The sequence below is a fragment of the Pseudomonas sp. UBA6276 genome (assembly GCF_002438365.1).
Lineage (GTDB): Bacteria > Pseudomonadota > Gammaproteobacteria > Pseudomonadales > Pseudomonadaceae > Aquipseudomonas > Aquipseudomonas coleopterorum.
In genome coordinates, this window is the sequence record NZ_DJUS01000068.1 from 57,672 (window position 1) to 107,966 (window position 50,295).

General features: G+C 62.9%; 40 protein-coding genes (1 of these 40 cut by a window edge). 11 read left to right on the plus strand and 29 right to left on the minus strand.

What is annotated here, in order from left to right; translation table 11 throughout:
• From B2V21_RS08115 to B2V21_RS08140, 6 genes are all read right to left on the minus strand, one after another.
• A protein-coding gene (locus tag B2V21_RS08115; protein ID WP_286916548.1) for a hybrid sensor histidine kinase/response regulator crosses the window boundary here: on the minus strand, positions 1–1,584 show its 5' portion. 735 nt of this gene lie to the left of the window's left edge; only the first 1,584 of its 2,319 coding nucleotides appear in the window; its start codon is at positions 1,582–1,584; its stop codon lies beyond the left edge, outside the window.
• The gene (locus B2V21_RS08120; protein WP_286916549.1) at positions 1,581–2,258 is read right to left on the minus strand and encodes a chemotaxis protein CheW; all 678 of its coding nucleotides are present in this window, start codon (positions 2,256–2,258) and stop codon (positions 1,581–1,583) included. The genes B2V21_RS08115 and B2V21_RS08120 overlap by 4 nt, the downstream gene beginning before the upstream one ends.
• Positions 2,255–3,529: a CheR family methyltransferase gene (locus tag B2V21_RS08125; RefSeq protein WP_286916550.1), complete on the minus strand. Its 1,275-nt coding sequence runs from the start codon at positions 3,527–3,529 to the stop codon at positions 2,255–2,257. The genes B2V21_RS08120 and B2V21_RS08125 overlap by 4 nt, the downstream gene beginning before the upstream one ends.
• The gene (locus B2V21_RS08130) at positions 3,526–4,035 is read right to left on the minus strand and encodes a chemotaxis protein CheW (RefSeq protein ID WP_286916551.1); all 510 of its coding nucleotides are present in this window, start codon (positions 4,033–4,035) and stop codon (positions 3,526–3,528) included. The genes B2V21_RS08125 and B2V21_RS08130 overlap by 4 nt, the downstream gene beginning before the upstream one ends.
• Positions 4,036–4,043: 8 nt before the next feature.
• Positions 4,044–5,666, minus strand: a complete 1,623-nt coding sequence (locus B2V21_RS08135; RefSeq protein ID WP_056844297.1) for a methyl-accepting chemotaxis protein — start codon at positions 5,664–5,666, stop codon at positions 4,044–4,046.
• Between the two features lie 204 nt (positions 5,667–5,870).
• Complete coding sequence (locus B2V21_RS08140; RefSeq protein ID WP_286916552.1) at positions 5,871–6,629, minus strand: tellurite resistance TerB family protein; 759 nt, start codon at positions 6,627–6,629, stop codon at positions 5,871–5,873.
• A gap of 290 nt (positions 6,630–6,919) precedes the next feature.
• Here B2V21_RS08140 and B2V21_RS08145 point away from each other — a divergent pair, with 290 nt between their 5' ends.
• The gene (locus B2V21_RS08145) at positions 6,920–8,533 is read left to right on the plus strand and encodes a glucan biosynthesis protein D (protein WP_286916553.1); all 1,614 of its coding nucleotides are present in this window, start codon (positions 6,920–6,922) and stop codon (positions 8,531–8,533) included.
• Between the two features lie 76 nt (positions 8,534–8,609).
• On the opposite strand, the gene B2V21_RS08150 is transcribed toward B2V21_RS08145, so the two are convergent.
• From B2V21_RS08150 to B2V21_RS08160, 3 genes are all read right to left on the minus strand, one after another.
• Positions 8,610–9,716 carry an NADH:flavin oxidoreductase/NADH oxidase gene (locus B2V21_RS08150; RefSeq protein WP_286916554.1) on the minus strand — a complete coding sequence of 369 codons (1,107 nt, stop codon included), beginning with the start codon at positions 9,714–9,716 and terminating at the stop codon, positions 8,610–8,612.
• Positions 9,717–9,838: 122 nt separating this feature from the next.
• The gene (gene recJ, locus B2V21_RS08155) at positions 9,839–11,548 is read right to left on the minus strand and encodes a single-stranded-DNA-specific exonuclease RecJ (protein ID WP_056844217.1); all 1,710 of its coding nucleotides are present in this window, start codon (positions 11,546–11,548) and stop codon (positions 9,839–9,841) included.
• A 56-nt stretch (positions 11,549–11,604) separates the two neighbouring features.
• Positions 11,605–12,144 carry a YaeQ family protein gene (locus tag B2V21_RS08160; protein WP_049861282.1) on the minus strand — a complete coding sequence of 180 codons (540 nt, stop codon included), beginning with the start codon at positions 12,142–12,144 and terminating at the stop codon, positions 11,605–11,607.
• A gap of 178 nt (positions 12,145–12,322) precedes the next feature.
• Here B2V21_RS08160 and B2V21_RS08165 point away from each other — a divergent pair, with 178 nt between their 5' ends.
• Positions 12,323–13,249 carry a TIGR02285 family protein gene (locus B2V21_RS08165; protein WP_286916555.1) on the plus strand — a complete coding sequence of 309 codons (927 nt, stop codon included), beginning with the start codon at positions 12,323–12,325 and terminating at the stop codon, positions 13,247–13,249.
• 79 nt (positions 13,250–13,328) lie between these two features.
• Here B2V21_RS08165 and B2V21_RS08170 read toward each other — a convergent pair whose 3' ends face one another.
• Entirely contained in the window at positions 13,329–13,619 is a 291-nt protein-coding gene (locus tag B2V21_RS08170; protein WP_282347728.1) for a DUF3509 domain-containing protein, read from the minus strand.
• A 251-nt stretch (positions 13,620–13,870) separates the two neighbouring features.
• On the opposite strand from B2V21_RS08170, the gene B2V21_RS08175 reads away from it, so the two are divergent.
• A complete protein-coding gene (locus B2V21_RS08175; protein ID WP_152965753.1) occupies positions 13,871–14,533 on the plus strand; it encodes a response regulator transcription factor in 663 nt (220 codons plus the stop codon).
• Between the two features lie 40 nt (positions 14,534–14,573).
• On the opposite strand, the gene B2V21_RS08180 is transcribed toward B2V21_RS08175, so the two are convergent.
• From B2V21_RS08180 to ffh, 11 genes are all read right to left on the minus strand, one after another.
• Positions 14,574–15,047, minus strand: coding sequence for a DNA-binding protein (locus tag B2V21_RS08180; RefSeq protein ID WP_286916556.1), 474 nt, complete (start codon positions 15,045–15,047; stop codon positions 14,574–14,576).
• An 85-nt stretch (positions 15,048–15,132) separates the two neighbouring features.
• Entirely contained in the window at positions 15,133–18,756 is a 3,624-nt protein-coding gene (locus tag B2V21_RS08185) for a transporter substrate-binding domain-containing protein (protein ID WP_286916557.1), read from the minus strand.
• Positions 18,757–18,890: 134 nt separating this feature from the next.
• Positions 18,891–20,300 (minus strand): threonine synthase, encoded by a 1,410-nt coding sequence (gene thrC, locus B2V21_RS08190; RefSeq protein WP_049861280.1) that lies wholly within the window; start codon positions 20,298–20,300, stop codon positions 18,891–18,893.
• A 25-nt stretch (positions 20,301–20,325) separates the two neighbouring features.
• Positions 20,326–21,630 (minus strand): homoserine dehydrogenase, encoded by a 1,305-nt coding sequence (locus B2V21_RS08195; RefSeq protein WP_282347731.1) that lies wholly within the window; start codon positions 21,628–21,630, stop codon positions 20,326–20,328.
• Between the two features lie 93 nt (positions 21,631–21,723).
• Positions 21,724–22,458, minus strand: coding sequence for a DsbC family protein (locus B2V21_RS08200; protein ID WP_049861278.1), 735 nt, complete (start codon positions 22,456–22,458; stop codon positions 21,724–21,726).
• 142 nt (positions 22,459–22,600) lie between these two features.
• Positions 22,601–23,497 (minus strand): site-specific tyrosine recombinase XerD, encoded by an 897-nt coding sequence (xerD, locus tag B2V21_RS08205; RefSeq protein ID WP_056844212.1) that lies wholly within the window; start codon positions 23,495–23,497, stop codon positions 22,601–22,603.
• A 193-nt stretch (positions 23,498–23,690) separates the two neighbouring features.
• Complete coding sequence (rplS, locus tag B2V21_RS08210; protein WP_049861276.1) at positions 23,691–24,041, minus strand: 50S ribosomal protein L19; 351 nt, start codon at positions 24,039–24,041, stop codon at positions 23,691–23,693.
• Between the two features lie 42 nt (positions 24,042–24,083).
• Positions 24,084–24,836 carry a tRNA (guanosine(37)-N1)-methyltransferase TrmD gene (gene trmD, locus B2V21_RS08215; RefSeq protein ID WP_049861275.1) on the minus strand — a complete coding sequence of 251 codons (753 nt, stop codon included), beginning with the start codon at positions 24,834–24,836 and terminating at the stop codon, positions 24,084–24,086.
• A 3-nt stretch (positions 24,837–24,839) separates the two neighbouring features.
• On the minus strand, positions 24,840–25,379 hold the full coding sequence (gene rimM, locus B2V21_RS08220; RefSeq protein ID WP_056844211.1) for a ribosome maturation factor RimM: 540 nt from the start codon (positions 25,377–25,379) through the stop codon (positions 24,840–24,842).
• A gap of 5 nt (positions 25,380–25,384) precedes the next feature.
• Positions 25,385–25,636, minus strand: a complete 252-nt coding sequence (rpsP, locus tag B2V21_RS08225) for a 30S ribosomal protein S16 (protein ID WP_008366201.1) — start codon at positions 25,634–25,636, stop codon at positions 25,385–25,387.
• A 257-nt stretch (positions 25,637–25,893) separates the two neighbouring features.
• Positions 25,894–27,276 (minus strand): signal recognition particle protein, encoded by a 1,383-nt coding sequence (gene ffh, locus B2V21_RS08230; RefSeq protein ID WP_049861273.1) that lies wholly within the window; start codon positions 27,274–27,276, stop codon positions 25,894–25,896.
• A gap of 167 nt (positions 27,277–27,443) precedes the next feature.
• On the opposite strand from ffh, the gene B2V21_RS08235 reads away from it, so the two are divergent.
• Positions 27,444–28,256, plus strand: coding sequence for a cytochrome C assembly family protein (locus tag B2V21_RS08235; protein WP_049861272.1), 813 nt, complete (start codon positions 27,444–27,446; stop codon positions 28,254–28,256).
• 10 nt (positions 28,257–28,266) lie between these two features.
• The gene (locus B2V21_RS08240; RefSeq protein ID WP_049861271.1) at positions 28,267–29,502 is read left to right on the plus strand and encodes a transporter associated domain-containing protein; all 1,236 of its coding nucleotides are present in this window, start codon (positions 28,267–28,269) and stop codon (positions 29,500–29,502) included.
• 63 nt (positions 29,503–29,565) lie between these two features.
• Here B2V21_RS08240 and purT read toward each other — a convergent pair whose 3' ends face one another.
• The 4 genes from purT to B2V21_RS08260 form a co-directional block, all read right to left on the minus strand.
• On the minus strand, positions 29,566–30,747 hold the full coding sequence (gene purT, locus B2V21_RS08245) for a formate-dependent phosphoribosylglycinamide formyltransferase (protein WP_286916558.1): 1,182 nt from the start codon (positions 30,745–30,747) through the stop codon (positions 29,566–29,568).
• A gap of 125 nt (positions 30,748–30,872) precedes the next feature.
• The gene (locus B2V21_RS08250; protein ID WP_286916559.1) at positions 30,873–31,073 is read right to left on the minus strand and encodes a DUF1289 domain-containing protein; all 201 of its coding nucleotides are present in this window, start codon (positions 31,071–31,073) and stop codon (positions 30,873–30,875) included.
• Entirely contained in the window at positions 31,070–31,594 is a 525-nt protein-coding gene (locus B2V21_RS08255) for a gamma carbonic anhydrase family protein (protein WP_049861268.1), read from the minus strand. The genes B2V21_RS08250 and B2V21_RS08255 overlap by 4 nt, the downstream gene beginning before the upstream one ends.
• A gap of 51 nt (positions 31,595–31,645) precedes the next feature.
• Positions 31,646–32,245, minus strand: coding sequence for a CoA pyrophosphatase (locus tag B2V21_RS08260; protein WP_049861267.1), 600 nt, complete (start codon positions 32,243–32,245; stop codon positions 31,646–31,648).
• Positions 32,246–32,380: 135 nt separating this feature from the next.
• On the opposite strand from B2V21_RS08260, the gene B2V21_RS08265 reads away from it, so the two are divergent.
• The 5 genes from B2V21_RS08265 to B2V21_RS08285 all read left to right on the plus strand — a co-directional run bounded on the left by B2V21_RS08265 (position 32,381) and on the right by B2V21_RS08285 (position 42,759).
• Positions 32,381–32,935 (plus strand): NUDIX hydrolase, encoded by a 555-nt coding sequence (locus tag B2V21_RS08265; protein ID WP_049861266.1) that lies wholly within the window; start codon positions 32,381–32,383, stop codon positions 32,933–32,935.
• 51 nt (positions 32,936–32,986) lie between these two features.
• Positions 32,987–33,544: a L,D-transpeptidase family protein gene (locus B2V21_RS08270; protein WP_286916560.1), complete on the plus strand. Its 558-nt coding sequence runs from the start codon at positions 32,987–32,989 to the stop codon at positions 33,542–33,544.
• Positions 33,545–33,787: 243 nt separating this feature from the next.
• The gene (locus B2V21_RS08275; protein WP_049861264.1) at positions 33,788–35,428 is read left to right on the plus strand and encodes a ShlB/FhaC/HecB family hemolysin secretion/activation protein; all 1,641 of its coding nucleotides are present in this window, start codon (positions 33,788–33,790) and stop codon (positions 35,426–35,428) included.
• Between the two features lie 85 nt (positions 35,429–35,513).
• Positions 35,514–40,103: a hemagglutinin repeat-containing protein gene (locus B2V21_RS08280; protein ID WP_286916561.1), complete on the plus strand. Its 4,590-nt coding sequence runs from the start codon at positions 35,514–35,516 to the stop codon at positions 40,101–40,103.
• A 190-nt stretch (positions 40,104–40,293) separates the two neighbouring features.
• A complete protein-coding gene (locus B2V21_RS08285) occupies positions 40,294–42,759 on the plus strand; it encodes a filamentous hemagglutinin N-terminal domain-containing protein (protein WP_286916562.1) in 2,466 nt (821 codons plus the stop codon).
• Between the two features lie 14 nt (positions 42,760–42,773).
• Here the strand turns inward: B2V21_RS08285 and B2V21_RS08290 are convergent, their stop codons facing one another.
• Both B2V21_RS08290 and purL read right to left on the minus strand, forming a co-directional pair.
• The gene (locus B2V21_RS08290) at positions 42,774–43,085 is read right to left on the minus strand and encodes a YqfO family protein (protein ID WP_049861261.1); all 312 of its coding nucleotides are present in this window, start codon (positions 43,083–43,085) and stop codon (positions 42,774–42,776) included.
• A gap of 3 nt (positions 43,086–43,088) precedes the next feature.
• Positions 43,089–46,988 carry a phosphoribosylformylglycinamidine synthase gene (gene purL / locus B2V21_RS08295; protein ID WP_286916563.1) on the minus strand — a complete coding sequence of 1,300 codons (3,900 nt, stop codon included), beginning with the start codon at positions 46,986–46,988 and terminating at the stop codon, positions 43,089–43,091.
• A 217-nt stretch (positions 46,989–47,205) separates the two neighbouring features.
• Here purL and mltF point away from each other — a divergent pair, with 217 nt between their 5' ends.
• Positions 47,206–48,666, plus strand: a complete 1,461-nt coding sequence (mltF, locus tag B2V21_RS08300) for a membrane-bound lytic murein transglycosylase MltF (protein ID WP_056844198.1) — start codon at positions 47,206–47,208, stop codon at positions 48,664–48,666.
• A 67-nt stretch (positions 48,667–48,733) separates the two neighbouring features.
• Here the strand turns inward: mltF and tadA are convergent, their stop codons facing one another.
• Together tadA and B2V21_RS08310 are read right to left on the minus strand one after the other, a co-directional pair.
• Positions 48,734–49,216 (minus strand): tRNA adenosine(34) deaminase TadA, encoded by a 483-nt coding sequence (gene tadA / locus B2V21_RS08305; RefSeq protein ID WP_282347742.1) that lies wholly within the window; start codon positions 49,214–49,216, stop codon positions 48,734–48,736.
• 3 nt (positions 49,217–49,219) lie between these two features.
• The coding region (locus B2V21_RS08310) for a multicopper oxidase family protein (protein ID WP_286916564.1) at positions 49,220–50,295 on the minus strand (1,076 nt) is incomplete at its 5' end.

Sequence of the window (50,295 nt, forward strand, 5' to 3'; positions counted from 1 at the left end):
TTCGAGCTGGATGATGTCCTCGGCCGGCAGGTCCATGGTGTGTTCGATGTGTGCCAGCGGAAACGCGTACGCCTCGCCGCCCACTTCCACCGCCAGACTGCGTACCACCGACAGGGTCAGCGGCACCTCGATGTGAAAACGGCTGCCCTGCCCCGGCACCTGAATAAGCTCGACCGAGCCGCGCAGCTGGCGAATCAGGTGCAACACCGCATCCAGCCCGACGCCTCGGCCCGAGACCTCGGTGACCGTGTCGCGCATGCTGAAACCAGGCAGGAACAGAAAGCTGAGCAGCTCCTCTTCACTGAGCTGCTCCACCGTATCGGCGGCCGACAAGCCGCGCTGGACAATGCTGCGGCGCAGCGCAGCCAGATCGACCCCACCGCCGTCGTCGCTCAGGTCCAGCACCAGCAAGCCTGCCTGATGGGAGGCGCGCAGCACCACCCGGCCTTCGGCAGGCTTGCCAGCCAGCAGGCGATGCTCGGGGGTTTCGATACCGTGATCGACGGCGTTGCGCAGCAGGTGGGTCAGCGGCGCTTCGAGTTTTTCCAGAACGTCACGGTCGACTTGGGTCTTCTCGCCTTCGATGTCCAGCCGCACCTGCTTGCCCAGCGAGCGGCCCAGGTCGCGGACCATGCGTTCCTGACCACCCAGCATGTCGGCGAACGGGCGCATGCGACAGGCCAGCGCCGTGTCGTACAACAACTGCGCGCGCTGGCTGGCCTGCCAGCCGAAATCATCCAGTTCCGCAGTCTGCTGCAGCAGCATCTGCTGGGTCTGATCCAGCAGCGACTGGGCCTGCGCCAAGGCGTCGCGCACCTCGGCGCTCTGCCCTTCGAGCTGCAATTGTTCGGCAAGGCCGCCGAGCGCACGGATGCTCTGCGCCTGCATGCGCTTGAGACGCTGCATGGTCAGCAGATAGGGCTTGAGGCGTTGGGTTTCCACCAGCGACTTGCTCGACAGGTCCAGCAGGCTGTTCAAACGTTCCGCCGTGACCCGCAATACCCGCTCGCCGGTGTCACTGACCCGGCGTGCCCGGTTCGCCGGGAGTTCGGCCACGAAATCGTCCAAGGCGGGCGTTGCGTCCGCCAGTTCGGCGACGGGGGGCGCCTCGGGCGGGGTCTCCATGGGTAGCTCGGCCGGCGCAGGTGCAGCCGGTGGCACCGTGGGCGAGAGCTGCGCTGCGGCGGCGGCCAACGGATCCATCACCGCCGCCATCTGCGCCACGTAGGCATCGATATCGTGCGTGCCGGGCGCGCCGGCACCGGGCGTGCCGATACGCATCAGCAAATCGGTGCCCAGCAGCAGCGCATCGATGTGCTCGGCCATCAGGTACACGCGCCGCTCCTGGGCCGCTACCAGGCAATCTTCCATGACGTGGGCCACGCGCACTCCGGCGTCCAGGCCGACGATGCGCGCGGCGCCCTTGAGCGAGTGGGCCGCGCGCATGCACGCTTCCAGTTGATCGGCCTGGGTCGGGTTGCGCTCCAGGGCCAACAGCCCGGCATTAAGCACCTGGGTCTGGGCCTCGGCTTCCAGGCTGAACAGTTCCAGCAACGAGGCGTCGCGCATCTGCTCCGGGGTCATGTCAGGCTCCGGTTCATGGCCTGCAGCAGCGCCGTGTCGTCGAGCAGGCGCACGCTGCGCCCGCGAAATGGCAGAACGCCCTGAGTGTACCGTGCGCCCGCCTGGGTCGTGGCCGTGGAAGCTTGTTCGAGCTCGACCAGATCGATGCGATGGATACCGTCCACTTCCTCCACCGGCACCACCACCGAGCCGCCGTCTATGGCGATGATCAGCATACGCGGCATGACCCGCGCGGAGACGGCTGGGGTGGCGTGTTGGGTGTCGATGCCCAACAGCTCCTCCAACGCCAGACACGGCACCAGCGCGCCGCGTACGTTGGCAACGCCGCGCAACGCCCGCGAACGCTGGTGCGGCAGCGAATGCACGGCCTGCACCGGCGCCACTTCCACCAGGCAGCGGGTGGCCAACGCCAGCCACTCATCGGCCAAGCGAAACAGAACCAGGGATTTGCTTTCGACCCTTCCTGCCGCTTCGCTGTAATGCAGAGGCGCATGCTGGCGATCCAAAGCGTAGCGGTCCAGCAGACGGACCGCCGCCGAGGCGTACACCGCGCAGTTGCGGCAGTGGATGTGCTCAGCCAGCAGTGGGCAGGATTTGTCGCCATGAATGCCGATGCGGTTCCAGCAGTCATCGATCTGCTGGGCGTCGATGTCGATCAGGTCCGGGGCGCTCATCGTTTATGCTCCTGCGCCCGCGGCCGGTCACTGCGCGCGGCGCGCTCCTGCAGGCGCCGCGCACCGGCGATGTCGCCTTGGGCGGTAAGGAGCATGGCCAGGTGAGCCAACGCCTCGGCGTGCTGGGGATCGAGGTACAACGCCTTACGGTAGTAGCCTTGGGCCTGCAACACCTGGCCGCCGACGTCACTGAGCAGGCCCAGCCAATAGAACACCTGAGGGTCGGGCCCATGGCTACGCAGGTAGGCATCGCACGCCGCCTGGGCCTCGGTACTTTTACCTTCGTTGGCGAGTCTGGCGATCTGCGCAAGCAAGGCTGTGCCGTCGTTGGCTACCGTTTCAGCCGTATTGGCCACCGGCAGCGCCAGCACCCGCGTGCGGGTACGCAGCGGCTGTCGGCCCGGTTCGGGCAGCAGCTTGATCGGCATCTGCAACCGCGCCGGCGCAGGGGCCAAGGGCGTGGGCGCAGGCGCGACCTGACGATCGCGGACGAAGGCGAACGATTGTGCGATGCCGATCGGGCGCATGCCCAATCGCGCCAGCAGACTGCCCTCGGCCGGACCGATGAACAGTGCGCCGTCTTCGTGAGTCAGTTTCTTCAGCACTTCGAACACCTGCTGCTGGGTCGGCAGGTCGAAATAGATCAGCAGGTTGCGACAGAACACGAAGTCATAGGCGCGCTCGCCGCCCAGCAACAGCGGATCGAGAATGTTGCCCACCTGAAGGCGCACTTGCGCGCGAACTTGGGGGGCGAGCAGGTAACCTTCGTCCGTCGGCGCAAAATGTCGATCGCGAAATGTCAGCGGCGCTCCGCGAAACGAATTGCGCCCATAGATCGCCCGTGTCGCCCGGCTCACCGAGAGTGGGCTGATGTCCACGCCGTCCACGCTGAACTGCTCCGGCGCCAGCCCGGCATCGAGCAAGGCCATGGCGATCGAATAAGGCTCCTCGCCCGTCGAACAGGGCAGGCTGAGAATGCGCAGCGGCACGCCGGGCCGTTCGGCGAGGCGCGCCTTGGCGACCTTGCACAGCGCGGCGAAGGATTCGGGGTAGCGCATGAACCAGGTTTCCGGAACGATGACCGCCTCGATCAACGCCTGCTGCTCTGCTGCCGAGCCCTGCAACAGCGTCCAGTAGGCATCCAGGTTCGGGGCATGCGCTGCCTGGCTGCGCTGCGCGACCGCGCGTTCGATCAACGCCGGACCTACCGACGCCACATCCAGACCGATGCGGTCACGCAGAAAACGCACGAAGCGCTGGTCGTCGCTCATCGCGCGCCCTCCTCCACGACCGAGGCCGCCAACTGCGGGGCAAAGAGCAGTTCGCGCACGGCCGGTTCGAGCAGATCCTGCACGCGCAACCATTGCAACAGACCCTGACTGTCTTCGCGCACTGGCCCCAGGTAGGGCGTGGCACGGTTATGCACACCACTGGGTTTGAAGTCGCGTGGGTCGCAGCGCAGCGTTTCGCTGGCGAATTCGACGATCAGCCCCAGACGAGCCTGAGGACCGGCCTGGTCATTCGGGTAGTGCACCAGCACCAGACGCGTACTGGTGCGGCGCACTGCTGGGACGCCAAAGCTCAACGCGCTGACGTCCAGCACCGGCACCACACGACCGCGATGGGCGAATACACCGGCCACCCACGCCGGCGCCTGCGGGACCGGCTTGAGTGGCAGCAACGGCAAAACCTCCGCCACTTCCAGCGCATCCAGCGCGAAGCGCTCCTGTGCGATGCGAAACAGCAGGAACAGCTTGTTGCGCGCGGCGATCGGCATCGCGCCCATCAGACTTTGAAGCGCGAGACGCCGCCGCGCAGTCCGGTGGCGACCTGGCTCAGCTCGTCGATGGCAAAGCTGGCCTGACGCAGCGATTCCACCGTCTGACTGCTGGCATCGCCCAACTGCGCCAAGGCATGGTTGATCTGTTCGGCACCGGTGGCCTGCGCCTGCATGCCCTCGTTGACCATCAGCACGCGCGGCGCCAAGGCCTGCACCTGGCCGATGATCTGCGACAGCTGATCGCCGACCTGCTGCACCTCGAACATGCCGCGGCGCACCTCCTCGGAAAACTTGTCCATGCCCATGACCCCGGCCGAAACCGCCGACTGGATCTCGCGCACCATCTGCTCGATGTCATAGGTGGCCACGGCGGTCTGGTCGGCGAGACGGCGTACTTCGGTGGCGACCACCGCAAAGCCGCGACCGTACTCGCCGGCCTTCTCGGCCTCGATGGCAGCGTTGAGCGACAGCAGGTTGGTCTGGTCCGCCACCTTGACGATGGTCACCACCACTTGGTTGATGTTGCCGGCCTTCTCGTTGAGGATCGCCAGCTTGGCGTTGACCAGCTCCGCAGCGCCCATGACCTGATGCATGGTTTCTTCCATGCGCGCCAGACCCTGCTGACCGGAGCCGGCCAGGGAGGACGCCTGGTCGGCTGCCGAAGTGACCTCACCCATGGTCCGCACCAGATCGCGCGAGGTGGCAGCGATCTCTCGCGAAGTAGCGCCGATCTCAGTAGTTGTGGCGGCGGTTTCGGTCGCCGTGGCCTGTTGCTGCTTGGACGTTGCGGCGATTTCGGTCACCGAGGTGGTGACCTGCACCGACGATCGCTGCGCCTGGGCCACCAGCGCGGTGAGCTCGGTCATCATGTCGTTGAAGCCCAGCTCGACCTCGTTGAATTCGTCCTTGCGCGCCAGGCTCAGGCGAGTGCTCAGGTCGCCGTTGCGCATGACCTCCAGGATCCGCACGATCTTCTGCATGGGCGCCATGATGGTGCGCAGCAGCCACAGCCCGCACACACCGGCGACGATGATTGCCACCAGAAGGGAAATCACCAGGCTGACCTTGGCCGCGGCCACCGAGGAGTCGATGGCCGAAGTGGCCTTCTCGGCCCCCTCGCGATTGCGATCGATCAAGGTGTTGAGTTGCTTGCGCCCGGCGACCCAGGCTGGCGTCAGGTCGTCGATGGCCATCTGCTGGGCTTCGCTGAACTTGCGCAGGCGATAGGCTTCCAGCACGTCGGCCAAGGTTTTTTCATAGGTCACGCGCATCCGCTCGAATTCTTCGAAAGCGGCTTGGTCTTCGCTGTCCTGGACGGTGCTGCGGTAATTGGCCATCTGCTGGGTCAGGCGCTCGGCGAAGCTCTTGTACTGCTCCTCGTCGGCCGTGATCAGCTCGCGCTGATAGCTCAGGCCCACCAGTTGCTGGGTATAGACGTAGCTGTCCACCCAGGCACTGCGGATCATGGAGCTGAACACCACGCCCGGCACACTGTCGGTGCGCACCTTGGTTTCGTTGGTCTCGATGGTCTGCAGACGTGAATAGGACACCACGACCATCAACAGCATGATTGCGATGACAACGGCGAAACTCGCCAGGATGCGGTGGCGCAAGGACCAGTTCTTCACAGTCAACCCTCGAAAATTCCTACAGCACAAACGAAAAATCGCCTGAGTATAGCCCTACCTCAGGCGATTTCGTGCTGTTGCTCAACTTTCGTTCATCAGCGAGGGTAATGCCAGTTGCTACGTGATCAACGCATAACTATTGCCGACCGACGTCGTGATCGGCAGATGAACGGTGACGCCCTCCGTTCAACCCGTCTATTCACCTCACGCGACCTCGGCTTCGGCCTGACGAACCTGCTTTTCCAGTTCCAGCTTCAGCGCAGGGTCAAGGGACAGCTGCTTGGCCAGTTCGTCCAGGTAGGCTCGCTCCATGAAGTGCTCCTGATCCACCATCATCACGCTGGCGATGTACATCTCGGCGGCAATCTCCGGGGTCTTGGCAGCGTGCGCTACGTCCACCGGATCCAGCGGCTTGTTCAATTCGGCGTGTAGCCACTGCTGCAACTCGTTGTCCGAATCCAGACGGGTGAACTCGCCTTCGATCAGTTCACGTTCGCGCTCGTCCACATGGCCGTCGGACTTGGCTGCCGCGACCAGCGCCTTGAGGATGGCCTGGCTGTGCTCCTCGACCTGCTGGGGTGGCACCCGGTCGACCGTCTGCGGCTCGCCACGTGGCGCGCTCTGCTGCTGGGCCTGCCAGTTGCCATAGGCCTTGTAGGCAATGACGCCCAACGCTGCCAGGCCACCATAGGCCAACGCCTTGCCGCCGTACTTGCGTGCGCTCTTGTTGCCGAGCAGCAGGCCCATGGCGCCACCGGTCAGCGCGCCCTTGCCGCCGGACAACAGGCCACCCAACGCGCCGCCCGCGCCGCCTTTACCAGAAAGCAGACCGCCGAGCGCACCGGCGACACCACTGGCACCACCACCGGCGCCACCCAAGGGTGAAGAGCCACCGCCGCTTTTGTTCTTCAGCAGCTCCTGGCCGGATTTGAACAACTGGTCGAGCAAGCCACGCGTGTTCATTTTTTGGTCTCGTCAATGGGAGAAACGTTTGACGAGAGTAAGGGCATTCCGTTGCTTGGCTCGAATGGTGATTTGCTTCGGGATGTTGCACAAATGATCGACCACAACGGTCAATCGAGGGGCCGACGGGGACATATTCGGAAAACTTTTTTACAGGAGTTTGCGAACACATCGGTCATTCCGGTATCTGTGTACAGTTCGCTGCGTTTGGACAAGGCAGGCCCAAACCTTCCCATTTGAGCCTCGCAGGTCGCTTGGAGCGACCGAGGTTGATTCAGAACAGGTTATCTATGCACCGCAGACACCTTCTGAAAGCGTCGATGGCCCTTGCGGCCTATACCGGACTGTCGGGCACCGGGCTGTTCGCCGCCCAGGCCCTGGCGGCCACCGCCGATGGCGAAGCCGAGCCGTTCAGCTTCGACATGCTCAAGGCCCAGGCCAAGAGCCTGGCCGCACAGGCCTATGTCAGCAACAAGCAGACCCTGCCCCCGACCCTGGCCAACATGACGCCACAGCAATTCAATGCGATTGGCTACGACGCCAACCATTCGTTGTGGAACGACCTCAAGGGCCAACTGGACGTGCAGTTCTTCCACGTCGGCATGGGCTTCCGCACCCCGGTGCGCATGTACAGCGTCGATGCCGAGCGCAAGCAGGCGCGCGAAGTGCATTTCCATCCGCCGTTGTTCAACTACCAGAACACCACGGTCGACACTTCGCAGCTCAAGGGCGACCTGGGCTTCGCCGGCTTCAAGCTGTTCAAGGCGCCTAACCTCGAACGCCACGACGTGGTCTCCTTCCTCGGCGCCAGCTACTTCCGCGCCGTCGATGCCACCGGCCAGTACGGTCTGTCCGCGCGCGGCCTGGCGATCGACACCTATGCCAAGAAGCAGGAAGAGTTTCCCGACTTCACCAAGTTCTGGTTCGAAACGCCAAGCAAGGACAGCACCCGCTTCGTGGTCTACGCCCTGCTCGACTCACCGAGTGCCACCGGCGCCTATCGCTTCGACATCGATTGCCAGGCAGAGCGCGTGGTCATGGACATCGATGCGCACATCAACGCGCGTCAAGACATCGAGCAACTGGGTGTGGCACCGATGACCAGCATGTTCAGTTGCGGCAACCACGAGCGGCGCATGTGCGACACCATTCATCCACAGATCCACGATTCGGATCGCCTGGCCATGTGGCGCGGCAATGGCGAATGGATCTGTCGACCGCTGAACAACCCGGACCGTGTGCGTTTCAACGCCTTCGCCGATGTCGATCCGAAAGGCTTCGGCCTGATCCAGACCGACCACAACTTCAGCAACTATCAAGATACGGTCGATTGGTACCACAAGCGGCCGAGCCTGTGGGTCGAGCCGACCACCGCCTGGGGCGAAGGCGCCATCGATCTGGTGGAGCTGCCGACCACCGGCGAAACCATGGACAACATCGTTGCCTTCTGGACACCCAAGAACCCGGTGAAGGCCGGCAACTCCCTGAATTTCGGCTACAAGCTGTACTGGAGCGCCCTGGCACCGGTCGGCACGCCCCTTGCGCGTGTCGCGGCAACGCGCTCCGGGATGGGTGGTTTCACCGAAGGCTGGGCGCCGGGCGAGCATTACCCCAACGTCTGGGCACGACGGTTCGCCGTGGACTTCACCGGCGGCGGGCTGGAGTCGCTGAAAACACCGATCGAACCCATCATTACGGCCTCGGGCGGCAAGGTGCAGGACATTCAGGTATTGGAGTTGCCGGACATCAAGGGCTTCCGCGTACTGTTCGACTGGTACCCCACCAGCGACAGCGTCGATCCGGTGGACATGCGTTTGTTCATCAAGACCCAGGGGCGCACGTTGAGCGAAACCTGGCTCTACCAGTACTTCCCTCCGGCTCCGGAAAAGCGCAAGTACGTCTGATGGACTGAAGCGGCATGGCCTCTTCACCCCATGATTCCAAGGGCGAAGAGGCCATCATTGAAACGCCCGACGACGATCAGTCGCGCAGATCCGACTCCAGGATCGGCTGATCGCGGTGGGTGGCGCGCTGGTACTGAGCGGGCCAGGTAGCCAGGCGACCGCCCAGGTCTTCGTCGGCGTGCAGGGGCCAGTACGGATCGCGCAGCAGTTCACGCGCAAGCAGGATGATGTCAGCCTGACCGGTACGCAGAATGTGCTCGGCCTGAGCCGGATCGGTGATCATGCCCACGGTGCCCGTAGCAAGGTCCGCCTCCTTGCGAACCCGCTCGGCAAAGCGCGTCTGATAGCCTGGCCCGGTTGGAATCTCGGCATTGGCCGAAGTGCCACCCGACGACACGTCGACTAGGTCAACGCCCAGCGCCTTCAAGCGTTTGGCCAACTCAACGGTTTCGTCCGGGTTCCAGCCGTCTTCGACCCAGTCGGTCGCGGATACGCGGACGAATACGGGCAATTCCTCCGGCCAGACCTCGCGAATGGCTTGCGTGACCTCAAGGGTCAGACGAATTCGGTTTTCAAAACTACCTCCATACTGATCCTGACGCTGATTGCTGAGCGGCGACAGGAACTGATGCAGCAGATAACCGTGGGCCGCATGAACCTCGACCACCTTGAAGTTGGCGGTCAGTGCGCGCCTGGTGGCGGCAACGAACGCCTGGACGATGTCCTTGATGGCGGCTTCGTCCAACGCAGTGGGTGCGGTGTGCTGTGGGTCGAAGGCGATCCGCGAGGGCCCGACGGGCACCCAGCCACCTTCATTGACTGGCACGCTGCCATGCTTGCCCAACCAGGGTCGCCAAGTACTGGCCTTGCGCCCGGCGTGGGCCAGCTGGATCGCCGGCACAGCACCCTGTGATGTGATGAAGCGAGTGATGCGCTGCAGCGGTTCGATCTGCTCGTCATTCCACAGACCGAGGTCTTCAGGTGTGATGCGACCATCGGCGGTCACCGCGGTGGCTTCGGTGAAGACCAGACCGGCACCGCCGCTGGCACGACTGCCCAGGTGCACCAGATGCCAGTCGTTAGCCAGGCCATCGGCGCTGGAGTACTGGCACATCGGCGATACCGCAATGCGGTTGCGCAGGGTCAGCTGGCGGAGGGTATAGGGTTCGAGCAGCATGCTCATCGGGCACCTCGGTTGGCAGTTCCACGTGGGACGAGAGGCCGTCGGCCGATAGACGTGGCGGACGTACCCATCTCGCTCTTGAAGACCAGTCGACAACCCGGCCGCGACCGTGGTTCCGCCTGTCAGCGCGGCTCGATGTGGGTAATGAGCAACTGCACCGTCTCGCGCCCGCGAAACTCGTTGAGGTCCAGCTTGTACGCCAGTTGCACCCAGCGCACCGATGGGTCGGGCCATACTTCGCGGTCGACGCCGAAGGCGATACCGTCCAGGCTGACGCTGCCGCACTCGGTCTTGAGCATGACCTTGAGATGACGCTCGCCAACCACTCGCTGCTCCACCAGTTGAAACACGCCATGGAACATCGGCTCGGGAAAATGCTGCCCCCAGGGCCCGGCATTGCGCAGGGCGCGCGCCAGCTCCAGGTGGAACTCCTCGACGCCCAAAGTGCCGTCGGACAGCAGGCGTCCGGTCAGGTCTTCCTCGCACAGCTGGCTGCGCACCTGGGCATCGAACGCCTCACAGAACGCCGGGAAGTTCTCCTGCGGCAAGGTCAATCCCGCCGCCATGGCATGCCCACCGAACTTGCTGATCAACTGCGGATGACTGGCCGCCACGGCATCCAGTGCATCGCGAATGTGAAAGCCCTGCACCGAACGCGCCGAGCCCTTGAGCAAACCGTCGCCCGCATCGGCGAAGGCAATGGTTGGCCGGTGGTAGCGCTCCTTGAGCCGCGAGGCAAGGATACCGATCACACCCTGGTGCCACTGCGCGTCGAACAGGCACAGGCCGAACGGCATGGATTCCACCGCCAGGTCCTTGAGCTGGGCCAGGGCTTCGCGCTGCATGCCCTGCTCGATCGACTTGCGGTCCTGGTTCAACCCATCGAGCTGCGAGGCAATCGCCTGGGCGCTGGGCAGATCGGTGCTCAACAGGCACTCGATGCCCAGGCTCATGTCGTCCAGGCGCCCGGCGGCATTGAGGCGCGGCCCAAGGATAAAGCCCAGATCGGTCGAGGTGATCCGCGCAGCCTCGCGACGTGCCACCTCCAGAATCGCTGTGATACCGGGCCGGGCTCGACCCGCACGAATTCGCTCCAGCCCCTGATGCACCAGAATGCGGTTGTTGGCATCCAGCGGCACGACGTCGGCCACGCTGCCCAGCGCCACCAGATCGAGGAGTTCGCCGATGTTGGGCTGCGCCACCTGGGCATAGCGGCCCAATTCACGCAGCCGTGCGCGCAGGGCCATCAACACGTAGAAAATCACGCCGACCCCGGCCAGGTTCTTGCTCGGGAACTCGCAGCCCGGCTGATTGGGGTTGACGATGGCATCCGCAGCCGGCAACTCGTGCCCCGGCAAGTGGTGGTCGGTCACCAGCACCTGCAGCCCGGCAGCCTTGGCCGCCGCCACGCCCTCGACGCTGGAAATACCGTTGTCGACCGTCACCAGCAACTGCGGCTCGCGCTGCAAGGCAACTTCGACGATCTCGGGGGTCAGGCCGTAGCCGTACTCGAAGCGATTGGGCACCAGGTAATCGACATGTGCAGCGCCCAACAGGCGCAGCCCGAGCACCCCCACCGCACTGGCTGTGGCACCGTCGGCATCGAAGTCGCCTACGATGAGAATGCGCTGACGCTGGTCGATGGCCGTCACCAACAGCTCGACAGCGGCTTCGATACCCTTGAGCCGCTGGAAGGGAATCAGGCGCGCCAGGCTCTTGTCCAGCTCCTGCGCACTCGATACACCACGCGCCGCGTAGAGGCGATTCAGCAGGGGCGGCATATCGCCGAGGAAGGGCAGGATCTGGGGCAACTGACGGGGTTCGATGCGCATGGTGCCTGGGGCGGTTCTCACTGCAAGACAAAAGAGGAAAGGTGAAACCGGGCGGCCTAGCGCTCGCCCAACAGCCACTCGAGTTGGACTTCGTGCTGACCGCGGTCATCGGTGACGAACACCGTGCCCTCGCTGATCATGACGTCCCACTTGATGACCCGAGGCATGTCCTTGGCCAGGGTCTCGAGCACTTCCTGAGGCACTGCGGCGATGTTGACGTTCTTCAGGTTCTTGACCGCATCGACCACCTTGGTCTGCCACACGCGCAGGCTGCCATAGGCCAGCAGACTGGTACGCTCGGTACGCCGCGAACACCAGGTGAGACGTTCCGCATCAGGCAGACCGACCTCGATCCAATGCAGGATCCGCCCGTCCAGACTTTTTTCCCACAGCGCGGCTTCATCGACATCCGACAGACCGCGGCCGAAAGACAGGTGCTCGTTGTACCACAGGGCATACGCCAGCAAGCGCACCGCCATCCGCTCTTCGGTTTCGGAGGGGTGACGGGCAATGGTCTGCTTGACGCTCTCATAAACGCTGCGGTCAAGATCGGTCAGGTTCAGTTCGAATTTGTACGTGGTCGACGGCTGGGCCATTAGGCAGGCTTCTTGGGAACGGGAAAAGGCCGCTAGTCTACCCGATGCGGCCTTGATCAACGACCACCACAGACCACTGCGACGCTGCGGTGCGTTTTGATCATACGCCTGGGTGTGCAAAGATGGTGCGGTGTTTCAAAAACGGACAACCTGCCCTACTCCCTGCGCAAGGACTGCCATGGACTCATGTTTCAAAATCCTGCCGGCCGGCAGCCTTTTACTGTCACTGGCGCTGTGCGCCTGCCTGCTTATCACACCCCATGCACATGGCCGGGAAACCATCACATGGCTGTTGCGCGACCTGGCACCGCTGACCATAGCCCGAGGGCCTGACCGTAACCGCGGCGCCGTCGACCAGGCCCTGCCACTGATGCGCGCAGCGCTGCCGGACTACGATCACAGCGTGCTCAGGGTCAACCGCGCGCGCGCTTCGCAGATGCTCGCCGAGCCGGGGCTTTACTGCGACCCTGCGCTGCTCTGGACGCGCCAGCGCGCGCAGACCATCTTTTATTCAGTGCCCAGCATGCACGTGCTGGGCAGTACATTGGTCATGCAGCGAATCGACCTGCCGCTGATCGCCGATTTCATGGACGACGGCAAGGTCGACCTCGGCGCCCTGCTGCGCAGCGGTACCCTGGCCCTGGGCATCATTGCCGGTCGCAGCTACGGCAGCGTCGTCGACCGCATTCTGGCCGAAGCCGACAGCCGCCAGATCCTCGCCCATCATGGCAACGACGCCATGGGGAGCCTGCTGCGCATGGAAAGGCTGGGGCGGATCCATGCCCTGCTGGGCTACTGGCTGGAGGCTCGCTATCAGGCGCGCCAGGAAGATTTGGATCCGCAGCAAATGGTGCAGGTCCCGATCAAGGGCGCGGCAAGAACACAGATCGTACATGTGGGTTGCTCTGACAGCCCCACCGGCCGCCGCGTAGTGGACGCCCTGAACCCTTTGCTGCTGGAGTTGCGCAGTGGTCAATTAGCGCAGCTGTATGCGCAATGGCTGGCACCCCATGAGAGGTCGGATTATCTGCGCGAAACCCGTGCATTGTTCAATGCGCGGAGGTTCAATGCACAGAGCACCGAGGCCTTGAGCAGCCAGCGGTAGGAAGGAAAATGGCAGGGCCGCGGCGCGCGCGCTGCCTGCCAAAGTCCCTACCTCTTGGACAGCGAGGGCCTGATCAAGCTCAGGCCAGCGCGTGGCTGAAGCCAGCACTTTGCGAAACATTGCGCAGCGCTGCAATCATCGACGGTTCGAGGCGCCCCTCGGCAACCAGCAGGTCACGGTGCAAACCATCGACCACATCGGTAAAGGAGCGCAAGTCCTCGAATTGGCTGCGGTTGACCGAACGCTGGGTCACTACGCTTCCAGCCGCGCTCATGACCACGACCTGGCAATTGCCAAGACTATCCTGCCCTTCGAGAGTCACGCGATACGGTGTCAGGGCTTCATTGAGCAACAGGCTGATATTCTTCATCGCATCACCACTCGTCTGTTCGAATTCTTAAGGTGCATGACACTGACCCCTCCCCAGCGAGAAAAGTTCTGGGCTCGCCATGTCAGACTATTTCCGACAGTGCCTTCGGAATATGACAGTACGAATGTAAGACTTTTCTGATTGTGCGGCTTGGTGGCTACAGGGCCAGAAATGGACTACAAAACAGATCAGGAATAGACCACAGCTGTGCCAGAATTCACCGCCTGATTTACCCGTCACCGGAGCCTGCCTTGACCGACCCACTGAGCGCACCCCTGCGGATCGTGCTGGCCGATGACCATCCGATCTTTCGTATCGGCCTGCGCGCCGTGCTGGAGCGAGACCCCGGCTTGCGCGTGGTGGCCGAAGCCGCCTCGCCACAGGAGCTGACGCACTGCCTGAATGAAACCGAATGCGACCTGCTGATCACCGACTACATGATGCCCTCTCGGGATCAGAGTGATGGCCTGAGGCTGATCGGGTATGTCGGCCGGCATTGGCCAAAGCTGCCTGTAATGGTGGTCACCATGCTGACCAATCCAGGGCTGCTGCGGGCAATCCTGAACTTGGGCGTGGTCGGGCTGTTGGGCAAAGCCAGCCTCGTCGACGAATTGCCGGCAGCGATTGCCAGCCTCAAGCGCAACAAGCCGTTCGTGGCGCAGTCGATAAGAAGTATCCTGGCCCTGCCAGGTGATAATCCCGCAAGCCAGCTCACGGGCCATGTCGACCTGTCTCCGCGCGAGCTTGAAATAACACGTCTGCTGGCCCAAGGCCTCTCGGTCAACGAAATCGCTCTCCAACTCAACCGCAGCAAGCAGACGATCAGCGCGCAGAAGGTCAGCGCCATGCGCAAGCTGGGCATCGATAACGATGCGGCGTTGTATATCTACATGCAGGCCCACGGATTGAAATGACCGGGATCGGGACGGGCCTGCATCGCACCACCGGGCGGCGCTAGGGGCGCAAAGGCAAAGGCAGAGGCCAGGCGCCGTCGCAGGAACTGATCTCGTGCACGTCAGGCAAGGGTAGCAAGGCCTGTACATCCATTCGACGCTGGTAATCCTGCAGCAGCCCATGCACCGCGACAGCCGACACGGGCGTGTACAACACGCCCAACAATGGCAACCGATGCTGGCGAGCCAGTGCCGCCAGCGGTTCGACTGACTGCGAGCCATTACTGTAGAGGATCAGTGCCCGTGCCAGCCCGGTCGCGGCCAGATGGCGGATCAGCTCGCCCATGTCCAACCCGGCCATCGTCACCTCGCAAATGGCCACGTCCGCCCCATGGCGCTTTTCCAGCGAGAGACAGGCCGCGTTGAAGCTCTGAGCGGTGAGGACGTCGAATACCCCACAGGCATTGAGCACCTGATGCATGGCGATCAACTGATACGGAATATCTTCCAGCACCAGAACTCTGAGCGAACGCATGAGTGAAAACCTCGAAGGAGCGCATCGAGCTGCGCATTGCCTGGCACTCTAAAGGGCAAGTGGAACGCTTGGGATAGGACAAGTCCTAAATTTCCGAGGAATTTTCTCGACAGCGCGCTATGGCCGTGGCCAACCTTGCGATTTCGCAATGGAGCTCCTTGCCCTCGACGAGCAATCGCTGCTCATCGCCCGACTGACAACACGCATCCACTTCGGCGAGCGCGCGCGTCAATGGCTCCGCGTCGATAAGACGAGCAATGCCTTGAAGCCGATGCAGCACCTCTTGCAGGCGTAACCAGTCGAGCGCCTCGACGACCTCGGTCAGCGCTCCGGCCTCTGCCTCCAGATTCCGGGAGAACTCGTCGAGCATTCGTCGCATGACCTTTTCATTGGCCTGGGTCAGACGTTGCAGCGCCTGCATGGAGAATGCCGGACCCTGCTGCAGGTCGGCGATGATCTGAGCCAGCCTGTCCAGGGCTATTGGCTTGACCAGCAGTTCATCCATGCCCGCTTCGGCACAGCGCAACCGCTCATCCTGCATGGCATTGGCGGTACAGCCGATAACCCGAACCGGACGTGCACCGGATAGCGCCTCCTGCTGGCGGATGGCTTGGCACAGGGCGTGGCCATTCATGCCTGGCATGTTGCAGTCGGTGAGCACCAGATCGTAATGCCCGGCTTGCCAGGCAGCCAGCGCCGTCACACCGTCGCTGGCGTCCTGCACCCGATGCCCCAGAAACTGCAACTGCTGGGTCAACACCATCCGATTGGCGGACAGGTCATCCACCACCAGAATGTCCAGCGCGGCGGTGTCGGGCCGCGGTTGGACAGGAGCCATTGCCGCCTCAGGCTCTGCATCGTGGCGTACATCGATCTGCACTTCGACTCGCGTTCCCACGCCTTCGGTACTGTGCAGGTTGATCGTGCCGCCCATCAGTTGGATCAACTGCTTGCAGATGGTCAAACCCAGGCCGGTACCGATGGATTCCTGTTGCAGGTCCACGCCACCCTGAACGAACGGTTTGAACAATCTGGCCTGTTGCCCAGGCGTCATGCCCGCGCCCGTGTCGCTGACGACAATGGTCATCCGCCACTGGCCCGGGTTGAGCAGCTGCGCGTCGACAGCCAGGCGCACGCTGCCTTGGCGGGTAAATTTCAAGGCGTTGCCGAGCAGGTTGTGCACCACCTGCCGCAACCGCAACGGATCGAACCAGAACGTGCTGGCCATGGCCGGTGCGATGTCGAGATCGAGCGCAATGCCCTTGCGCTGTGCCTGGGCCGAAAACAGGCTGAGCATGCCTTCGAAGAACGGCCGGACTTCGGTCACCTGCTCGGCCAGTTGCAGGCTGCCTGATTCGATCTTCGCCAGGTCCAGACTGTCGCCGATCAGGGCGACAAGCTCCTGGGCAGAACGCCAGGCCACCTCGAGCGCCTCGGACACCGGTTGCTCGTCCCGCCGGCGTCGCTCACGCTCCAACTCGAGCAAGCCGATGATGGCCGCCATGGGCGTACGAATCTCATGGCTCATGGTCGCCAGAAAGGCGCTCTTGGCCTGGTTTGCCTGCTCGGCGGTGTGCCGAGCCTCTACCAGTTGATCTTCGAGGCGCTTGCGCTCGGAAATGTCGATCCAGCCGCCCAGCAAGCCCTGAAGCTGGCCCTCGGCATTGTAGAACGGCACGATCCATTGCCAGGCATGCACCTTGCGGCCGTGCATCTGGATCTGCCGATCAGCGGATACCGGTTGCTGATCGTCCAGCAGCTTGAGGTAGTCGCGATGCATCTGCTCGGCCTCGTCCGAGTTCACCACGACAACCTCCTGCAACGTGCGACCCTTGATGTCTTGCAAGCGCGTCGCGAAGCTCTGCTCGTAGCTCTTGTTGCAGGACAACAGCCGTGCCTGCAGATCGCGCACATAGATGGGGCTGGGAATGCCATCGAGCAATGCGCGCTGGAAGGCGAGCTGATCGTTGAGCGCATGCTCGGCCTCGAGTCGCTGACGTATCTGCGCCTTGAGTCGGCCGCTCCACACCAGTGACACGGCGCCCAGCACCAGGGCCACTGCCAGCAGCCAATAGACCCACGTGGCAATGCGCTGCCACATGGGCTCTGGCGGCACCACCGCACCCAGCCATTTCAAGCGCGCCGCGCGCAGTTCGGCTACCGGATACGCTTCCAGCGCTTTGTTGATGATCGCCGTCAGCTCGGGCTCCGAGGCGCGAATGGCGAAACGATCGGGTGACCATTCGCCATCGACATTGCGTCCGACCTTGAGCACGCCAGGCGGATACCGTCCCACTGCGCGATAGGCCCCGACTTCACTGTCGATGGTTGCATCCGCCTCGCCACTGGCAACCATCTCGCGCGCCTTGTCGTAGGTGCTGACCAGAACCAGTTTGATCTGCGGGTACTGGCTGCGGATCGCGCTTTCCAGGGCATGTTCGGCCGGAATCGCCAGTACCTTGCCGGCGAGCTCGTCCAGATGGCCGATGGGCAGATCCTCGGCGCGAACGATGAAGACCCAACCCTGGCCCCCGAAGGAATGGCTGAAGCTGAGGAACGCCTTGCGTTCCGGGGTTTCCGAGAGCGTGGTGTTCATGTCGGCCTGGCCATGCTTGAGCATGTCCAGGCTCTGGGCCATGGAACTGGAAGGCAGATAGACGAACTGCAGTCCCGTCATGTGCGACAGGGTCGCCAGCACCTCACTGTTGAGCCCTACCCAGTTCCCCTGCCGATCTCGGTACAGGTAGGGCGGATACTGGGTCGCAACCACGCGAACCTGTCGGTGCCGGGCGATCCAGGCTTGCTCGGCGGGTTCCAACGGGACCCGGTGGTGACCGATTTCCGAACCCAGCCCAGTGGTCCAGCGGGTCAGGATCTCACGGCGCAAACCGTCGTCGATGCTGGCCAGCGCCCGCTCGACCATCTGTCCCAGTAAAGGATCGGCCTTGCGACTGGCGATGGTGTACCCCACCGGGGGCAGGCCACTGGGGCCGATGATGTCCAGATCGAGGTAGGGACGCAGCGCATTGTAGGCACGCACGATGACTTCGTTGCTGATCATCGCATCGACATCGCCCTGATGCAGCGCTTGCAGGCCGCTGCTCAGGCTGGGTGCCATGACGATGCGGCTGTCCGGATACACGCGCTGCACCGTAGCGTCGTCGGCGTAGCCATCCACCAGCGCGACCTTCTGTCCAGCCAGGCCGCTCCCCCCCCTGCTACCGACGCGCCGCACGATAACACCATGGTCGGGCATGTACTCCTTGGTGAACGCCAGGCCGCCGATAGCCTGTTCATACCCATTGGCGCTGGTCAGCAGGTCGATTTCGCCATCCTTGAGTGCCTGCACCGCTTCGCTGCGCTGGGCGAAGCCCAGTACTCGCAATTCAACCCCCAGGCGGCTACCGATCAGGCTCAGGTAATCGGCGCTCACGCCTTGATAGCGGTTGCGCTCACTGGTGATATCGATGGGTTCATAGTCAGCCAATGAAACGCCGACGCGGAGCGTCCCGTGGCGCTGCAACCATTGCTGCTCGGCACTGGAAAGCGGCAGGGGCGCGAGCTGGGCGAACGGTGCGACGAGCGCGAAAGGCAGACTCTGGGCGGCAGTGGCCAAGCCGGGCAAAAGGATGCAGGCGCCCACCAAAAGCCCCGCTGCCCACGCCATCGCCCCTGCGCGCGTGAAAAACGAGGTCGGTTTGGGTCTCATGCCGTGCATCCTTGCCTGCGGGCCGAAAGGGCCTGGGAAAAAGTTGCATAAGCTTGGCACTGTAAAAAGCAGAAAGCCCGCATCGAGCGGGCTTTATGTGTTTCAGATCGCGTCAGGCGCGGTGCTGCGTACCGTCAGAGCGGCTTGCCGCGGTTGCCGTGCTGACTCACGAAGGCTTGTACGGCCGACAGGTCATTGGGCAGTACAGTGCACTTCTCTTCGCGCTCGAACAGATCGACCAGGTGCGGTGGCAGCTCCAGCGCCCTGCCCACACCCGCCTTCTGTACCGCCTCAGGGAATTTGACCGGATGCGCGGTACCCAGCACGACCATGGGCGTATCCAGGCTGCGTCGGCACTCGCGGGCCGCGCGCACGCCAATGGCCGTGTGCGGATCGAGAACTTCGCCGCACTCGGCGAACACCTGGGCGATGGTCTCGCAGGTCTGCTCGTCACTGACCGCCAGCGAGTCGAACAACTTGCGCGCCTCGGTCCAGCGCTCCTGCTCGACACTGAAACCGCCGCCCTTGCGGAAGTTGTCCATGAGGCCGGCAATGGCCGCGCCGTTGCGACCGTGCAGATCGAACAGCAGACGCTCGAAGTTCGACGACACCATGATGTCCATCGACGGCGACAACGTGGCGTGCAGGGTTTCCTTGACGTACTGGTTGCCGCTCATGAAGCGGTGCAGGATGTCGTTGCGGTTGGTGGCCACCACCAACTGGTTGATCGGCAGGCCCATGTTGCGTGCCAGGTAACCGGCGAAGATGTCGCCGAAATTGCCGGTCGGCACCGAGAATGCCACCGAACGCGCGGGCCCGCCCAGCTGCAGTGCGGCATGGAAGTAGTAGACGATCTGGGCCATGATTCGCGCCCAGTTGATCGAGTTCACCGCAACCAGCGGCGTGCCCTTGAGGAAGCTCTGATCGGCGAAGCTGTTCTTGACCATTTCCTGGCAATCGTCGAAGTTGCCTTCGATGGCGATGTTGTGCACGTTGTCGCCGCCGATCGTGGTCATCTGCCGACGTTGCACCGCCGACACGCGCTCATGCGGGTGCAGGATGAAGATGTCGACGTTCTCGCAGTGCTTGCAGCCTTCGATCGCCGCCGAGCCGGTGTCACCACTGGTGGCGCCAATGATCACCACACGCTGGCCGCGCTTGGCCAGTACGTAGTCGAGCAGACGACCCAGCAACTGCAGGGCAAAGTCCTTGAACGCCAGGGTTGGGCCGTGAAACAGCTCCATCACCCACTCGTTGCCGCCCAGCTGGCGCAGCGGCGCGATCGAGGCGTGGGCGAACACCCCGTAGGTGTCTTCGAGAATCTTCTTGAAATCGGCATCCGGGATGCTGCCGGTGACGAACGGGCGCATCACTCGGAAGGCCAGCTCGTGGTAAGGCAGGCCTGCCCACGAGGCAATTTCTTCCTGGGTGAAACGCGGCAGATTCTCCGGCACATACAGGCCGCCATCGCTGGCCAGGCCGGCGAGCAGGACCTCTTCGAAGTTCAGGGCCGGGGCCTGACCGCGAGTACTGATATAACGCATTGCGAATTCCTCTGGCAGCTGCCGCTTAGTTCAAGTGCTCGACACGGATGCGCACAACCGGCCCGACGACGCCCTGCAAGGCTTCCAGCGCCTTGATGGCATCATTGATGTGCTGTTCGACGACGCGGTGGGTCAGCAGGATCATCGGCACCAGGCCGTCGTGTTCCTCGACCTCCTTCTGCATGATCGACTCGATGTTGATGCCGCGCTCGGACAGGATGCTCGCCACCTGTGCCAGCACTCCCGGATGATCCTTGGCCTGGATACGCAGGTAGTAGGCGCTTTCGCACGCCTCGATCGGCAGGATCGGGTGGGCGGAGAGCGAGTCTGGCTGGAAAGCGAGATGGGGAACACGATTCTCCGGGTCCGAGGTCATAGCCCGGACCACGTCGACCAGGTCGGCGACCACGCTCGAAGCGGTGGGCTCCATGCCAGCGCCGGCACCGTAGAACAGGGTGGAACCGGCTGCATCGCCGTTGACCATCACCGCATTCATCACGCCATTGACATTGGCGATCAGGCGATCAGCCGGGATCAGCGTCGGATGGACGCGCAACTCGATGCCGCGCTCGGTACTGCGTGCCACGCCCAGGTGCTTGATGCGGTAGCCCAAGGCTTCGGCATAGTTGACGTCGGCCGTGGTCAGGCGAGTGATGCCTTCTGTGTAGGCCTTGTCGAACTGCAACGGGATGCCGAAGGCGATGGACGCCAGGATCGTCAGCTTGTGCGCGGCATCGATGCCTTCCACGTCGAAGGTCGGATCGGCTTCGGCGTAGCCCAGTGCCTGTGCTTCGGCCAGGACGTCTTCGAAGGTACGGCCCTTCTCGCGCATTTCGGTCAGGATGAAGTTGCCCGTACCGTTGATGATGCCCGCTACCCAGTTGATACGGTTGGCCGACAAACCTTCGCGAATCGCCTTGATCACCGGGATGCCGCCGGCAACCGCAGCTTCGAACGCGACGATCACGCCCTTCTCGCGCGCTTTGGCGAAAATCTCGTTGCCGTGCACGGCAATCAGCGCCTTGTTGGCGGTGACCACGTGCTTGCCGTTCTCGATGGCCTTGAGCACCAGTTCACGGGCGATGGTGTAGCCACCGATCAGCTCGATGACGATATCGATCTCCGGGTTGCCGGCCACTGCGAAGACATCGTTGGTAATGGGGGTACCGGCAATCTGGCAGTTGGGGTTCGGCGAGCGCATCGCAATCTGCGCCACTTCAATACCGCGCCCGGCACGGCGGGCAATCTCCTCGGCGTTGCGCTGAAGTACGTTGAAGGTGCCGCCACCGACGGTACCTAACCCACAGATGCCTACTTTGACCGGTTTCACTCTGAACTCCCCATGAAACGACCGCCCAGATGACAGTCGTGATACTGGCCGCAGGCCCTGGGCCTGCGGCTATTGATGACGTGCGAGTGCCGTTCAGCCTTTCGCGTCGAGCGCAAGTTTGGCGACGTTCGCGGCCGGCTGGTAGCCAGGAATGACCTGCCCGTTCTCCAGCACGATGGCCGGCGTGCCGCTGACACCGATCGACTGGCCCAGCTCGAACTGCTTGGCAACCGGATTGACGCAGGAAGGCGCCTTGATGGTATCGCCCGAGACCATCTTGTCCATGGCCGCCTTGCGGTCCTTGGAACACCAGACGGCCTGCAGTTGTTCGTCACCGGCCGATTTCAGACCCTGGCGCGGGAACGCCACGTAGCGTACCTCGACACCCATGCGGTTCAGCTCGGGCACTTCGGCGTGCAGCTTGTGGCAGTACGGGCAGGTGGTGTCGGTGAACACGGTGATGTGCGATTTGGTTTCGCCCACCGCCGGGTACACCACGGTATCGGCGACCGGAATGGCATTGATGGTCTTGGCGATGGCCAGCCGTTCGGTCTTCTCGGTCAGGTTGACCGGCTTGCCGTCCTGAATCTGGAACAGGTAGCCCTGCATGACGAACTGACCGTCGGCGCTGGCGTACAGCACACGACCGCCCTTGAGCTTGACCTCGTACAGGCCATTGAGCGGGCTTGCGCCCACGCTTTCGATAGGGACTTCCAGTTGTAAGGTCTGCAGGGTCTTGCGAATGGCTTGCTCCGCAGCCGGGTCGGCCACGGCAAAGGTGCTGGCCAACGCAAGGGCTGCGGCGGCGAAAAGACGGGTCACGCGCATGGGAACTCCTGGAGCGACGGACTTGAGGGGCGATGGACGATCAACTCGTCACGGCCCGCTGCATAAACCGGGCAAGCCTACCACATTCATTGGGCAAGACCGACTGCGGACAACGCTCGACACAGTACCGAATCGTCCGATTTCATCCGCGCGGATGGTGTTTGGCATGCAGGTCCTGCAGACGCGCGCGCGCCACGTGGGTGTAGATTTGCGTGGTCGACAGATCGCTGTGGCCGAGCAGCATCTGCACCACGCGCAGATCCGCGCCATGGTTGAGCAGATGGGTGGCGAACGCATGACGCAGCGTGTGCGGCGACAACGACTTGGCGATGCCGGCGACCTGAGCTTGATGCTTGATGCGATGCCAGAACGTCTGCCGGGTCATCTGCTCGCCACGCTGGCTGGGAAAGACGACATCACTGGGCCTGCCGCCGAGCAGTTCATGGCGTCCATCGCGCAGGTAGCGCTCGACCCAAACCACGGCTTCCTCGCCCATGGGCACCAAGCGTTCCTTGTTGCCCTTGCCCACCACGCGCAACACGCCCTGGCGCAGATTGACCTGATCCAGGGTCAGGCTGATCAATTCGGTCACCCGCAGGCCGCAGGCATACAGCACCTCGAGCATGGCGCGGTCACGTTGGCCGATCGGCTCGCTCAGGTCCGGCGCCTGCAACAGCGCCTCGACGTCGGCTTCGGACAATGATTTGGGCAACGGCTTGCCCAGCTGCGGCATATCGATCTGCAAGGTCGGATCGCTGCCGATCAGCTTCTCGCGCAGCAAGTACCGGTAGAAACCGCGTGCGCCCGACAGCAGCCGCGCTGTAGAACGCGCCTTGTAACCCTGTTCGACCCGCCAGGCCAGGTGATCGAGCAGCACCTCGCGGCCGGCGGCCTCCAGCGCGATGCCGCGCTCCTGCAGCCAGCCGTTGAACAGGGCAAGGTCACTGCGATAGGCGTCGCGACTGTTTTGCGAGAGGCCTTTTTCCAGCCATAAGGCATCGAGGAATTGGTCGATCAGGGGGTGGTCTAGGGCTGGCATCGAGATCGTAGGGTTGTGGGGGTCCGGGGATGATAACAGGGCGCAGAGTCAGGGCGACGCCTTCGCGGGCAGAGCGCGCTCCCACATGAACATCGCCATTGAGCACTCACCTGCCAACACTCGCCCACAAACCTTCACCCACAAAAAAGGCAGCCCGAAGGCTGCCTTTTTCTGCATCAGAAACAAACTGTTCTCAGGACAGTTTTTCCTTGATACGTGCTGCTTTACCAGACAGGTCGCGCAGGTAGTACAGCTTGGCTTTACGCACGTCACCACGACGTTTCACGGCCATGCTGTCGATCTGCGGGCTGTAGGTCTGGAAAGTACGCTCTACGCCAACACCGTTGGAGATTTTACGTACGGTGAAAGCACTGTTCACGCCGCGGTTGCGCTTGGCGATGACAACGCCTTCGAACGCCTGCAGACGGGAACGATCACCTTCCTTCACTTTCACCTGAACGACGATGGTGTCGCCCGGGGCAAAGGGAGGGATTTCTTTGCTCATCTGCTCGGCTTCGAGTTGCAGAATGATTTTGTTGGTCATGCTGTGCTCCTAAGGCAAATCGTCTGAATTGCCATCGATACGTTAACTATCGTTCCGCTCGCGGAGATACTCCGCCAGCAGCTTGTTCTCTTCTCCAGAAAGCGAGCGTCTTTCCAGAAGATCGGCACGTCGTTCGTAGGTCCGCCCAAGGGACTGCTGCAAACGCCAGCGCCGGATGTGTGCATGATTGCCGCTAAGCAATACGTCGGGAACACGCTGATCCGCATACACCTCCGGTCGGGTGTAGTGCGGGCAATCCAGCAGACCGTCCGTGAAGGAGTCTTCCTCCGCGGAGTCCGCATGCCCCAAAGCTCCGGGCAGCAGTCGTGTAACCGCATCGATCAGGACCATGGCGGGCAATTCACCGCCCGACAGCACATAGTCGCCAACAGACCACTCTTCATCGACATGAGCTTCAATGAAACGCTCGTCGATGCCTTCATACCGCCCGGCGATCAGAATCAGGGATTCGGAAGTCGCCAGTTGTTTCACGGCGCCCTGTACCAGCGGTCGGCCCTGGGGCGAGAGGTAGATCACCTTCGCCGCTTCCCCTGCTGCTGCCTTGGCCTGAACCAACGCGTCTTCCAGGGGCTTGATCTTCATCACCATTCCCGGACCACCGCCGAAGGGCCGGTCATCCACTGTGTGGTGACGGTCCGTGGTGTAGTCCCGCGGGTTCCAGCAGGTCAGTTGCAACAACCCCTGTTTCACCGCGCGGCTGGTAATGCCGTACTCACTGATGGCCGAGAACATCTCGGGGAACAGGGTGATCACTTCAACGCGAAGGGTTGCCATCGCCTAGAAGTCCGCGTCCCAATCCACCCTCATCTCGCCAGCGGCCAGGTCGACCTTCAACACGCATTGCGCCGTATAGGGCAACAGGCGTTCACGATCATCCAGGCTGCCCACGCAGGGCTTCACCACCATTACATCGTTGGCGCCGGTCTCCAACAGGTGATCGATGGTGCCGAGCAATTGCTCCTGCAGATCGATGACCTTCAGGCCCTGAAGCTGATACCAGTAGTAATCATCTTCGGCCAGGTCGGGCAAAAGGCTGCGCGAGATGCAAATCTCGTAACCGGACAGAAGACGGGCTTCGTCGCGATCATCCAGGCCTTTCAACTTGGCAACCAGATCCTTTTGTGTGGATCGGCCGCTGACCAGCTCTACCTGTTTGACGACAACCCCTTCGCGCTTGAGCGTCCAGGTCTTGTAGTCGAGCAGGTTTTCTATCGGATCGGTAAAGGAAAAGACCTTCACCTCGCCGCGAACGCCGTGTACCGAGAAAATCTTGCCGACGACGATCAAGTCATCAGCGGAATCTGGCGTCGCGTTCATATTGCTCAGGCCGCGGCCTTGGCAGCTTCCTTCAGCAACTGAGCAACACGCTCAGAAGGCTGTGCACCCACGCTCAACCAGTGGTTGACGCGCTCTTGGTTCACGGACAGACGGATTTCCTGACCACGGGCAACAGGGTTGAAGAAACCCACGTGCTCTTTGTGGGAACCGTCACGCGGGTTGCGCGAATCGGTTACGGTCAGTTGGTAAAACGGGCGCTTTTTGGAGCCGCCACGGGCAAGACGGATGGTTAGCATTGAACATCGTTCCTGTAGTCGGTGCTGCAAATCATAATGCACAGCGGGCACACGGGTGCCCGAAAGGCCGCATATTCTCAAGGAATACACGGACATTTGCAAATGCCTTTTTCCGATAGGTCGGGGCTTGCAGCGTGGATTTGCCTATAAGCCGTTGCAAGCAACGGAGTTTGGCCACATGGCCAGGGTATTCATCGGCACGGGAGGTGCAGGTGCGGGAGCAGGCTCCCAGAGGACTCTCGTGCCGACGGAATGCGTTACATCTTGGGCATGCCGCCACCGCCGCCGGGCAGCATGCCGCCCATGCCGCGCATCATTTTGGCCATGCCACCCTTGGTGGAAAACTTCTTCATCATCTTCTGCATCTGCTTGTGCTGCTTGATCAAGCGACCGATGTCCTGCACCTGCGTGCCCGAACCCATGGCGATACGGCGCTTGCGAGAGCCGCTGATCACGTCCGGATCGCGGCGCTCGGCCGGGGTCATGGAGTTGATGATGGCTTCCATCTGCTTGAACTGCTTCTCGGCGACATTCTGGGCATTGCCCATCTGCGAGAGATTCACACCGCCGATGCTGGGCAACTTGTCCATCAGGCCACCGAGGCCGCCCATGGTCTTCATCTGCACGAGCTGGTCACGGAAGTCTTCGAGGTCGAAGCCCTTGCCCTTCTTCAGTTTCTTGGCGAGCTTGTCGGCCTTATCCTTGTCCAGCGACTGTTCGGCCTGCTCGATCAGGCTGAGCACGTCGCCCATGCCCAGGATGCGCGAAGCGATCCGGTCGGGGTGGAACGGCTCGAGCGCTTCGCTCTTCTCGCCCATACCGATGAATTTGATCGGCTTGCCGGTGATGGCACGCACCGACAGCGCGGCACCGCCACGGGCGTCGCCGTCGACCTTGGTGAGGATCACACCGGTCAGCGGCAGCGCATCGCCGAAGGCTTTGGCCGTGTTGGCCGCGTCCTGACCGGTCATGGCGTCGACCACGAACAGGGTTTCGGCCGGCTTGACCGCCGCGTGCAGCTGCTGGATCTCGCCCATCATCTCGGCGTCGATGTGCAGACGGCCGGCGGTGTCGAGAATGACCACGTCGATGAACTTGAGCTTGGCCTCGCGAATCGCGGCGTGGGCGATGTCCACCGGCTTCTGGCTGATGTCGGACGGGAAGAAGGTCACGCCGATATCGCTGGCCAGGGTTTCCAGCTGTTTGATGGCCGCCGGACGGTAGACGTCGGCCGACACCACCATCACGGTCTTCTTCTTGCGCTCCTTGAGGTAGCGCGCCAGCTTGCCGGCGGTGGTCGTCTTGCCCGCACCCTGCAGACCGGCCATCAGGATGACTGCCGGCGGGGTCACCGCCAGGCTCAGCTCCTCGTTGGCGGCGCCCATCATTTCGACGAGCTCGGCCTGGACGATCTTCACGAACGCCTGGCCCGGGGTCAGGCTACGCGAAACCTCGGTGCCGACCGCACGCTCCTTGACCTTGTTGACGAACTCCTTCACCACCGGCAGGGCGACGTCGGCTTCGAGCAACGCCATGCGCACTTCGCGCAGGGTGTCTTTGATATTGTCCTCGGTCAGCTTGGCTTTGCCGGTAACGTGGCGAAGCGTCTGCGAGAGGCGGTCTGTAAGGTTTTCAAACATGTCGCGATCCTTTCTGGCTCTGGTTGAGCCGAGGTTGTGGCGGCAAGAGCAGGCCGGCGATTATAACCAAGAGTGGGTGCCACGGACACTGCGCGGTATGCAGTCTTTCGTCGGCGGGCATTTGATGCCAAACTCAGGCACTTTCCGGCTTGTGCTCCACAGGACCTATGCTCCCTTTGTCACCCAGTCTATTACCCACCCTCGGCGCCGCCTGCCTGTACGCCGCTGCGACTGCCTATCAGGCGACCCGCATTGGCCAGGGCAGCAAGGCTGACAAGCGCCTGCTCTACCTGTTCGGCTTCCTGGCCGTCATCGCCCATGGCTGCGCGTTGTTCTCGCAACTGCTGACACCGCTGGGGCTTAGCCTGGACTTCTTCAGCGCCGCCAGCCTGATCGCCGTGGCGGTGATCGCCCTGACCCTGCTGGCGACCAGTCAGATTCCCGTGGAAAACCTGCTGGTACTGCTGTTCCCCCTGGGCCTGGCCACCATCCTGATCGCGCAGTTCGTGCCCGGCGGGACCGCGCCACTGATCCACGAAGAGCCCGGCATCCTTACACATATCCTGCTGTCCATCCTGGCCTATGGCATGTTCACCATCGCCGTGTTCCAGTCGTTGCTGCTGTTGCTGCAGGATCACCAGCTCAAGCACAAGCACCCGGCAGGCCTGATCAAGAACTTTCCGCCGCTGCAGACCATGGAAAGCCTGCTGTTCGGCTTCATCTGGGCTGGCTGGGTATTGCTGTCGCTGTCACTCATTTCGGGTTGGGTGTTCGTCGAGAACCTGTTCGCGCAACATCTGGTCCACAAGACCCTGCTGGCCTGTCTGGCCTGGATCGTCTTCAGCGTGCTGCTGTGGGGGCGCAACCGCCTGGGCTGGCGCGGACACAAGGCCATTCGCTGGACGCTGGCCGGGTTCTGCCTGCTGATGCTGGCCTATTTCGGCAGCAAGCTGGTTCGCGAATACATTCTGCACATCTGACAGGTCACCCATGGACACTCTGCCCCTAGGGCCGATGCTCGGCGCGCTGGCGCTGGCCATTCTCCTCGCCGCGCTGCTGTGTGCAGTGGACGCGGCGCTGCACACGTTGGCCGCACAGCGCCCCACTGGCCGCAATGGCGATCGCCCGGCGCTGGAGGCGCCTCTACCCAGCCTGGTACTGCTCGCTACCCTGGTCCGTGCTTTGGCCGTGACTTTGGGTGTCACACTGGGCATCTATCTGCGCGGCGCCCATGGCGCCTGGCTTGGGGGTCTGGGTACAGCGATCGCTTTGCTGGTACTGGCCGACTACTTACCACGCCATCTTGCCCGGCGCTATCCACGACCGTTCATCGGCATGGCCAATGCGCTGATGGCTCCGCTGCTCAAGCTGGTCTGGCCGCTGGCATGGTTGCTGGACGGCGCTGCGCGCTTGCTGGTCGTTCCCTTCGCTCGCAAGGAATCCAACCAGGGCGCCCAGCAGGAACCTGCCCAGCCCCGTAGCGTGCTCGATGAATTGGCCGCCGAGGCGCGCAGCAACAAGCCGCACCTGGCCAACAGCATTCATGCCTTGGACAAGATCACGGTCAACGACATTCTCGTGCCGCGCAACGAGATCGACGGCATCAACCTGGAAGACTCGCTGGACGAAATCATCGACCAGTTGATGATCAGCCGGCACACCCGCCTGCCGGTTTTCCACAATGACATCAACCATGTCGAGCGGGTGCTCAACACACGCCAGATCAGTCACTTGCTGCCTCAACGCGAGTTGACCCTGGAAGCCTTGCTGGCCGCCTGCTACGAAGCCTATTTCGTGCCGGAAAGCACGCCACTGCAGATGCAGCTGCTCAACTTCCACAAACAGCAGCGGCGGCTGGGCATCGTCGTCGACGAGTACGGCGAGGTACAGGGCATCGTTACCCTGGAAGACATTCTGGAAGAAATCGTCGGCGAGTTCGAAGATGACGACGCCCTGGCCAACCCCCATATCCACCCGCAGCTGGACGGACGTTTCGTGGTCGAGGGTCAGGCCTCCATCCGTGACATCAACAAGAGCCTGGGCTGGCACCTGCCCAGTGACGGTCCCAAGACCCTGAACGGTCTGGTGACCGAGGCATTGGAAAGCATCCCGGCCAGCGCCGTCTGCCTGAAGATAGGCCGCTATCGGATGGAGATTCTCGAAACCGAGGAAAACCGTGCGTCGCGGGTACTGATCTGGCACGCAAGTAGCCTGCCTGCGGCATGACACCAACTTAGCAAGCCGTCTTGACTGGCGCCGCCGTTCGACAGGCGCCAGTCGACCTACGCCTTACAACTCGACCTTGATCGCCTGCGAGGACCGTGTGGCCTTTGCACGGGCCGCTTCGATCGATTCGTCGCGGGCCAGGGCCACGCCCATGCGCCGCTGTCCATTGACTTCAGGCTTGCCGAACAGACGCAGTGCCGTATCCGGCTCGGCCAACGCAGCTCCAAGGTTGTCGAAGGCGGTCTGGCGGGAATTGCCTTCGACCAGAATCACCGCCGAGGCCGACGGCCCGAACTGACGAACCAGCGGGATCGGCAGGCCGAGAATGGCACGGGCATGCAGGGCGAACTGGGAAAGATCCTGGGAAATCAGCGTGACCAGACCGGTATCGTGCGGACGCGGCGAGACCTCGCTGAACCACACCTGATCGCCCTTGATGAACAGCTCGACGCCGAACAGACCACGCCCACCCAGGGCTTCAGTCACCGCACGAGCCACACGCTCCGATTCGGCCAGAGCCACCGGGCTCATCGCCTGGGGCTGCCAGGACTCCTGATAGTCGCCCTTCTCCTGGCGATGGCCGACCGGCGCGCAGAACGTCGTGCCGCCCACGTGGCGCACAGTCAGCAGGGTGATCTCGTAGTCGAAGTCGATGAAGCCCTCGATGATCACCCGGCCCTTGCCGGCGCGCCCGCCTTCCTGGGCATACTCCCAGGCCGCCTGCACGTCGGCGGACGTGCGCAACAGACTCTGGCCCTTGCCCGAGGAGCTCATGACCGGCTTGACCACGCAGGGGAAGCCAAGGTCCTGCACGGCCCGCTCGTAGTCCTCGAAGGTGTCGGCAAAATGATACGGCGAGGTCGGCAGGTCCAGCTCTTCGGCAGCCAGGCGCCGGATACCCTCGCGGTTCATGGTCAGTTGGGCCGCACGCGCGGTCGGCACCACGGTGAAACCCTCGGACTCCAGCTCCACCAGAGTGGCCGTGGCGATGGCCTCGATCTCGGGCACGATGTAATGCGGCTTTTCCGCTTCGATGACCGAGCGCAAGGCGGCGCCGTCAAGCATGTTGATGACGTGGCTGCGGTGGGCAACCTGCATGGCGGGCGCATCGGCGTAGCGATCGACGGCAATGACTTCGACGCCCAGGCGCTGCAGCTCGATCACCACTTCCTTGCCCAGTTCGCCGCAGCCACACAGCAATACGCGGGTCGCGGTCGGCGACAGGGGGGTTCCGATACGGGTCATTTCAGGTCCTCAGGGAAGCGTCTGGAGCGAGGGGCAGCACGCACGCCTGCCCGACAGGGGCGGGCATTTTAACTCAACACAGCGTTGCGCGCGCCAGTCTCGCCACCCGGGGAGCGCGTACCCGACTAAACGCTCGGCAACATCAGGCCTTGGGCCACGGCGCGCTGATGAGCCAGACGCAGGACGTCGCGACGCTGCTCGTCGCTCATGCGCCCCCACTGGGTGATTTCGACTGCGGTGCGCTGGCAGCCTGTGCACACATCGTCTTCGTCCAGTGCACACACACTGATGCAGGGTGACTTGACCGCCTTGGGTAGAGGATTCATGAATCCTGCTCGGTCAGTTCGCGCGCGTAACGCTGGGCATTGTGGACGTAGTGCGCGGCGCTGGCTTCGAGCATGCGCTTCTGGGCTTCGGTCAGTTCGCGCACGACCTTGCCCGGTGACCCCATGACCAGCGATCCATCGGGAATTTCCTTGCCTTCGGCGATCAGCGAGTTGGCGCCGATGATGCAGTGCTTGCCGATCCTGGCACCGTTGAGGATAACCGCGTTGATCCCGATCAGGCTGAAGTCGTCCACGGTGCACCCATGCAGCATGGCATTGTGGCCAATGGTGACGCCGCGACCGATGGTCAGCGGCACGCCTGCGTCGGTGTGCATCACGGTGCCGTCCTGAACGTTGCTGTGCTCGCCGATATCGATCAGTTCGTTGTCGCCGCGCAGCACGGCGCCGAACCACACGCTGGCGCCGGCCTGCAGACGCACCTTGCCGATCAGGGTGGCGTTGGGTGCGGTCCAGCTGTCGGGATGGGTTTCGACGCGAGAGTCGCCCAGACGGTATTTCATGTGATGTCCTCGAGGCAGCAGCGAGCGGCACGGCACTTGGCCGAGCGACGCTCAGATGGCGGTGTAATGCTCGGGAGGCCGGTGCAGGCTGATCCGGGCGTCGTACATCAGGTTGACCAGCTCGACGATCATGATCGCCGACAACCCCCAGATCTTGTATTCGCCGAAGCGGTAGCTGGGCACATACCAGCTGCGCCCCTGGTAATCGATGCGGTGGGTATGTTCGCGCGGATCCTGGCGGAAGAACTCCAGCGGCACCGAGAACACGGCAGCGATTTCGGCATCGTTTGGCTGGTATTCGACGTAGTCGGGAATGATCCCGACAAAAGGCGTGACCTTGAGCCCGTGCTTGGAGATCAGCGGGCTGAGCGGACCGACTATTTCCACCAACCCCGGCGGCAGGCCGATTTCTTCTTCGGCCTCGCGCAGGGCCGTGAACACCAAGTCCGGGTCCTGCGGGTCGCGCCGCCCGCCCGGAAAGGCCACCTCGCCGCCGTGGGTGGAGAGCCCCGAGGCACGTAGCGTCAGGACCAGTTCGGGCTCATCGCTGCGAGTGATGGGCAGCAGCACCGCCGCTTCGGGAAAACGGCTGTCGGTTTCCAGCGTGCGTGGGGTGTGGCTGCTCACTCGGCGCAGTAGCTCGTCCAGCATGGCGTTTCTCGATCCGTGGCCTGCTGGCATGATGCACCAAAAGCCGCTGGCAGCCCAAGCCCGATTTGCCCCGCCGCAGGCTTGCGGCCCTTGGACAGTACGGCCAAGATAGCGGCAGCCATCAAGGATCTCAGCATGAATTTCTGCAGCCATTGCGGCAACCCGGTGACCCTGCGCATCCCCACCGGCGACACACGTCCCCGATTCGTCTGCGGACATTGCCACCTCGTTCATTACCAGAATCCCAAGGTGGTGGCAGGCTGCATCGCCGTATGGCAGGGACAGGTCCTGTTATGCCGGCGGGCCATCGAACCGCGCCGCGGTTTCTGGACCCTGCCCGCAGGCTTCATGGAAAATGGCGAAACCCTGCAGCAGGCCGCCAGCCGCGAAACCATGGAAGAAGCCTGCGCCCAGGTGACCGACCTTGCGCTGTACACCGTTTTCGATCTACCGCACATCAGCCAGGTGCAGGTGTTCTACCGTGCCGAAATGTCCGAGCCTGTGTTTGCCGTGGGTGAGGAAAGCCTGGAAGTGGGATTGTTCGCGCAAAATCAGATCCCTTGGGCGGAGCTCGCTTTCCCCACCGTCGGGCGTACCTTAGAATACTTTTTCGCTGACCGGCTGGAGCACAACTATCCGGTCCGCAACGAGTGTGTGGGGCCGCTGCTCGCGCAGCCGCCTCAGACCTGACCCGACGCACCGGCACCCGCGGTGCGTATTCATTGCAGGAATACTCCATCGATGCGCTGCCTGACCGCCCTGTTCTGCCTGTGCTTCGCCGTGAGCGCCCAGGCGGCCTTCACCGTTACCGTGGAACGCAAGCCGGTTGACCAGATCGGCGTTGTAGCTAAACCCGGCAAGCGCCTGGGCGTGGACCCGATCGACAAGGTGCTGGTGCTCAAGACCAGCCGCCAGTTGCAATTGATCAGCGGCGGCGAGCCGCTCAAGAGCTATCGTATCTCGCTGGGCAAGCAGCCCAACGGTGCCAAGGAGCGTGAGGGCGACAAGCGCACCCCCGAAGGTTTCTACTGGCTCGACTGGCGCAAGGTCAGTGACCGCTTCAACCTGGCCATGCACGTTTCCTACCCCAACATCACCGACGCGGCCCGGGCCCGCCGCGAGGGCGTCGCACCGGGCAGCATGATCATGATCCACGGCACCCCGATCGACGCGGAGTATCCGGAATGGTACTTCGCCACCCTGGACTGGACCGATGGCTGCATCGCCATGAAAAACGACGACATGCGAGAGGTGTGGAGCCTGGTCAAGGACGGCACGATGATCGAGATCCGGCCTTGAGCCGAAGGCTTTCTGCAGCGGCGCAATCGTGACGGTCCTTCAGGCATCATAGGAACCATCCTACGAGTGGTTCCTTTTTCTAATCCTCGCTTTCCCACTGTCTGTCAGATTCTTCCTACCTACAACCCTTCTCCCCTGCCCGTTCCCTGGGAAGTCCTGCCTCATAAAGTGGCCCCCTATTGATTGGTCGACAACTGGGGCTGGGCTGCAATGACGATTTTCCGCAAAGACTGCCTGTTATCCATGCTGCTATTGGGACCTGCCCTGGCGCTGGCCGAAACAGGCGTGCCCAAGCTGGATGACCAGATTTTGCGCCAGTTCGATAGCCAGCGTCTGGAGCGCGAAGCGACCGAACGAGCACAACGACTGGAAACCCTTCATAAAGACACAGCGGTGCAAGCGCCGGCCGCCCCCCAACGGGTCGAGAGCGATGCCGATTGCTGGCCGGTTTCCGCCGTGCAGGTGCAGGACAACCATCTGCTGGATACCGATACGCTGCAAGCCGTTCTCAAGCCTTGGGTTTCGCCGTGCATCGGCGTCAGCGACATCAACCAGATGCTGCTCGCGCTGACGGGTGCCTATGTGAAGGCCGGTTACATCGCCGCCCGACCTTACGTCCTTCGGTTGCCCGAAGCCGATGGCGAACTGGTCCTCGCCATGCTCGAAGGCTTTATCGAGTCGATCGAAATCGCCGATGGCAGTACCGATCTGGCGCTGGGCAGCGCCTTCCCCGGAATGATTGGCCGACCGCTCAAACTCACCGATGTGGAAAGTGGCCTGGACCAGCTCAACCGTTTGCGTTCGGTCGACCTGACCCTGGACATCGCGCCCGGCGAGCAGGTGGGCGGCACGCGGATCATTCTGCGTCCGCGAGGCACACGCAGATCCTGGACCTTGGGCGCCGGTCTGAACAACCGCGGCAGCGACAGTTCCGGGCGGCACCAGGCGCAATTGAGCATGAGCCTGGACAACCCGTTGCACCTCAACGATTCGCTGGCTGCCAGCTATGCCCACAGCCTGGACGGTGGCGCAGGCTTCAGTCGCCAAGGTGGGCTGTTCTACGAAATACCCTACGGGCGCTGGACGCTGAATACCTTAGCGAGTCGTTTCGAATCGCGGGCACCATTGGCTAATCGCCACAACGTGGCGCAGAGCCTGGAGAGCTACGGGCTCAAGCTGGACCGTAGCCTGTGGCGCAACCAGACCACGCTGCTCAACGCACACCTGCGCCTGGACCAGACTCGCACCGACCTGCTGTTCGACGGCACGACCGTGCGCAACGGCCGCACGACGCTGAGCGTTGCCAGCTTCGGGCTGAACCTGACTCACCTGGGCGATTCGGTGTGGAGTGGGTACCTGGGCTACTCCCGCGGGCAGGGTTGGCTGGGGAGCGATAGCACACCGCTGCGCCATGACGCGCCCCAACCGCGTTTCGAAAAGTACCGGGGCACGGTCACTCGCCGTTCGCTGTTCAACCTGCTCGAACGGCGCTGGGCCTGGAACACCGAACTGGATCTTCAGTACAGCCCCGACCCGCTGCCCAGCCTGGAGCAGTTGCGCCTGGCCGGCAGCGGCAACGTGCGTGGCTACCGCCTGGACAGCCAGCCGGTGTCCAACGGCGCCACCCTGCGCAACACCCTGAGCACCTCTCACCTGCTGGCCCCCGGCCTGTACCTGACACCCCGTGCCGGGTTGGACCTGGGCTGGGGCCAGCACACCTACAACCAGGTCCAGACCCAACAGGCCGTCGGCCTGAGTACGGGTGCGGCCCTGAGTTGGACCGATGGACAGCTGACTCTGGACTATCAACGCGGATTGCATCGGCGCACCAGTACATCACCGGAGCCAGGTTTCTGGACCTTCGGGCTGTCGCAAGCCTTTTGAAACACGCGTTCTGACATGGAAGTTCTGACACGGAAGTTCTGACCAACACGTTCTGAAAAACTTCTAAAAACAGGTACACATCCCCATGAAAAAACCATCACGTTGTGTTCAGCGCGACACCTTGCGCCTGGCGATTGCCAGTATCGTACTGGCCCCTTACATGGCCAGCGCCGACGTCATCCAGCCCGCCTTCGAGTCGGGGCCTACACCAGTCATCGTCAACGGCTCGGGCCGTGCGCCTGTCGTCGATATCGTCGCACCCAACGCCGCCGGCCTATCGCACAATCGCTACGAGCAATACAACGTCGGCCTACCTGGCGTGGTGCTGAACAACAGCTTGCAGGCCGGTCAGGCCCACGTGGGTGGAGAGTTCCAGGATGTCCAGGCCAATGCGCAGTTCAGGGGTCAGGCCGCCAGTACCATTCTCAATGAAGTGATTGGTCGGCGCCGCTCCGATATCAATGGCGAGCAGGTGATCTTCGGCCAGGCAGCCGACTACGTACTGGCCAACCCCAACGGTATTTCCCTGAACGGCGCGCGGGTGAACCTTGGGGTGAATAATCAGGCGACCTTCCTGGTGGGTCGGCCTCAGGTCGAGAACGGCCGTATCTCCGGATTCGACACGGGCGGTACGGTCGACCCTCGCGCGGCACTGCGGGTGAACGGTACAGGTGTCACGGTGAACGGCGGTTCGCTGGCCTTGATCGCGCCGAGGATCGACCAGCAAGGTCAGATCAACGCAGAGCAGAATCTCGACATTCTGTTAGGCAGCCACCGGGTCGATGCCAACAGCCTGGCAATCAGCAACATTCAGCAGAACAGCTTCAAGACCGATGCGCAGTTGGTGGGGGCCATGCATGCCAATCGGATCAATATCCTCAGCACGCGCGAAGGTGCCGGTATCAACATGGGCATCAGCCGGATCGAGGCGCGGCAGGGCATCGATATAGCGTCCCAAGGCAATCTGAACATGGCCAGCACCGCCCTTCGCGACGGCCTGGCGACCCAGGGCGAATTGAACGCTGGTGACGGCGATATTCGCCTCAGCGCGGTCGGTGATCTGAGCCTCAAGTCGGTGCGCGCGCGCGGCGCGTCGATTACCGCTGATGCCGGTGCCAACCTGAACCTGGACACTTTGACCCGCACCACTGAATCCAGCCTGAGAAACGGCGTGGAAAACGACTGGTACTTTCTGCCTGCGGGCGCAACCATCACCACAGTCGATAAAAGACGGGTCGAACACCTGACCAACAACCTCGACGCAACGCACAATGTAACCCTGAGCGCAGGCAACAACGCCAAGCTCGCCGCCACCCACATCAGTAGCGGCGGTGAGATTGCCGTGCGCGCGGGCGACACGCTGGAAGTGACCGCCAATGTCGATCAAACCCTGGACCGCGTGACCGTCAGCAACCAACGCCAAGGTGCGCAGCGCCTGGACAGCACCGCCACGCAGACGGCGCAAACCGCCGCGTCCAGCCGCCTGGACGGACAATCGATCAGCCTGGCCGGGCGTGCCGTCAAGGTCACCGGCAGTGATCTGACCAGCCGCAGTGATATCGACCTGTCGGGCACCGACTCGGTGGACATCGGTACCGTCGCCCTGCACGGCTCGGTGCAGCAAAACAGTCGCGAAGGGCACGTGATCGTCCGGCGCTCGCGCACTGAGATGCACGACCGCGAGAAGACCATCGACCACCGTGGCAGCCAGCTGACGGCGGACGCCGGCAAGGTCGAGGCCAAGGCCGATCGCGTGGACCTTGTCGCCGCGCAGGTCCGGGCCAAGGATATCGTCCTGCAAAGCGGTTCCCAAGGTCTCACCATAGAAGGCGTACAAGCGCACAAGCGCCTGGAAAATGCGCGTCTGGATACGGCTCTGTTCAGATCGTCCGATCGCAGCTACGACCGCAGCCAAAGCACCTATCAAGGTAGCTCGCTCCAGGCCAGTGACACCGTGAACCTGGAGAGCCAGTACGACACTCAGATCATAGGCTCGAGCATTTCGGCCAAGGGCGATCTCAAGGTCAAGACTGAGGGTCATTTGACTGTCCGTGCCGGTGAGCAGAGCAGCGAATCCACACTCAAGGGCAAGGACTGGAACCTGACGGTGTTCGTCGAGGCTGCCGGACCCGGCTCGGGCCAGCCAGTCGACGATGCGCAAGGCGCATCTGGACAAGTGAACGTAGGCGCAGGGTTGCGCCAGCAGTGGACATTGGACACCGCACAACTGACCACCCACCAGGCCAGCACGCTAAAGGGCAAAAACGTCACGCTGGAGGCTGGAGAAACCTTGGCCATGCTCGGCTCGTCGGTCGAGGCCGAGCAGGACGCGGTGCTCACGGCTCAGGACATCCGCATCCTGGCGACACAGGCACTGCGCAGCTTCCGCAATCAGGAAACCGGAAGAACCGTGGGCTACGAGATCACCTCAGGCCTTGACCGCGTGGGTGTGGCGTCCACATTCAGCCTGCGGACCGACACCGATGGGCGCAGTGAAAGCGTGCACACCCGCAGCACCGTCAAGGCGGGTAAGGACGCTCGCCTGACAGCGAAAACGCTGACCACCCAGGCGGCGCATGTGGAAGCCGGGGGGCTATTGCGAGTGCGCGCCGATGAGGTTCGCAACCAGGCTGTCACCGACGCCACCAAGACCGCCCTGGACTACAACAAGATCAAGCTCAGCGCAGGCATTTCGTTGGACTACGGTGCCATAACCCGCCAGGTACAGAAGCTGTGGACGGGTGTCGATCAGACCAGCCTGTATTCCACCGGCCTGGAGGACAGCCTGCTGCCGTGGAGCGTGGGCATCAATCTCAAGGGTGACTACCAGGATCGCAACAGCCAGTCGCTGACCCACATTGCCCGCGTCACGGAATTCAAGGGCGGTGACATCGATATCGCGGTCACCGGCAAGCTGCACGACATCGGGACCCAGTATGAGAGCACGGTCGGAGCGATCGCCTTGAGCGCTGGCAGCCATACCCTGGACGCTGCTCGAAACAGCGTGCGCACCACCATCGACGCACTGGGGGTGGACGCCATCGCTCGGCTGGAAACGTCGATCGGTGCCGACTGGACGTTCGGCGCCGCTGCCCGGGGCCATAGCAGTGCTCAGCACAAGACCGTGGAAACCGCCGTGGTCGGCAGCCTGCTTGGCAAGAAAGGTATCGCCATCCAGTTGGGCACCGATGGTGTGTATGAAGGCACCCTGATGAGCAGCGAAGAAGGGCCGATCAGTATCGACAGCGGGGGTAACCTGCAACTGCGCCAGGCCAGCAACAGTATCGTCAAGCATGACGACGGGACCCGTGGACGCGGTGCGGTGCAAGTCAGTGGCACTGTGGTGCCGGCGCCTGTGATCACCGGTGGAGCCATCGGCGGTAGTGGGCAGTACACCGAACTCGACAGCACGCAGACCATCGGCGTGGGCGGTCGATTCGATACGCCGGGTGCAGTCACGTTGACCGCCGGGGGCAATGTGATCATGCAGGGTACCGATATCGGCTCGCAGCAAGCCCCTGTCGGGAGCCTGTCCATCAATGCCGGCGAGAGCGTCGTGGTACTTGCCAGCATCGATACCACCACAGCGCAGGGTAACGTCTATGGCGGTAGCGGCTCGCTGAGGGTCAGCGCGCAGCCGGCAACGGGTGGCAGACCGCTGGCAGGTGGTGCAGGCTTCGAGTTCGGCCAGACCGACGAAGATTCGACGCTGCGACGCGGCGCGCAATGGCATGTGCTCGGCGACATGGCGGTGACAGCCGGCAGCGACCATGCCGCAGCCATATTGCTGGAGGGGCTGCAGGCCAACGCCGGCCGTATCGCACTGGACGCCAGCAGGGGCGGTATCCACATCAACGCGGCACGCTCTACCAGCGAGCGGGATAACAAGCTGATTTCCGCCTCGTTCAACCTGGGAGGGCAGGCAGGCGGTGCAAACAGAACCTATTCGCTCGATGAGTTCGCTGCACAGTTCAAGCTCGACTACGACAAACTGCAGAGCAGCACCTATGCCAACGCTCGGTTGACCGCAGGCACGGTCGACTTCAACAGCCCAGGTGAACTGCGGCTGGCCGGTGCGCAGGTGCACGCCGATCAGGTCAACGGCTCGGTGGGCAGTCTGCACGCCCGCAGCATGAAGGACCATGTCGATGCCATCACCGTCAAGGCCGAGGCCGAAATCGGCATGGGCGGAGATCCGTGGGGGGCAATCGGCGGCCTGGCGAGCCTGGCAGGCGAATGGGGTACCAAGGCCAAAGAGCGCTTGGACCAGCTGAACGCTGCCTACTCGCTGCCCGTCTCGGCCAAGCTCGGCTTCGACATGCGGCGCGAACTTCGTGACACCGTGGCACATAGCACGGTCCTCAATGGCCGGGACAGCATCGGTCTGGAGGTCACTCACCAGACGCGGTTGGAAGGTGCACAGTTGCAGACTGCCAGCGACCGGGTGGCGCTGAACAACGACCGTCTGCAGACCAGTGACCTGGACTCGCGCGACCGGTTGGTGACTGTGTCGCTGCTGGCCCTGACCCCTTCGTTGGGCGCGATCAAGCACGTATACGACCATCTGCAGAAGGACAAGCCGGAAGAACTCACGATCGACACCGGGCTGTTCCGTGAGGGCGGCCATGACCGCACCCAGTACCTGACAGGAGGTGTGGAAAAACTTTCGCTCTGACCTCCCATTGCGACCCCATGGAACCGGGGTTGCACACCTCTCTGCGGCCTGACAATCGTTTAGGCCGCATCCTACGGGGCGCTGCGCGCAGTCCGCCTGTCGCATCGCGCCCACCCTTCCTAAGGTAATCCACTGTGCATCGGCCATCGGTCGATGCACAGACCAATCCTGGACCTAAGGAAAGACCTCGATGACCCACGCCTCAAAACACTTACGCCACCTGACCCTACGCTCACTGCCGCTGGCCATCGCCGCTGCGCTGCTGGTGCCTTGCTCATACGCCGGCGCCGATGGCCTGACAGCATTCGATGGGGCCGCTGCGAAGCCAATCATCCACAGCGACCGTACCGTGCCGGTGATCGACATCGTCGCGCCCAACCAGGCGGGCCTCTCGCATAACGTCTACAGCGAATACAACGTGGGCACCGAGGGTGTGGTGCTCAACAACAGCGTGGTGGCCGGGCACAGTGAACTGGCCGGCGCGATGCACGCCAACCCGCAACTGGGTGGCACGGCCGCCAGCACCATCCTCAACGAGGTGGTCGGGCACAACCGCTCCAACATCAACGGCCCACAAGTGGTCTTCGGCGCGGCGGCAGACTATGTGCTGGCCAACCCGAACGGCATCACCCTCAACGGCGCCAGCCTGGCCAATGTGCCGCGTGCAACCTTTGTGGTCGGTTCGCCCACGCTGCAGGATGGACACCTGCACCAGCTCGACACGCAGGCCGCCAAGGGCGTTCTGCGCGTGGACAAGAACGGGGTGAACAACCTGGACGGCAGCCTTGCGCTGATAGCGCCTAGCATCGCCAGCAACGGATCGATCCGTGCAGCCGGCGACGTTGACCTGTTGCTCGGCAGCAATGTCATCGATTACGCCAGCAATGAAGTCGTCAGCAGTACGCGCACGCCCAAGCGCATCGATGCCAACCTGCTTGGCGCCATGGACAGCGAGGGTCGCATCCGCGTCGTCAGCACCCACGAAGGTGCCGGTATCAAGATGCCGGGTGTCCAGATGAAGGCGGACAAAGGCATCAGCATCGCAGCCGCAGGCGACATCACCCTGCAGGGCCGCGCCAGCGGCGATGAACCGGCGCCACAGGCACGCCTCGACGCGGGCAGCGCAGAGCTGAGGGTGAACAGCACGCAACAGCTCAACCTGGCCGACGCGCAGCTGCGCAGCCAAGGCGAGCTGTCCCTGACCGCGCATGCCCTGCGCAGCCAGGGCGTGGATGCCGTCGCCGAAGGCGCCTTGCGCATCCGAGCCAGCACGGCGAGAAACAACGCGGACCAGGCGCAGGTCAGCCGCTATCAAGGCAGCGAGGTGGATGTCTCGGTCGACGGCAACATCAACGACGTCGGAACGTCCTATCTCACCACCACCGGCATGACCCGCATCACCGCCCAGAACCACGACCTCAAGGCCGCTGCGGACAAATCCGCCGAAGGTACGAGCCAGGCCAAGGTAGGGGTCATTGCCGGTAGCGCTGGCGTGGACATCCGGCTCAAGGGCGATGGCCACTACGAAGGCACAGCGTTCAGCAGTACCCAAGGGCCGATCGCCGTGAACGCCGGTGGCGCACTGTCGCTGAACCAGGCCAGCAACCACAGACAGTCCGTTGACGATCAGCGTACCCGCAACGAGCGCCAAGCCGTCGTGGCACGCTTCGACACACCTGGCGCGGTCAGCCTGTCCGCTGGACGTGACGCCTTACTGACAGGCGTGCAAATCGGTTCGCAGGAGCAGAAGGTCGACACGCTGAACATTTCCGCAGGCGGAACATTGCTCAACCTGGCAGCCATCGACAAAGTGACCGCCACCGGCCATCACGTATCCAGCAGCGAGCAGGGTCTGCAGATGACCCAGACCGAGCAGGACAGCTATCGCCAAGTGCATTCGCAGTGGCGGGTTGCCAACGATGCCAACCTGAGCGCATCGGCGCGTCACAACCAGGCAATCACCCTGCAAGGCACCGAGCTCGATGCCGCCCGCATTCGACTCCAGGCTACCAATGGCGGCGTGCAACTTGAGGCTTCGACTCAGCGCACCCAGGCGGACGTGAAGACGTTCGGCATCGGCTCGTCCACCGGCGGCTCGCAACTGGCCATCACCCAGTACAAGGAAGACAGCAAGACCTATCGCAACGCCAAGCTGGTAGCCGATGCCGTCACTGTCGATACCCAGGGCCAACTGCGACTCAATGGTGCCGAAGTTCAGGCGCAGACGATCACGGGCAGCGTGGGCGGCAATCTGGTGGTCACCAGCCGCAGTGACGATGTGAAGGTGCTGAACGTGGAAGGACAAGCTCAACTGGGTGGCAAGATAGCGCCCGACACATTGGCCAGCGAGGCTGCACTGCTGGCCGGCAAATGGAATGAACCGGCAACCGCAGCCTTGCACGCCTATGGTCTGGCAGGTACAGGCAGCCTGATAGAGCAAGGCCGTTTCGATTTCAAGCGTACTGACCGGCAGGGCATTGCCCAGGCGTCCGCTTTGTCGGCCAGCGACGGCGTGAGTCTGAAGGTGGCTGGGGTAGTCGATCAGGCGCAGGAAACTCAAGGCGTGAACGAGCTGCAGAGTCACAACCTGGTGAACGTGCGCGGGGGCAATCTCGACATGGCCAAACGAGTCTACGGCCAGATGCGTCTGCGCTAAAGAACAGTGGCGGCTTACAGCTCGTGAAGCCGCCACACTTCATAGGCCGGCGTTTCGTAAGGGTGGGCAAGCTTGAGTGCTTGCACCACCTGTGCGATGAGCGGATCGGCCACGACCAGCTCGACCTTCCACTCTTCGACCTTTTCCACGACGTCCGCTTGCCCGCAAAAGGGTTGGCTACCTGCAAGCGGCCGAAACTGGCCCTGCCCCATCACCTGCCAAGCGCAGCTGTCGTAGGCGCCGATGCGACCGCCACCGGCGGCGAATACAGCGCTTTTGACAAGCTCGACATGGCTGTCGGGAACGAAGAAGGCCAGTTTGAACACGCTTTAGTCGACCCAGACACGGGCGTTGCGGAACATGCGCATCCAGGCACCGTCCTCGTTCCACTCCTCAGGCTTCCAGGAGTTCTGCACCGCACGGAAGACCCGCTCCGGGTGCGGCATCATGATGGTCACGCGGCCGTCGCGGCTGGTCAACCCGGTGATCCCGCGCGGCGAGCCGTTCGGGTTGGCCGGGTATTGCTCGGTGACCTTGCCGTGGTTGTCGACGAAGCGCAGGGCCACACAGCCCGATACATCGGCCTGCAGCAAGGCGTCGGCCGAAGCGAATTCGGCGTGGCCTTCACCGTGGGCGATGGCGATCGGCATGCGCGAACCGGCCATGCCCTGCAGGAAGATCGAATTGGATTCCTGCACCTGGACCATCGCAACGCGCGCTTCGAACTGCTCGGAACGGTTGCGCACGAAGTGCGGCCAGAACTCGCTGCCCGGAATCAGTTCGTGCAGGTTGGACATCATCTGGCAACCGTTGCACACGCCAAGGGTGAAGCTGTCGCTGCGCTCGAAGTACTGCTGGAACGCATCACGGGCACGGGCATTGAACAGTGCCGACTTGGCCCAGCCCTCACCGGCACCCAGCACGTCACCGTAGGAGAAGCCGCCGCAGGCGACCAGACCTTTGAACTCGTTGAGATCGACACGGCCGGCAAGAATATCGCTCATGTGCACGTCGATGGCATTGAAGCCGGCACGGTCGAAGGCTGCGGCCATCTCGACCTGGCCATTGACGCCCTGCTCGCGCAGCACGGCCACCTGTGGGCGGACACCCTTCTTGATGTACGGCGCAGCGATGTCTTCGTTGACGTCGTAGCTGAGGTTGAAGCTCAGGCCTGGGTTGTCTTCTTCGAGCAGCGCATCGAATTCCTGATCGGCGCCAACGGCGTTGTCGCGCAGTCGCTGGATCTGGTAGCTGGTCTCGGCCCATTGGCGTTGCAGCAGACGGCGCTCACCGCTGAACAATACGTCGTCGTGGTAGCGGATGTTCACCGCACCGTTGTTGATCGGTTGGCCGATCACCGCGACGCAGTCATTACCCAGGCCCGCAGCGCTGAACTGCGCCAGGATCATCGGCGTGGCGTCCTGACGGACTTGGATCACTGCACCCAGTTCTTCGTTGAACAGCACTGCGCCCACTTCCTCGCGGCTGTGCGCCACGGTGGCCAGTTGCAGGTTGAGCCCGCAATGACCGGCAAAGGCCATTTCCACCACGCTGGCCAACAGGCCGCCGTCGGAACGGTCATGGTAGGCCAGCAGATGGCCGTCGGCGTTCAGGCCCTGGATCACGGCGAAGAATGCCTTGAGGTCTTCGGCATCGTCGACGTCGGGTGCCCGGTTGGCCAACTTGCCATGCGCCTGAGCCAGGATCGAGGCGCCCATGCGGTTCTGACCACGACCCAGGTCGATGAGGATGAGGTCGGTTTCGCCCTTGTCCATGCGCAGTTGCGGGGTCAGGGTCTTGCGGATGTCGACCACCGGAGCGAAGCCGGTGATGATCAGCGACATCGGTGAGGTCACGCTCTTGTCGGTGCCCTCCTCGCTCCATTGGGTCTTCATGGACATGGAGTCCTTGCCGACCGGAATGGTGATGCCCAGCGCCGGGCACAACTGCATGCCGACCGCTTGCACGGCGTCGTACAGACGCGCATCTTCACCTGGATGGCCAGCCGCGGACATCCAGTTGGCCGACAGCTTGATGTCGGAGATTTTCGCGATGCTCGATGCGGCGATGTTGGTCAGGGTTTCGCCGACCGCCATGCGGGCCGAGGCCGGGGCGTCGAGCAATGCGAGCGGCGTGCGCTCGCCCATGGCCATGGCTTCGCCGCTGTAGACATCGAAACTGGTGGCGGTGACGGCGACGTCGGCCACCGGTACCTGCCACGGGCCGACCATCTGGTCGCGTGCTACCAGGCCGGTGATGGTGCGGTCGCCGATGGTGATCAGGAAACTCTTGCTGGCCACGGCCGGGTGATGCAGCACGCGTTCGATGGATTCGGCCAGGTCCAGCTGGGCCGGGTCGAAGTCGTCACCCAGCGTCTGCTCTCGCACGGCACTGCGGTGCATGCGTGGCGCCTTGCCCAGCAGCACTTCGAGTGGCATGTCGACCGGACTGTTGCCGAAGTGGCTGTCGGTGACGGTCAATTGCGGCTCTGCGGTGGCCTCGCCGACGACGGCGAACGGGCAGCGTTCACGCTCGCAGATGGCCTGGAACCGCTCGAAGTCGGCCGCATCGACGGCCAGTACGTAACGTTCCTGGGATTCGTTGCTCCAGATTTCCAGCGGGGCCATGCCCGGCTCGTCGTTGGGCACGTTGCGCAGCTCGAAGCGACCTCCGCGGCCACCGTCGTTCACCAGCTCGGGGAACGCGTTGGACAGACCGCCCGCGCCCACGTCGTGGATGAAGCTGATGGGGTTCTTGTCGCCGAGCTGCCAGCAACGGTCGATGACTTCCTGGCAGCGACGCTCCATTTCCGGGTTTTCGCGCTGTACCGACGCGAAGTCCAGGTCGGCCGAGCTGGTGCCGGTGGCCATGGAGGAAGCGGCGCCACCGCCCAGGCCGATGAGCATGGCCGGGCCACCGAGGACGATCAACTTGGAGCCGACGGTGATCTCGCCTTTCTGTACGTGCTCTTCGCGGATGTTGCCCATGCCGCCGGCGAGCATGATCGGCTTGTGATAGCCGCGCACTTCTTCGCCGTGGGGGGTGTCGATGCTTTGCTCGAAGGTACGGAAGTAGCCAGTCAGGGCCGGGCGACCGAATTCGTTGTTGAACGCCGCGCCGCCCAGAGGACCGTCGATCATGATGTCGAGCGCAGTGACGATGCGCTCGGGCTTGCCGTAGGGTTTTTCCCACGGCTGCTCGAAGCCCGGAATGTTCAGGTTGGACACGGTGAAACCGGTCAGGCCCGCCTTGGGCTTGGCGCCGCGGCCCGTTGCACCTTCGTCGCGAATCTCGCCACCGGAGCCGGTAGAGGCGCCTGGAAACGGCGCGATCGCCGTAGGGTGGTTGTGGGTTTCCACCTTCATCAGGATGTGCACCGGCTCCTGCACCGCGCCGTACTGGCGGGTTTCAGGGTTCGGGAAGAAGCGCCCGGCCACGCTGCCAACGATGACCGAAGCGTTGTCCTTGTACGCCGAGAGCACGCCTTCGCTGTGCATCTGGTAGGTGTTCTTGATCATGCCGAACAGGCTTTTTTCCTGGCTCTGGCCGTCGATATCCCAACTGGCGTTGAAAATCTTGTGGCGGCAGTGCTCGGAGTTGGCCTGGGCGAACATCATCAGTTCGATGTCGTGCGGATTGCGCGCCAGCCCCTGGAAGCTGCTGACCAGGTAATCGATTTCGTCTTCGGCCAGGGCCAGACCCAGCTCGACGTTGGCCTTTTCCAGCGCGGCACGACCGCCACCCAGGATGTCCACGGCGGTGAGCGGCTTGGGTTCGGCATGACGGAACAGGCCGGCGGCCTCGTCCAGACGGGACAGCACCACCTGAGTCATGCGGTCATGCAGTACGGCGCCGATCAGCTCGGCGTCAGCCTCGCTGAAATCACCAGACACATAAAAGGCAATGCCGCGCTCCAGACGTTGAACCTGGGTCAGGCCGCAGTTGTGGGCGATATCGCTGGCCTTGCTCGACCATGGCGAGATGGTGCCGAAACGCGGCAGCACGAGGAACAGCCGCCCGGTGGGCTCCTGAACCGGAACGCTGGGGCCGTATTTGAGCAGACGGGCAAGGACTTGCTGGTCGTCGCTGGCCAGCTCGCCTTCGACTTCGGCGAAGTGGGCGAATTCAGCATACAGGCCAGTAACAGCGGGGACCTTCTGGCTCAGTTGCTCGAGTAATTTACCGTGGCGAAAGGCAGAAAGGGCAGGAGCGCCGCGCAGGATCAACATCGTCGGGACAGCCTCGAAAGGGGGTGTGCTTGGAGGCCGTGCATTCTAGCCTAAAGCGTTGCGCTAGGCACCCGACGGATGGAAAACACCGCGTTCGTTCGTCAGATCCCGTGGGATGGGCGGTCGAGGGGTGGTCACGCAGGTCTGGCAGCTCTAGCAGACTCCCCTACATACTGTCGAGATATGGCTGAAGCGGCCGTTTGCGTATACTGCACCCATGCTCACCCAGACCGTCTTACGCTCGCGCTGCGCCAAATGGCTCTTCGCAACCGGACTTCTCCTGCTGCTCAGTGGCTGTGTTGATAAACCCAGCACGCTCGAGCGGGTCAAGGAGGACGGCGTGCTGCGCGTCATAACCCGCAACAGCCCGGCGACCTATTTCCAGGATCGCAACGGTGAAACCGGCTTCGAATACGAGCTGGTCAAGCGTTTCGCCGATGACCTGGGTGTCGAGCTCAAGATCGAAACCGCCGACAATCTCGACGATATCTTCGCCGGCCTGAGCCAGCCACAGGGCCCGGTGCTGGCGGCCGCCGGCCTTGTCACCAGCGAGGTGCGGGAGAAACAGGCGCGCTTCTCGCACCCTTACCTGGAAGTGACGCCGCAGGTCATCTATCGCAACGGCCAGAACCGACCCACCGATGCCGCCGAGCTGGTCGGCAAGAAGATCATGGTGCTCAAGGGCAGCAGCCACGCCGAGCAATTGGCCAAGCTGAAGCTGCAATATCCAGCCCTTGAATACGAAGAGTCCGACGCGGTCGAGGTGGTGGATCTGCTGCGCATGGTCGACGAAGGGCAGATCGATCTGACCCTGGTCGACTCCAACGAAGTCGCCATGAACCAGGTGTATTTCCCCAATGTGCGGGTCGCCTTCGACCTGGGCGATGGCCGCGATCAGCGCTGGGCCGTGGCCAGCGGTGAGGACAACAGCCTGCTAGACGAGGTCAACCGCTTCATCGACAAGGTCAAGGGCAACGGCACCCTGCAGCGACTCAAGGATCGCTACTACGGCCATGTCGACGTCCTTGGCTACGTCGGTGCCTACACCTTCGCCCAGCACCTGCAACAACGTCTGCCCAAGTTCGAGAAAACCTTCCAGTCCTCCGCCAAGCAGGAAAAGGTCGACTGGCGACTGCTGGCAGCCATCGGCTATCAGGAGTCCATGTGGCAGGCCAGCGTGACCTCCAAGACCGGCGTGCGCGGCTTGATGATGCTGACCCAGAACACTGCCCAGGCCATGGGCGTGAGCAACCGCCTGGACCCCAAGCAAAGCATCAACGGCGGTGCCAAGTACTTTGCCTACGTCAAGGACCAGCTCGACGCCAGCATCGAGGAGCCCGATCGGACCTGGTTCGCGCTGGCGGCCTACAACATTGGCGGCGGTCATCTGGACGACGCGCGCAAACTGGCCGAAGGCGAAGGGTTGAACCCGAACAAATGGCTGGACGTAAAGAAGATGCTGCCGCGCTTGGCGCAGAAGAAGTGGTACAGCAAGACTCGCTACGGCTACGCCCGCGGTGGTGAGCCGGTGCACTTCGTCGCCAACATCCGCCGCTATTACGACATTCTCACCTGGGTGACCCAGCCGCAGCTCGAAGGCAGCCAGGTTGCCGATGGCAACCTGCATGTGCCGGGTGTCGACCAGTCAAAGCCCGCACAGCAGACCCCACCCCTCTAAAAGCACGCGGTGATCTTGTGGGAGCGGGCTCTGCCCGCGAAAAGGCCCTCGACACCTTCCTTCAATCTCAACCCTTCGCCCGCCGCGCCCTGAAAAACTCGCTCAAGATAGCCCCGCATTCTTCAGCCAACACCCCCCCCTCCACCACCAGCCGGTGGTTCAGAAAGCCCTGACTGAAAAACTGCCCCTGGCTCTGTACCACGCCGGCCTTGGGTTCGAGCGCACCGAACACCACCCGCGCAATGCGCGAATGCACGATAAGCCCCGCACACATGCTGCAAGGTTCCAGGGTGACGTACAGGGTGCTGCCCGGCAGCCGATAGTTCTGCACCGCTTGCGCCGCGTTGCGGATCGCGACCATCTCGGCGTGGGCGCTGGGGTCATGGCCACTGATCGGGCAATTGAATCCGCGCCCGACGATTTCGCCCTGCTGCACCAGCACCGCGCCCACCGGCACCTCGCCCAGCGCCGCGCCCTGGGCTGCCAAGGCCAGGGCCTCGGCCATGAAGAACTGATCGCGGCTGCGATCGATGATCTGTGCGTACTTCAACGTTCAGGCAACCTCTATTGCGGCCATGAGTCCGGTTTCCATGTGGTCGATCACATGGCAGTGGAACATCCAGATACCCGGATTATCCGCTACCAGGGCCACTTGGGCACGTTCGTTCTTGCCCAGGAGGAACGTGTCAGTGAAGTACGGAATGATCTTGCGCCGATTGGACGCGATCACCTTGAAGCTCATGCCATGCAAGTGAATGGGGTGCTGATACTGCGTCATGTTCTTAAGCTCCAGCACGTAGCTCTTGCCCAACTGCATCTTGGCAATGGGGCGATCAGCGCAGGTCTTGTCGGTGATGTCCCAGGCGATGCCGTTGATCTGCCACAGGCTGGGCGGCTTGCCTTCGGTGGTGTCGGACACCTCGCCTACCCATTCGAAGTTGAAATTGAGCTTCTCGGCGTTGGCCAAGTCCGGCTCGGCGATGGGGTTGGCGGGCAAGGCAGGTGGCCAGTCGCTGGCCGCTGCCTCGGCCGGCACCGAGCGCAGCGTGCCCAGACGCACCGAGCCATCGCGGATGGCGATCTCTTCACCGGCAGGCGGCATCTTGACCGCAAGGCAGACGCGCATGCCGGGGCCCATCCAGTAATCCTTGCCGAACGCACGGGGCTCGATCGGGTTGCCGTCCAGCGCATACAGACGCATCTCGGCGTCGCCACGGAAATTCAGGCGGTAGGTGGCGGTGTTGTCCAGGTTCAGAATTCGCACCCGGACGATCTGCCCGGCCGGCAGATCGATGGTTGCCCGATGCACACCGTTGATCGTCGAGAGTCGCCCCAGAGTGCCGTTTCGCGCCGCTTCGCGAGGAATGCTGAACGGCAGGAACGCGCCCTCCTCGTCCACGTGCCAGTTCTTCAGATTGAGCACCGCTTCGTGAGCGAAGCCGGTCGGTTCGCGCTCCTCGACGATCAACGGGCCGACCAAGCCCCGGCCCAGTTCCTCGCTGCTGGCGACATGGGGGTGATACCAGTAGCTGCCGGCGTCGGGTACGCGGAAGCGGTAATCGAAGTATTCACCGGGCTTTACCGGCAGCTGCGACACGTAGGGCACGCCGTCCATGTCCAGCGGCAGGC

Bases quoted from the DNA above. Each gene is read 5' to 3' on its own strand.
- purL (WP_286916563.1), bottom strand. From the start codon at position 46,988: ATGTTGATCCTGCGCGGCGCTCCTGCCCTTTCTGCCTTTCGCCACGGT.
- B2V21_RS08285 (WP_286916562.1), top strand. From the start codon at position 40,294: ATGACCCACGCCTCAAAACACTTACGCCACCTGACCCTACGCTCACTG.
- B2V21_RS08260 (WP_049861267.1), bottom strand. From the start codon at position 32,245: ATGCTGGACGAGCTACTGCGCCGAGTGAGCAGCCACACCCCACGCACG.
- B2V21_RS08235 (WP_049861272.1), top strand. From the start codon at position 27,444: ATGCTCCCTTTGTCACCCAGTCTATTACCCACCCTCGGCGCCGCCTGC.
- B2V21_RS08200 (WP_049861278.1), bottom strand. From the start codon at position 22,458: ATGCGCGTGACCCGTCTTTTCGCCGCCGCAGCCCTTGCGTTGGCCAGC.
- B2V21_RS08170 (WP_282347728.1), bottom strand. From the start codon at position 13,619: ATGAAGAATATCAGCCTGTTGCTCAATGAAGCCCTGACACCGTATCGC.
- B2V21_RS08145 (WP_286916553.1), top strand. From the start codon at position 6,920: ATGCACCGCAGACACCTTCTGAAAGCGTCGATGGCCCTTGCGGCCTAT.
- B2V21_RS08120 (WP_286916549.1), bottom strand. From the start codon at position 2,258: ATGAGCGCCCCGGACCTGATCGACATCGACGCCCAGCAGATCGATGAC.
- B2V21_RS08140 (WP_286916552.1), bottom strand. From the start codon at position 6,629: ATGAACACGCGTGGCTTGCTCGACCAGTTGTTCAAATCCGGCCAGGAG.
- B2V21_RS08165 (WP_286916555.1), top strand. From the start codon at position 12,323: ATGGACTCATGTTTCAAAATCCTGCCGGCCGGCAGCCTTTTACTGTCA.
- B2V21_RS08240 (WP_049861271.1), top strand. From the start codon at position 28,267: ATGGACACTCTGCCCCTAGGGCCGATGCTCGGCGCGCTGGCGCTGGCC.
- thrC (WP_049861280.1), bottom strand. From the start codon at position 20,300: ATGCGTTATATCAGTACTCGCGGTCAGGCCCCGGCCCTGAACTTCGAA.
- rplS (WP_049861276.1), bottom strand. From the start codon at position 24,041: ATGACCAACAAAATCATTCTGCAACTCGAAGCCGAGCAGATGAGCAAA.
- B2V21_RS08255 (WP_049861268.1), bottom strand. From the start codon at position 31,594: ATGAAATACCGTCTGGGCGACTCTCGCGTCGAAACCCATCCCGACAGC.
- ffh (WP_049861273.1), bottom strand. From the start codon at position 27,276: ATGTTTGAAAACCTTACAGACCGCCTCTCGCAGACGCTTCGCCACGTT.
- recJ (WP_056844217.1), bottom strand. From the start codon at position 11,548: ATGCGCATCGAACCCCGTCAGTTGCCCCAGATCCTGCCCTTCCTCGGC.
- mltF (WP_056844198.1), top strand. From the start codon at position 47,206: ATGCTCACCCAGACCGTCTTACGCTCGCGCTGCGCCAAATGGCTCTTC.
- rpsP (WP_008366201.1), bottom strand. From the start codon at position 25,636: ATGCTAACCATCCGTCTTGCCCGTGGCGGCTCCAAAAAGCGCCCGTTT.
- B2V21_RS08125 (WP_286916550.1), bottom strand. From the start codon at position 3,529: ATGAGCGACGACCAGCGCTTCGTGCGTTTTCTGCGTGACCGCATCGGT.
- B2V21_RS08265 (WP_049861266.1), top strand. From the start codon at position 32,381: ATGAATTTCTGCAGCCATTGCGGCAACCCGGTGACCCTGCGCATCCCC.
- purT (WP_286916558.1), bottom strand. From the start codon at position 30,747: ATGACCCGTATCGGAACCCCCCTGTCGCCGACCGCGACCCGCGTATTG.
- B2V21_RS08250 (WP_286916559.1), bottom strand. From the start codon at position 31,073: ATGAATCCTCTACCCAAGGCGGTCAAGTCACCCTGCATCAGTGTGTGT.
- B2V21_RS08275 (WP_049861264.1), top strand. From the start codon at position 33,788: ATGCTGCTATTGGGACCTGCCCTGGCGCTGGCCGAAACAGGCGTGCCC.
- trmD (WP_049861275.1), bottom strand. From the start codon at position 24,836: ATGGCAACCCTTCGCGTTGAAGTGATCACCCTGTTCCCCGAGATGTTC.
- B2V21_RS08180 (WP_286916556.1), bottom strand. From the start codon at position 15,047: ATGCGTTCGCTCAGAGTTCTGGTGCTGGAAGATATTCCGTATCAGTTG.
- B2V21_RS08160 (WP_049861282.1), bottom strand. From the start codon at position 12,144: ATGGCCCAGCCGTCGACCACGTACAAATTCGAACTGAACCTGACCGAT.
- B2V21_RS08270 (WP_286916560.1), top strand. From the start codon at position 32,987: ATGCGCTGCCTGACCGCCCTGTTCTGCCTGTGCTTCGCCGTGAGCGCC.
- B2V21_RS08185 (WP_286916557.1), bottom strand. From the start codon at position 18,756: ATGAGACCCAAACCGACCTCGTTTTTCACGCGCGCAGGGGCGATGGCG.
- xerD (WP_056844212.1), bottom strand. From the start codon at position 23,497: ATGCCAGCCCTAGACCACCCCCTGATCGACCAATTCCTCGATGCCTTA.
- rimM (WP_056844211.1), bottom strand. From the start codon at position 25,379: ATGAACGCGACGCCAGATTCCGCTGATGACTTGATCGTCGTCGGCAAG.
- B2V21_RS08150 (WP_286916554.1), bottom strand. From the start codon at position 9,716: ATGAGCATGCTGCTCGAACCCTATACCCTCCGCCAGCTGACCCTGCGC.
- B2V21_RS08280 (WP_286916561.1), top strand. From the start codon at position 35,514: ATGAAAAAACCATCACGTTGTGTTCAGCGCGACACCTTGCGCCTGGCG.
- B2V21_RS08130 (WP_286916551.1), bottom strand. From the start codon at position 4,035: ATGCCGATCGCCGCGCGCAACAAGCTGTTCCTGCTGTTTCGCATCGCA.